Here is a 57,671-nt window from a genome sequence, read left to right as displayed (position 1 = left end):
CTAAAAATTAGATAATTAATTTAAATCTAATAATCAAAAAAGTAACAATTATATAATTAACATTAAACTTATAAAAACCAATTAATATGAAAGTAAAAGGATTAAGATGGTGGGTTATTGCCTTGATAGCTCTAGCAACTGTAATTAATTATATTGATAGACAAGCTCTTGTTGTATTATGGCCTAGTATATCAGAAGATTTATACCCTGATAAAACAATGACAGAAAGAAAAGAGATATATGCTCTAATTTCTGTTGTATTTATGTTTTCATATGCTTTTGGTCAATCAATTTTTGGGAAAATATTTGATAAACTTGGAACACGAATTGGATTTGTTTTATCGATAGGTTTTTGGTCTATATCCACAGCACTTCATGCTTTAGCAAGTGGAGTCTTAAGTTTCGCTATTTTCAGATCATTATTAGGTGTATCTGAAGCAGGGAACTGGCCAGGAGCCGCAAAAGGAAACGCAGAATGGTTTCCAGCAACCGAGAGAGCTTTTGCACAAGGTTTATTTAATTCTGGTGCCGCAATTGGAGGTATAATAGCAATACCAACTATTGCTTTTTTAACAATATATTTTAGTTGGCAAATGATATTTGTTATAATAGGTTTAATTGGGTTGTTATGGTTAATTCCTTGGTTAATGATAGTAAAAGCTCCACCAAAAAGTCATCCTTGGTTAACTGATATTGAAAAAAAATACATACTTTCAGGACAGGAAGAAGAAGAAGATAATGAAAATTCAACGGAATACAATCCTCCAGTGAAAGAGTTACTTTCACGTAAACAAAGTTGGGGTGTTATTATTGCCTCAGCTGCAATAGACCCAATATGGTGGTTATTTGTTTTTTGGATTCCAATATATCTTTCAGAAGTATATGGAATGGATGTTAAGGCTATCGGTATATATGGATGGGTACCTTATTTAGGTGCTATGTTAGGTGCTTTTTTCGGCGGATTATTAGCTCAAAACAGATTAAAAAAGGGATGGAATGTAAACAAGACTCGAAAAATGGTAATAACTCTTGGGTGTCTTATTATGCTTCCTGCATTATTAGCTTTATCTGATCCTGGTTCTCCTCTTGCAGCAGTTTTAATAATGGCTGCAGTTCTTTTTGGATTTCAAACTGCAATTGGAAATGTACAAACGATACCAAGTGATTTATATGGTAAGAAAACCGTTGGTACACTTTCTGGTTTTGCAGGTACAGCAGCTAAACTAACCGGAGCTGGTTTAGTCGCTCTAGTTCCAATGTTAACAACCGGAGGTAATTATGCACCTGCATTTATAATTGGAGCAAGTCTTGCATTTATAGTATTAGCAAGTGTATGGATATTGATTCCAAAAATTGAAGCTTTAAAAGCAAAAAACTAAATATTAACGAATTAATTATATTAAAATCAAATAAAAATGAGTAAAAAAGTAGCTGTAATTACAGGTGCTACTGGAGGAATTGGTTTCCAAGTAGCTAAAAGATTAGGTAAAGATGGATATGCCGTAGTTTTAAACGGAATAGAAGATGCAGATGGGGCTAAAAGAGTAGAAGAATTAACTGCTGAAGGAATTGAAGCTGAGTACTTTGGATTTGACGTTACTAGTGATGATGCCGTTACTAAAAACATTAAAGCAATTGGAGAAAAATATGGTCAAATTGACGTATTAGTAAACAACGCTGGTGGATTAGGTGGTAGATCTCGTTTTGAAGAAATGACAACTGAGTTTTACAGGTTCGTAATGGCTTTAAACCTTGATTCAGTATTTTTTGCATCAAGAGCTGCAATTCCTTTGCTTAAGAAAAGTGAAAATGCATCAATTATAAACTATACTTCTAACGCTGCTTGGAATGCAGGTGGACCAGGAGCTGGTATTTATGGTACTTCTAAAGCAGGTGTTCATGCAATTACAAGAGCATTAGCTAAAGATTTAGCAGAATATGGAATTAGAGTAAATGCTGTATCTCCAGGTACAATTGACACTCCTTTTCATGCTCAAATTAAATCTACGAAACCAGAAGTGTTCGCTTCTTGGGCTAACAGTATTATGTTAGGTAGATTAGGTAAACCAGAAGATGTAGCTGGTGTTGTATCTTTCTTAGCTAGTAAAGATGCTGCATTTATTACTGCAGAAACTATCCAAATTGGTGGTGGTCAAGCATTAGGTATTTAAAAATAAACAAATATAAATTTTTTGAAACCTCTTTGTAATTTACATTACAAAGAGGTTTTTTTATGCCTAAAAATAAAAATGTACGTTTTTATATCAATTCAAAAATAAAATGATAGAATTAAAAATTCTTGTTACCTAAGTTAGAAAAAAATAAGGAAGGATTGTTGACTGAATATTAATTGATTAAGGTGAAACTTTAAACAATTTTACAGAAATTATTGTATAAAAAAAGTCTTATCAATTAAGATAAGACTTTTTTTGCTCCCTCTCTAGGACTCGAACCTAGGACCCTCTGATTAACAGTCAGATGCTCTAACCAACTGAGCTAAGAAGGAGTTTGCTTCACATATACTGTGATTAGCGAGTGCAAATATATACCTTTTTATGGGTTTAACAAATATTTTTAAAGAATGAATGCAACATTAATTAAAAGTGTATAAATAAAAATAATTACAGGAAGAATACATAGCAATAATTACTAATAAACAGAAATAGGAACTAAAAAAACATTCCACTATTTCTAATTTAAAGAAAGAATAATGATTTAGCTATATATCAATTAATCCGAAAAGATAAAAAAGGATAAATAAACATGTTTTATATCATATAATACATTATTCAATTTTTAACAAAATTCTTTAAGATTACAAAAAAATAAAACATAAAAAAAGTCTTATCAATTAAGATAAGACTTTTTTTGCTCCCTCTCTAGGACTCGAACCTAGGACCCTCTGATTAACAGTCAGATGCTCTAACCAACTGAGCTAAGAAGGAGTTTGCTTCACATATTGTGATTAGCGGATGCAAATATATATCTTTTTTTGATTCTAACAAACAATTTTGAAAAAAATAAAAAAAAATAAATACTTAATTATTAGTAAAAAAAAATAAGTATTTATGACAAATATCGTATTTTTGTTCACTTTGATAGCTTATAAAAAAGCAGAAACTATAATATGGATAAATTTTCGTTTTTAAACGCAGCGCACACAGGCTTTATTGCTGACTTATATGATAAATATTTGGTAAACCCAGATGCAGTTGAACCAAGTTGGAGAAGCTTCTTTCAAGGGTATGATTTAGCAAATGAAAATTACTCTTTAAAAGACGATGATTCAGAGGTAGAAATCCCTCAAGAAGTTCGTAAAGAATTTTTAGTTGTAGATTTAATTAATGGGTACAGAACACGTGGTCATTTATTTACTAAGACAAATCCTGTAAGAGAAAGAAGACAGTATGAGCCTAATTTAGATATCGAAAATTTTGGTTTGTCTCAAAGCGATTTAAATAGCGAATTTTCTGCCGGTGAAGTTTTAGGAATAGGTAAATCGAAGCTTTCTACAATTATTTCAAACTTACAAAGTATTTACTGTGATTCTATTGGTGTAGAATACATGTACATGCGTAACCCAGAGAAATTAAAGTGGTGGCAAGATCGTATTAATAAAAATGACAATCACCCAAAATATACTGGTGAAGCTAAGAAATATATTTTAGGAAAACTAAATCAAGCAGTAACGTTTGAAAGCTTTCTACAAACAAAATATGTTGGTCAAAAACGTTTTTCTTTAGAAGGTGGTGAAGCTTTAATTCCGGGAATTAGTGTTATACTAAGAGATGCTGCTGAAAAGTTTGGTGTAAAAGAATGTGTTTTAGGAATGGCTCATAGGGGACGTTTAAATACATTAGTAAATATATTTAAAAAACCTGTAAGAGACTTATTTAGTGAGTTTGAAGGAAAAGATTTTGAAGACCAAAATATAGATGGAGATGTAAAGTATCATTTAGGTTTAACATTAAGTAAGACCTTTAGAGATGGTAATGAAATCAAAATGAATTTGGTTCCGAATCCATCACACTTAGAAACTGTTGCGTCTGTAGCAGAAGGAATTACAAGAGCAAAAATAGACAGAAAATACAATGGTGATTCTAGTAAAATATTACCAATAATTATTCATGGAGATGCAGCAATAGCTGGTCAAGGAATTGCTTACGAAATTGTTCAAATGGCCAAATTAAATGGTTATAAGACTGGTGGAACAATTCATATTGTTGTAAATAACCAAATTGGTTTTACAACAAACTATTTAGATGCACGTTCAAGTACATATTGTACAGATGTTGGTAAAGTAACTTTATCTCCTGTTTTACATGTAAATGCAGATGACACTGAAGCTGTTTGTCATGCAATGGAAATCGCGTTAGAATTTAGAATGCGATTTCAATCTGATGTCTTTATTGATTTATTAGGATATAGAAAATATGGCCATAATGAAGGTGATGAACCTCGTTTTACCCAACCAAAATTATACAAAGCAATTTCTAAGCATCAAAATCCGAAAGATATTTATGCAGAACAATTAATTAAAGAAGGTTCTATTGATTCTTCTTACTTAGCTGGAATTACGAATGAGTTTAAACAAATGCTTGAAAAAGAATTTGATGAAGCAAAGAAAGTAAAAACATCTAAAGTTAGAGAGTTTATGCAATCTACTTGGAAAAAATATGATCGTCAGAAATTAGATGCAATGCTACTTGATGATGATACAAAATATGATGTTGAGAAATTAAAAAATATTGCAAAAGTTGTTTCTACAGTTCCAGAAAACGTAAAATTTGTTCGTAAAGCTGAACGAATTTTAAATGGAAGAAAAAAAATGGCTTTTGAAACCAATCAATTAGATTGGGGAATGGCAGAAAATCTTGCTTATGGCTCTTTAATGGAAGAAGGCTATAATATTCGTATTTCTGGCCAAGATGTAGAAAGAGGAACTTTTTCTCACAGACATGCTATTTTACGTGACGAACTTACAGAAGAAAGAATAAATTTATTAAATACAAACCCTAATAATAAAGGACAAATGACGATTTACAATTCGTTATTGTCTGAATATGGTGTTCTTGGTTTCGATTATGGTTATGCTATGGCAAACCCTGATACTTTAACTATTTGGGAAGCACAGTTTGGAGATTTTTCTAACGGTGCTCAAATAATGTTTGACCAATACATTTCTGCTGCAGAAGACAAATGGAAAATGCAAAACGGAATTGTAGTCTTATTACCTCATGGTTATGAAGGACAAGGATCTGAACATTCATCTGCAAGAATAGAACGTTATTTACAATTATGTGCAATAGACAACATGACTGTTGCAAACTGTACAACACCTGCAAACTTCTATCATTTGTTGCGTAGACAAATGAAACGTAACTATAGAAAACCATTAATTGTATTTACTCCTAAGAGCTTATTACGTCATCCGAAAGCGGTAAATACAATTGAAGATTTAGCTGGTGGAGAATTCCAGGAAGTTATAGACGATACACTAAACCCTAAAAATGTAAAGAAATTAGTTTTCTGTATGGGTAAATTCTATTATGATTTACTAGAAGAAAGAGAAAACTTAGAAAGAGATGATATTGCTTTGGTTAGAATTGAGCAATTATTCCCTTTACATTTAGAGAAAATTCAGAAAGTTATAGATAGATATCCTAATGTTACAGAATACATTTGGGCACAAGAAGAACCTAGAAATATGGGAGCTTGGAGTTTTATGTTAGAACGTTTTGAATTGGTAAAGTTAAATGTGCGTTCTCGTAGATATTATGCCGTTCCTGCTGCAGGTTCTAGCACACGATTTAAAAAACGTCATAAAGAAGTTATCGATAGCGTTTTTAACAATGATTAAGTTGCGTTAAGGATTTCCACCGTTCAGCTACTTTGAAGTAGCTTTAACCTTTTTGCTTTTTTTTGCAAAAAGATATAGCGGAAAGCCTGTTAAAACGCCCAAAAGAATAAAAGAGAAATTAAATTAAAAGCTGAAATAAGTTCAGCAAAAAGCAAAACAAGAACTGATGATTTTAGAAATGAAAGTTCCTTCTCCGGGAGAATCGATTACAGAAGTAGAAATTGCAACGTGGTTAGTTGAAGATGGAGATTATGTTGAAAAAGATCAACCTATTGCAGAAGTAGATTCTGATAAAGCAACGTTAGAATTGCCTGCTGAAGAAGCTGGAATTATTACGTTAAAAGCAGAAGAAGGCGATGCAGTTGCAGTTGGTGCAGTTGTTTGTTTAATTGATACTAGCGCTGCAAAACCAGAAGGTGCTGCTGCAACTACAGAAGCTCCAAAAGAAGAAAAGAAAGTTGAAGTAAAAGCGGCTCCAAAAGCAGCAACTTACGCAACCGGAACAGCTTCTCCTGCAGCTAAAAAAGTATTAGCAGAAAAAGGAATGGATGGTTCTTCTATTAAAGGTACAGGAAAAGACGGTAGAATTACTAAAGACGATGCAGTAAAAGCTGTACCTTCTATGGGAACTCAACCTGCAAATGGTTCTAGAGGAACATCTCGCAAGAAAATGTCTATGTTACGTAGAAAAGTTGCAGAACGTTTAGTAGCTGTAAAAAGCGAAACGGCAATGTTAACTACTTTTAACGAAGTAAACATGCAACCAATTTTTGATTTACGTAAAGACTTTAAAGAAGATTTTAAAGCGAAACACGGAGTTGGTTTAGGATTTATGTCTTTCTTTACTTTAGCAGTTGTTAGAGCTTTAAAATTATATCCTGATGTAAATTCTATGATTGATGGAGATTTCCAAATCAAGAACGACTTTCAAGATATTTCTATTGCAGTTTCTGGACCAAAAGGTTTAATGGTTCCTGTAATTAGAAATGCAGAAGATTTATCTTTTAGAGGTGTAGAATCGGAAGTAAAACGTTTAGCAATTAGAGCTAGAGATGGTCAAATTACTATTGATGAAATGACTGGTGGAACATTTACAATCACAAATGGTGGTGTATTTGGTTCTATGTTGTCTACGCCTATTTTAAACCCTCCTCAAAGTGGAATTTTAGGAATGCACAACATTGTAAACAGACCAATGGCAGTAAATGGTGAAGTTGTAATTCAGCCAATTATGTATGTTGCTTTGTCTTACGATCACAGAATTGTAGATGGTAGAGAATCTGTTGGTTTCTTAGTTGCTGTTAAAGAAGCTTTAGAAAACCCAATGGAATTATTGATGGATAATAACCCAACAAAAGCATTAGAAATGTAGGTAACAATGTTTCCAGATAAATATATAAATCCTGAGCTTTTTGCTTGGGATTTTTTTTGTTTGTAGCTATTTCCTGCTTTCCACTATATCTTTTTATTACTGAATTTATTTCAGCATCTGTTCCTATTTATAAGTACTCTCTTTGTTTACAAGAGATACTGAAACGAGTTCAGCATAAAAAGGATGCCGTTTCAATCAGGGCTAGACTTGTTAGTTGGCTTTATTGCTTTTTAAATTTTTTGAACTTTTTGATTGGGATTATTTTTATGAAATAATTTTTGATTAAGTATATTGCATAAAAAAAAACAAATTAATAATTCTGCTATGAAAAAATATAAATTCTTACTTCTATTATCTATCGTTTTATTAATTTCTTCTTGCGCTTTAAAACCTATAATTTCTGAATATACTTTTATAAAAACTGATTTAGAAAATGTTGACCTTGATAAATTAGGAAATGGAACAATTCTAATTTATAATGGAGCAGACATATTACATAAAATGGATAATACTGCCAGATTAAATATTTGGATTAATAAAAAAGCATTAGGACAAATAAGAGGCAGAGAATATGTGATTGTTAATCTTAAAAAAGGAGAATACGAATTTAAAGCATTACATATTGATGTTGTTAATATGAGAAGTACACATACAGTTGAAATTGATGAAAACACAAAAGTTATTAAAATTAAACCGAACCTAACTTCTAATAAGTTAACCATAACAAATGAATTGCCAAGGAAATTTGAGAAATACAAATACGCAGAAAAAAAATAATTTTACGTTATTAAAACCATAGTAACTTTATCAAATAATGTTTAATTAATTTACCTTGCTCAAAAAAGTAAAAATGTCAAAAAATCCTGAATTAGAACTTGCCCTACAATTTATTGACAAGACAGATAGAAATATTTTTGTCACAGGAAAAGCAGGTACAGGAAAAACTACTTTTTTACATCAAATTAAAAGAGAATCTTTAAAGAGAATGGTTATTGTAGCACCAACAGGTGTTGCTGCAATTAACGCAAAAGGAGTTACTATTCATTCTTTTTTTCAAATGCCCTTTGGTCCTATTTTACCCAACCAAATTGCAAATACGACAAATGCACAACGTAAGTTTAATAAGACGAAGATTGATATTATAAAATCGTTAGATTTAATAATTATTGATGAAATCTCAATGGTTCGTGCAGATTTATTAGACGGAATAGATCAAGTTATGCGTCGTTATAAAAACCGAAATAAAGTTTTTGGTGGCGCTCAAATTTTAATGATTGGAGATTTACAACAATTAGCACCGGTTGTTAGACCAAACGAATGGAGTTTATTACAACAACATTACAATACCGTTTATTTTTTCAGTTCTAAAGCATATCAAGAAGCAAATGTAGTTTCTATAGAATTGAAACATATTTATCGTCAGAAAAACGAAGATTTTATTACCATTCTAAATGAAATCCGAAATGATAATTTATCAGAAAAATCTGCTAAAATATTAAATAGTCGTTATGCGCCTAGCTTCTCTCCTACTAAAGATGATGGTTACATTACATTAACAACGCATAATAATAGAGCCAATTTAATTAACAATTCAGAACTTAATAAAATTACAAATAAAAGTCGTTTTTTTAATGCTGAAATTTCTGGTAAGTTTAATGAAAACTCATATCCAAATGCAGCTAAATTAGAGTTAAAAATTGGTGCACAAGTAATGTTTATTAAAAATGATTCTTCTTCTGATAAAAGATATTACAACGGGAAAATAGGAATTATAACAGACATTTCACAACAAAGTGTTACTGTTCAATGTGCAGGTGAAATTGACGAAATTGTTACAGAACAAGAAACTTGGTCTAATATTAATTACTCAATTAACGACGAAACTAAAGAAATCAAAGAAGATTTGATAGGTGCTTTTTCTCAGATTCCTTTGCGATTGGCTTGGGCAATTACTATTCATAAAAGCCAAGGTTTAACGTTTGAAAGAGCAATTATAGATGCAGAAGCGTCTTTTGCACACGGACAAACGTATGTTGCTTTAAGTAGATGTACTTCTTTAGAAGGTTTGGTTTTAAAAACGCCAATTACAAGTAGTGCAATTATAAATGACAAAACAGTAAGTGTTTTTAACGAAAGTGTCGAAGAAAATCATCCTGATGAAAGTATCTTAAACGAATCTGAGAAACATTTTCAGTTGAATCTAATTTCTGAACTGTTAGATTATCAGCCATTTTTGTATCCAATATCGAGAATGATTGATATTTTTTACAAGAATCAAACAAGTATAAAAGGCGATGTTATAGATCATCTACAAACTATAAAAGATGACGGAGTTGTTGCTTTAATGAAAGTTTCTAACGGATTTAAAAATCAGTTAGCACAAATTTCTGAAGACAATATTTTACCAGAAAGTAGTTCTTCTATTCAAGAACGATTTACAAAAGCAGTCGATTATTTTGTAACACAAACAAAAGGAAATATCTTAAAACCTTTAAATGCAATTTCATTTTCTACGGATAACAAAACAGTAAAAAAAGATTTTTCAAAACAGTTTGACTCTATACAGGAAAAATTAATGGAGAAACTTTTTGCACTCCAAAAAATGACAAATGGTTTTAAAGTAGAAGAATATTTACAGGTAAGAGCAAAAGCCGTTTTACAAAAAACTGCACCTACCAAAAAGAAAACAGTAGCCTCTAAACGCGACCCTATTTTAGCTATAAAATTACGTGAATTACGTGATGAAATTAGAATAGAACAAAGTATACCTGCTTTTCAGATTTTTACACAAGAAACTCTCTATGCGATGTGCGACTCGTTGCCAAGAACAGAAAAAGACCTGCTAAATACTGTTGGAATGGGAAAAACCAGAGTTGCTAAATATGGTGAACAAATCTTAGAGGTAATTAATACATATTGCAAAGCAAACGGAATTAATCAATTTAACGAGCAAAAGAAAGAAGACAAGAAACCAACCAAACAAATTTCTTTAGAGTTGTTTAAATCTGGGCTTTCTGTAAAAGAAGTTGCCAAAGAAAGAAGTTTAACTCCGGGTACAATAGAAAGTCATTTGGCGAGTTTTATTCCTTCTGGAGATGTAGATATTTTAGAATTAATAGACATTAAACGTTACAAAAAGTTGATTAATGCTATCGAGGATACAAAATTTAAAAGCTTAACAGAGTTAAAAGAAAAAGTAGATAAATCCTTCTCTTTTATGGAATTAAGAATGGTTTTACTCTCTATGGAAAATTAATTTAAAATATTTTATAATAAAGTGCAAGTTTTTGTAAAAACAAGCGTCTAAAGAAATATGATAAGATACTTTCTTATCATTCTTTTTCATAGCAATTTTCCCACTTCTAATTTAGGAGTGGGTTTTTTATGAAACAAATTTTAATTAAAAGAGAATATTTTGAAGCTATTTCCTGCTTGGAATTTATCCTGAGCGAAGTCGAATGGCTATATCTTTTTATTTTGTCATTGCGAAGTTTACTTTTTTGTAAACTGTGGCAATCTCTTAATTATAAACAGATTGCTTCGTACCTCGCAATGACGCTTATTAAAAAGCAATAATAAGAATCGTTTAACTCTCTTTAATGAGTTTTTCTGCTTTATAATTATTAGGAATAAAAATTGGGTGTTTAGATTTTTCAATTATAATCCTAAGTAATTCATCAATATCTTCTTTTTGGTAATCTTTTGTTTGAATTGAAATTTGATATCCTTCATCAAAACTGAATTTGATTTTTTTATTAATTCGATCAAATTGTATTTGATTTAAACCTACAATATCTCTTTTTTGCGTCCATCTATCAACTATTGCTATTAGTTCACTATTCTTTATAAATACGGTAAAAGGTTTTCTCTTCTTATAAAGAAAAGACATCATTAAATTAACAACAAAAAAAGCCCCGAATAAAATAAAAAATAGAATCTTGATTTTCATTGTATTACTTCCTAAAAAAACAAATAGTAACCAACAAACTCCATAAATCAATTTAAAATTATTAAGCGATTTTTTATAAGATCTAATTTTAAAATCTGATTCAACTATTTTATCAAAAATTGAATATTCCCAATAAAACAGCGTTAAATAAAAAAAAGGGATGATTAAAATATTAAAAAAAAATGCAATTGTAGTTTCAAAAAATATTAAGATTGAAAAAACAATTAACAACAATATAATAGTAGTAAAGTATTTCATAGTTTTTACTTCAAATCCTTCAACAACAATTGTATCGTTTTTCTACCATTCCATTCATTTTCGTCTAAACCATAAACAATATCAAAATCATTTTTAACAAATTCCATTTTATCACCCAAACCAAAACCGATTGAGTTAAAGGTTCTTTTATTATCACCCTGAAAAACATTTAATTTTAAATGCGTTTTATCTGCACCAACTTGTTTTCCATAGCCATTATCTCTAACACAAGTAGATTTAAAAGTAGGTCTCATATTCATTGGTCCAAAAGGCGCCATTAATTGAATAATTCTAAAAAACTTAGGTGTAATTTCTGATAAATCTATTTCTGCATCTATAGAAATTTCTGGAATTAGTAATTCTTTATCAATGGTTCTTTCTACAACTTCTTCGAACTTCTTTTTAAAGTTCTCATAGTTTTCTGGCAACAAAGTTAAACCTGCCGCATATTTATGTCCACCAAATTGCTCTATAAATTCTTCACATTCGTGCAAAGCATTATAGACATCAAAACCTTTTACGGAACGAGCAGAAGCAGCTAATTTATCGCCACTTTTAGTAAAAACTAAGGTTGGTCTGTAATATTTTTCTATTAAACGAGAAGCAACAATACCAATAACACCTTTGTGCCAATCTTCTTGATAAACAACAGAAGAATAATCGTGTTCTTCTTCATTATCAATAATTTGAATTAAAGCTTGGTCTGTAATTTTCTTATCTAAATCTTTTCTATCTGCATTAAAAATTTCTATAGCAGCAGCAAATTCTATAGCCGAATCAAAATCCATTTCGGTTAACAATTCCACAGCATAATTTCCGTGTTTCATTCTTCCTGCAGCATTTATTCTTGGTGCAATTGTAAAAACAACATCGGTAATGGTTAATTCAGATTTTTTAGTTTGATGAATAATTGCTTTTATTCCGTTTCTTGGACTTTCGTTAATTACCTGCAAACCATAATAAGCAAGTGTTCTGTTTTCGCCATTCATTGGTACAATATCCGCAGCAATTGCAGTCGCCACCAAATCTAAATACGGAACAAAATCTTCAATAGTTTGATTTCTTGAAACACCTAAAGCTTGAATCAGTTTAAAACCAACACCACAACCACAAAGTTCATCAAAAGGATACTTACAATCTTCTTGTTTTGCATTTAAAACAGCAACTGCTTTTGGAATTTCTGGTCCTGGTTTGTGGTGATCGCAAATAATAAAATCGACATTCTTTTCTGTTGCATAAGCAACCTTTTCAATTGCTTTAATTCCACAATCTAGCGCAATAATTAATGAGAAATCATTGTCATGCGCAAAATCGATTCCCATATAAGAAACACCATAACCTTCAGCATATCTATCAGGAATATAAGTTGCAATATTTGGGTGAATCGTTTTTAAATACGAAGAAACAAGAGAAACAGCAGTGGTACCATCTACATCATAATCACCAAAAACTAAAATATTTTCGTTGTTAGCAATTGCAGTTTCAATTCTAGCAACAGCAAGATTCATATCTTTCATTAAAAACGGATCATGAATCTCGTCTAAACTCGGACGAAAATAATTCTTTGCGTCATCAAATGTTTCAACTCCTCTTTGACAAAGAACCTGAGCTATTGTTTTATCAACCTGAAGTTCTTTCGCTAATTTTTCTACTTTTTCTTTTTCTGGATGTGGTTTTATCGTCCATCTCATAGCAATTTATTTTTTGAACATAAGATACAAAATGTGAATGAATAAATTGAATTCTATAATTCGTGTAAGAAAATTTCAATTTCAACCTCAGCAAATTGACGAAACATTTCCATCACACCACAGTATTTTGTGACAGATAAATTAACTGCTTTTTGTATTTTTTTTGGTTGTAATTCGCTATCAGAAAAATGATAGTCAACTTTTACTTTGTTGTAAAACTTAGGATGCTCATCTGTTAATTCTGCAGTAACGTCAATTCTAAATTCTGCAACCTCAGCATGCATTTTCTTCAATAAAGAAACTACATCTAAACCAGAACAACCTGCTAAAGACGATAACATTAATGCTTTTGGTCTGTAACCTTTTCCTTCTCCTCCACTTTCTTCTCCTGCATCCATTGTTAGAGAAATCCCACTAGGATTGTCAGATTCGAACTGCATATTTTCTTTCCAGGTAGTTGTTACAAGATTTGTAGCCATATTTGATCTTTTTGTTATAGTGTTATTAAAATTGAAATAGTAAATTGTGCTTTTATACAAAAGTAAGAAAACACATAGAAGTTAATGATTAAAATGAATAAATCTCTTAAACTAAAAAAAACATTTATTTCCCTTTTCTTTTTCATGGCAACCTCCTTTTTCTTCGGACAAGTAGATGAGCCTCCTGTTGTTATTGCTGAAGGAAATCAAGCGTTTTGTATAGGAAACCCTATAAATATAGTTACCAATTTTTCTATTACTGATGGAGATGACACTACAGTTGATTCCTTTTTTATTCAAATTTCATCAGGTTATCAAGTAAATTTTGATCGTTTGGAATTGACAGGAAGTTACCCTACTATTAATTCTCAATGGAATAACATTCAAGGAAAACTTTCTTTGACTTCCTCTATTAGTGGTACAGAAATTCTTCTTACTGATATAGAGAATGCTGTAAAATCGATTGTTTTCTCTACAACATCTAACAATATTACAACCAAAAAAACTTTTTCTTTAACTATTGATAATGCTAATTATTTACCAGTAACTGATCATTTTTATCAATTTATTTCTTCTCCTAGTATCACTTGGGCAGACGCAAAAATAGCAGCAGAAGGTAAAACGTATTATGGAAGACAAGGATATTTAGCCACATTAACTAGTGAAGAAGAAGCTAATTTTGCAGGTGAACAAGCTTCTGGCGCTGGCTGGATTGGTGGAAGTGACGAAGAAACTGAGGGAGTTTGGAAATGGGTAACTGGCCCTGAAACTGGTACAGTTTTTTGGAACGGACAAGTTAACGGTTCTACTCCAAATTATGCAAATTGGAATAATAACGAACCTAATGATTTTAAAGGAAATAATCCTGATGGAGAACATTATGCACATATTACAGACCCTTCAATAGGAAATCGTGGAGCCTGGAATGATTTACCTAATGAAGGGGGAACAGATTTATATATAGCAAAAGGTTATGTTGTAGAATATGGAACAACGACTGACCTACCATTAAAAATTGCCGCAAGTACAAGTATTTATATTCCTCAAATAACAGCAACAACATCTGCAACAATTTGCGAATCTGGAATTGCAACAATTAGTGCAACTGCAAGTGAAGGAACTATTTTGTGGTTTGACGCTATGGTTGGAGGCACTCAATTATTTCCTTCTGGTAATAGTTTTACAACTCCAATATTAAATTCATCAAAAACATATTATGCTTCCACTTCTGTAAATGGGTGCATTAGTTTAGACAGAACAGCTATAGAAGTTGTTGTGAATCAGAAACCAACGATTACTAGTATTACTGAAGACTTAATTTGCTCTGGAAGTGCAACTTTAAGCGCAACCTCATCAGCAGGAAAAATAAACTGGTATGATTCTTTAACAAGTACAACTCCACTTTTTACAGGAAATACGTATCAAACACTACCAATAACTACTACAACTACATATTATATTGAAGCGAACATTGATAATTGTATTTCTTCTTCTAGAGTAGAAGTTATTGCAGAAGTTAATAGTACAGTTCCTGAATTTGATTTAGTTAAAGATGCTTATTTTTTGTGTACAGATACTGGTTCTGTTACACTAGAAACAACAAACTCCTTAGATAACTATAGTTACGTTTGGAAAAAAGAAAATGTAATTATATCTGGTAGTTTAGCAACAAATAATGCGACTAGTTCTGGAAATTACACTGTAAAAGCAATATCTTTAGCAGGTTGTGAATCTGTAGAAAAACAAATTATTGTTAGCAATTCCAATATAGCAACTATTACAAACGACGATGTACTATTAGTTGAAGATTCTGATAACAATTCGATCCAGGTAATTAATGATAATTTAGGAATTGGTGAGTATGAATTTTCGTTGGATGATGAATTTGGTATCTATAAAGATGCTGGTTTTTTTGAAAAAATATCAGCAGGAATGCATACTTTATTTGTTAACGACAAAAATAATTGTGGTATAACTACTTATAAATTTTCGATATTAGCATTTCCAAAATATTTTACACCAAATGGAGATGGAGAAAATGATGTTTGGAAAATTAATGGATTTAATAGTGACTCATTTACAATTGCAGAAATTTCTATTTACAACAGATTTGGGGTTTTATTGTATCAAATGGAATCCTCTTCTCAAGGTTGGGATGGAAGATATCAAGGTAAAATACTACCATCAAACACGTATTGGTTTAGAGTAATTTTAAGTGATGTAAATGGTCGAAAAATAGAAAAAACAGGAAGTATTGGTTTAATAAGAAAATAAAAATATGGCATTAGTAACACCTTTATCAGCAGAACACGATTTAGAAACAAAAGAATTAGCTGAATTCTTTAATGAAACTTTAGGGTTTTGCCCCAACTCAGTATTAACAATGCAACGCAGACCCGCAATTTCTAAGGCATTTATCAACCTGAATAAAGCTGTAATGGCAAATGAAGGTAAAGTAACATCTGCTTTAAAAAGAATGATTGCTTGGGTTTCTAGTAACGCAACAGGTTGTAGATATTGTCAAGCACATGCAATTAGAGCTGCAGAACGTTATGGAGCAGAACAAGAGCAATTAGATAATATTTGGGAATATAAAACACACGCTGCTTTTTCTGACGCTGAAAGAGCTGCTTTAGATTTTTCTTTAGCTGCTTCTATGGTTCCAAATGCTGTTGATGCAAAAATTAAAACAGCATTATATAAATATTGGGATGAAGGTGAAATTGTAGAAATGTTAGGAGTAATCTCTCTCTTTGGATATTTAAATCGTTGGAATGATTCTATGGGAACAACCTTAGAAGAAGATGCAATTGATAGCGGAAATCAGTTTTTAGGCAAGCATGGTTTTGAAGTAGGGAAACACGATGGCTCAAAGTATTAAAAAAAGTAAATAATTTGATTTTTTAACTAAAAAAAAAGGTTATTTTTAAAAAAATAAAAGTCCTCTCAGTAAACCGAGAAGACTAAAAATTATTAAGGTCCCCCAACCTCTTCAAATTTAGTTATCAAAAGTAGTAAAACAAATGCTTTTGACACTTGCGATTTTCACAAAAACAATAATTCGTTTTTGTGAATTTTGAAGATAAAAAGGGCTCCATGAAAAAAGAAGAAGAAAAATTATTTAACTATATAAAATTAAAACTCCCAAAGAATGTTTCTTTTATAGATGAAATTTCTGATGTTTTAGATATAAGTTATGATGCTGCATATAGACGTATTAACGGAAAAGCTTTATTAAATTTAGCGGAGACGTTAAAACTTAGTAATCATTACAATATAGACATAAACAGTTTATTTGCTGAAGCGAAAAATAATACTGAAAAAATTGTTGTAGAAAAATCACATCACATAATTTCAGATAATTTTTTGCATACCTTTTTTGATGAATCAGAAAAAGCAATTCAAAATATTTTAGAATCTAATGGAGGACGAATAATAAATTGCGCTAAAGATTACCCTCTTTACCATGCTGATAAAGGCTCATTCTCATTGTTTAGAATCTATGTTTTAATAAATACACTTAGTAAAAGTTCAAAATTAAAAAAGATTCCATTTTCAGAATTTAATCCATCAGAAGAAACATTAAATAAATACAATACTTTTATACATCAATATAATAAAGTAGCTCTTGTTGAGATATGGAATGATACTACAATCGATAATGTTTTAAATCAAATTCAATACTTTCTTGAGGTTGGACTTACTACAAAAGAAGAAGCTTTATCTATTGCAGATGGTCTAATGGTTTCCTTGAAAGTAATAAAAAAAGAAGCTAAAAAGGAAAAAAGAAATGAGAGCGGAAATGGATTTCAATTATATCATAATAATATAATTTCATTATTAAATACAGTACTTATACAAACTGATTTAGAGAATATTGTATTTGTGCCATTTACAAATTTAACTTATTTTAAAGTAACAGATAAAAGCACCACAGATCAAATAGAACGACATTTAAAAACACAACTAGAGTTTTCCAACAACCTTTCTGGTAACGCTGCAGTTGTTAGAAACAAATTTTTTAACACGATGTATCAAAAAATTGAAAATCGAAAAATGATACTCTCAATCTAATTTTATCGAATAATTTTAGCTACTCTTTTTTGTAATTCAGGAATTACATTTTTCTCAAACCAAGGGTTTTTAGTCAACCAAAAACGATTTCTTGGTGATGGATGAGGAAGTGTAAAATATTTTGGAAGATAAGCTGGATAATTATCTACAGTCTCTGTAAGTGTTCTTTTGGCTTTGTCTTTTAAATAGTAATTTTGTGCATACATACCTATTAAAATAATCATTTCTAGATTTGGCATTAACTCAAATAATTGTTGATGCCATTGAGGAGCACATTCTTTTCTGGGCGGTTTGTCTCCACTTTTACCTTTACCAGGATAACAAAAACCCATTGGTATAATTGCAAATTTTTCTACATCGTAAAAAACCTCATCAGAAACATTGAGCCATTTTCTTAATTGTTTTCCACTTGCATCATCCCAAGGAATTCCAGATTTATGAACCTTTGTTCCTGGAGCTTGACCAATAATTACAATTTTAGAATTTTTATGACCAGTGACAACAGGATTTGTGCCCAAATCTAAATGAGAAACGCAAATTGTACATTGTTTTATTTCTGAAAATAACTTTTGCATTCTCTAAAATTAGTCTTTGTTTGTCATCGTTAACTAAAAATAAGAAAGAATATCAAAATAGATTTCTCAATCGCTAAAAAAGCTCATATCGAAATGACATTCTAACTTTTCAATTCTAAAGCTTCACCTTCAAAAGACAAACCTTCGAAACCAGAATTCATAAAGTTTCTAATATTTTGATGAGAATCTCCATTTTCATCTTCTAAAACATTCTTATAATGTTCACCAAAACAAAATAACGTTTCTTCTTTTCTTAATTTTTGATGTTGTGCAAATGCAAATAATTTACAAGAACCTGAGTTTTCGCCTGCATTATTTGTGATTTCTCCGTTTGTAAAAGTAGTTGGAGTAAAATTGTAGTTATCCTCAATTACTTGCATCGTATCTGCAAAATTAATTGATGTTGGATTTGATTTTAACTTGGTTTTGAATTCTTGGATGATCATTTTTTTATAATAAATTTATATAAGTTTTCAATTATGTCTTTTAGCTCATTATTGCCCTCAATTAAATCTGAATAAGTATATTCTGAATCAACAACGAAACTCGCTAATTTTATTTTATAATCGTTTTTTAAAGTTCCAGATTCAGCATTGAAAGCACGAAAATCTTTTTTAGGAATTTTATGATTTAAAAATAAATCAAAGTAGAATTTACCAAGTCCTATTTCATTATAATCATTTCTTTCAAAAACTATATTCTTAGCTTTTTCTATACTTTCTTCTGTTTTTAAAATTTCTGAAATAAAATCTTGAATAATTTTTTTAGGAAGTAAATTTTCAATCTCTTTTAACTCTGTATTTTGATATGTAAAATTGTCATTTTTATCAGATAACGCTTTTAAAGCTATTCTTCTTAAATCTTTTTTTGAACCTTTTTCAGCATTATCATTATCAGCTATAAGAAAAATTTTATTTGATAAAGCGAAGGAATTTATTTTATTTCTGACTTCCTCTTCATCAAACTCTTCTTTTTCATCAAAAAGATAATGCTCAATTAAATTACCCCCATATTCAAAAAAGGCAAAATCAATATCTTCTTTTAAATACTTTACATCTTTATTACCTTCTGAATATAGTTTTAAAAATTTTGATAAATATTTTCTATCAGTTGGCCCTTCAACCCAAACTGAACTATTAGATAAGAACACTGATGAAGTTGTAACTCCTAATAAATCTAAAATCTCTTTATTTGGCTTAACACTGGTTTTTATTAAATGTTTATTTTCTTCTATTTTTTGGAATTGAAAGATAGAAACATCATCATCTAATAAAGTTAAATCTAATAAATGGTTAGAATGAGTAGTAAAAAAATATTTTAATTTTTTAGCTTTTAGAAACTCATCATTTAAAAGAGTTTGAATAAAAATTTTTTGGAATGCTGGATGTAAATTTATCTCGGGTTCTTCTATATAAAAACAATCATTTATATCAGCAGTAAAAATTGGGTATAAGAGTATTATTAAAGCTTGAATACCATCTCCTAAATCATTTATTTTTTCAAATTCACTATTATTAGTAGCAATTTTTATGACTTTAGTTTTTCTATCAGCTAATATTTGTACTCTTTTTTTATTAAAGAAGTAATTACTTAAAAAATCTTGAAATTTCTCTAAATCCCTTATTTTATCAGAACTTTGGATTTCATCAATTTTACTCCACATTCTTAATCCTGAATGAATTTCAAAACTTGTTTTATTTTTAAAATATAAGGTTTTGACAGTATTTATAAAACTGTCAGTACCTAAATGATTCCCACTCAAAAGACTTCTTAGAATAGGAATATATATTTTATTGTTGATTTTATTTTTTTTTGTAAAAACCAACTCGTTTTGTAAAGTTTCAATTTGTTCAATATAGGTTTTTAAGATTTTCATCTTATCTTCATTCTCATAAATATGTCGACCTAATTTGTGTAACTCTTTCAAATAATAATCAATCTTTTCATTATCATCACTATTGAAATTGGATATTAAATCATCTGTTATATGAATAACTTCTGATAAAACATTTTTTGGAACTAGGCTTTCATTTAATCTTTCTTCAGTTTCTGAAATTTCGCTTATTAAATCAGGAAAAAAAACACCTTGGATTAAATTTTCGAAAGGATAATTTAATTTTAATAAACCTCTTAAAAACCTACTTTTTCCAGAATTATTTTCTCCAACAAAAAAATTTATATTACTTATTTCTAGTTCAGTACTAATAGTATTATCTTCAAGAACCTCTATAAATTTATTATCGACATTATCAATATAAAAATTAGGCTCTTTAAATTCTTCAGGAAAATCAATATGATTAGTTGTTCTTATATTTATTTTCATAGCTTATATATTAACTTACTTCTTCCCTTCAACAATCACCACAATTTCACCTTTTGGTGGTTTTGCAGTATAATGTGCTAAAACTTCAGTTGCAGTTCCTCTAATCGTTTCTTCAAACATTTTTGTTAATTCTCTAGACACAGAAACTTGTCTGTCTGCTCCAAAATATTCTACAAAATGCCCAAGTGTTTTTATCAATTTATGTGGAGATTCATAAATAATCATCGTTCTTTTTTCTTCTGCTAATAAAAGAAAACGAGTTTGTCTTCCTTTTTTAACAGGTAAAAAACCTTCAAAAACAAACTTATCGTTTGGCAAACCAGAGTTTACCAAAGCAGGTACAAAAGCTGTTGCTCCAGGTAAACAATCTACTTCAATATTATTTTCTACACACGCTCTCGTTAGTAAAAAACCAGGATCTGAAATTGCAGGAGTTCCAGCATCAGAAATTAATGCACATGTTTCTCCGTTTTGTATTCTTTGCACAATACCTTTTACAGATTTATGTTCGTTATGCATGTGGTGACTGTGCATTTGCGTTTCAATCTCAAAATGTTTTAAGAGTTTTCCACTTGTACGCGTGTCTTCTGCTAAAATAAAATCGACTTCTTTTAGAATTCTAATCGCTCTAAAAGTCATGTCTTCTAGATTACCTATTGGTGTTGGTACTAAAAATAATTTACTCATAATTAAATAGCTTCGTAAGTTTCTACAGTTATATCTGCAATAATATCTCCTGTATGTTTAATTGAAAGTGGTTCGAATAATAAAACATGAACTTCTTCTTTTGCAATTGGTTTATGTTCTACTCCTTTTGGTACAACATAAAATTCACCTTCGTTTAAAGTAACTGTTTTATCGCGTAATTCAATATCTAAAGAACCTTTTATGACCATAAAAAGCTCGTCTTCATTGTCATGTTTATGAAAAACAAACTCACCTTTTAGCTTTGCTAACAAGATTTGTTGTCCATTTAATTCGCCAATTTTTTTAGGCGACCAATGATCTGAAAACAGTTTAAATTTCTCTTGAATATTAATTACACTCATAAAGCAAATTTACAAAGAATTGAACGGATTTTGCGTTACCGATTGAAGCATTTGTTTGAGCTCTTTTTTATTCTTTTTCGGAATAAAAAAAGCGAGTGCGAAAAGCGGGGCATTTCTGAGAAGAAATGAACGCCCAAAAACCCCATATTAAATAGAAAATGTTTAATTTTGCACCTCATTAAAAGAAAAGAAATGTATAGAAGTCATTCTTGTGGAGAGTTAAGAGCATCTCATGTAAATACAGAAGTTACCTTAGCAGGTTGGGTACAAAAATCGCGTGATAAAGGTTTTATGGTTTGGGTCGATTTACGAGACAGATATGGAATTACGCAGTTAATTTTTGATGAAGATCGTACGCCAAAAGAAATGATGGAAAAAGCAAAATCTTTAGGAAGAGAGTTTGTAATACAAGTAACAGGAACTGTAATTGACAGAGAATCTAAGAATTCTAAAATGGCAACAGGAGCTATTGAGGTGTTGGTTTCTAAGTTAGAAATCTTAAACGCATCTATTACACCGCCTTTTACAATTGAAGATAAAACTGATGGTGGAGAAGACATCAGAATGAAATACAGATATTTAGATATTAGAAGAAATCCAGTAAAGGACAGTTTAATTTTCCGTCATAAAGTTTCGATGGAAGTTAGAAAATACTTGTCTGATCAGGAATTTATCGAAGTTGAAACTCCTTATTTAATTAAATCTACACCAGAAGGCGCAAGAGATTTTGTGGTGCCTAGTAGAATGAATGAAGGTCAGTTTTATGCTTTACCTCAATCTCCTCAAACATTTAAACAACTTTTGATGGTTGGTGGAATGGATAAATATTTTCAGATTGTAAAATGTTTTAGAGATGAAGATTTACGTGCAGACAGACAACCAGAATTTACACAGATTGACTGTGAAATGGCATTTGTTGAGCAAGAAGATATTTTAAATATTTTTGAAGGATTAACGCGTCACTTACTAAAAGAAGTAAATAATGTTGAAGTGGAGAAATTCCCTAGAATGTTATATGACGATGCAATGAAATTGTACGGAAATGACAAGCCAGATATTCGTTTCGGAATGGAATTCGGTGAGTTAAATGCAGTTACTCAACATAAAGATTTTGGTGTTTTTAATAGCGCAGAATTAGTTGTTGGTATCGCAGTTCCTGGAGGAAATTCTTACACAAGAAAAGAAATAGACAATATTATTAAATGGGTAAAACGCCCTCAAGTTGGTGCTTTAGGAATGATTTATGCTCGTGTAAACGAAGATGGATCTTTTAAATCTTCTGTAGATAAATTCTACGACCAAGAAGATTTAGCTAAATGGGCTGAAGTTACTGGTGCAAAACCTGGTGATTTAGTGTGTGTTTTATCTGGAGAAACAAATAAAGTAAGAGTACAATTATCTGCTTTACGTATGGAATTAGCAGAACGTTTAGGCTTGAGAGATCCTAAAGTTTTTGCTCCTCTTTGGGTAATTGATTTCCCTTTATTAGAGTTAGATGAAGAAACTGGGCATTATCATGCAATGCATCACCCATTTACTTCTCCTAAACCTGGTCAAATGGAATTGTTAGACACAGATCCTGGAGCAGTAAAAGCAAATGCGTATGATTTGGTTTTAAACGGTAATGAAATTGGTGGTGGTTCTATTCGTATTCACGATAAACAAATGCAAGCTACAATGTTGAAACATTTAGGTTTTTCTGATGAAGATGCAAAAGCACAATTTGGTTTCTTAATGGATGCTTTTGAATATGGTGCGCCTCCTCATGGTGGTTTGGCTTTTGGTTTGGATAGATTGGTTGCTATTTTAGGCGGACAAGAAACTATTAGAGACTTTATTGCATTCCCTAAAAATAATTCTGGACGAGATGTAATGATTGACGCTCCAGCATTTATCGATGACGATCAATTAAAAGAATTAAGTTTGAAATTAGATATTCAAGAATAAAATTTAAAATCCCGCTTTTGCGGGATTTTTTAATACAAAAAAATGATCGTAAAATTAGCAGAGACTTCTATTAAAACAAAGTTTGGAGAGTTCAAAGAAACGTTATTTTATAACGGACAAAAGGAATCTCATGCTTTGGTAATGGGTAATATTGAAGGTGAAGAAAATATATTATGTAGAATACATTCGTCTTGTATTTTTGCGCATCATTTTAATAGTATAGAATGTGATTGTAGAGAACAAATGGAAATTTCTCAACAGCTGATTCAGAAAGCAGGAAAAGGAATTGTTATTTGGTTAGAACAAGAAGGTAAAGGAAATGGTCATTTTGCTTTAATTAAAAGTATAGAGCATAAGAAAAAAGGTGTACCACAAGCAGAAGCTTATGAAAAAGTAGGTTTTAGTAAAGATGCAAGAGATTTTACAGTTGCCGCAGAAATTTTAAAGGCATTAAAAGTGAAATCTGTAAAAATGTTGACTAATAATCCGAGTAAAGTGGAGACATTAACAAAACACGGAATTACTGTTACTGGAATTCAAAAAACTGAGTTATAGAAAATTTATTACTTTTAAGTTATGAAAAAACTAACAACACTATTACTCCTTTTTATTTCAATCACTTCCTTTTCGCAAGAAATTACAGGAGATCAATTATTAGAAAAAGCAATTCAATTTCACGATCCAAATGGAAATTGGGACACTTTTAATGGTGAACTTTTTGTAACTATGGAAATCCCTAAAAGAGCTAGTAGAAAGAGTACAATCAGTATTAATTTACCTAAAGAGTACTTTTCTGTAGAAGCAATTAAAGATACAATAGTTACAAAATATACAGTTGACAAAGGTGTTTGTAATAGTTCTCTTAATGGAAATGAAAATCCATCAGAAGAAATTAAAAAGAAGTTTAGTTTGAATTGCGAGCGTGCAAAAATGTATAAAAATTATTATACTTATTTGTATGGTTTACCAATGAAATTGAAAGATGAGGGAACAGTTATTCATCAAAAAGTAGAAAGAAAAAAATTTAAAGGAAAAGAATATTTAGTTTTAAAAGCAACTTACAATAAAGAAGTTGGTAAAGATATTTGGTACTTTTATTTTAATCCAGAAACCTATGCTATGGAAGTCTATCAGTTCTTTAAAGAAGCAAAAGATAGTGGTGAGTATATTTTACTATCTGGTTTAGAAACTATCAATGAAGTAAAAATGCCAAAAATTAGAGCTTGGTATTACAATAAAGACAATGGTTATTTAGGAACCGATATTTTGACAAAAAATTAAACAAGTGCCAACAACAAAAAGCATATTTAGAAGAATATTGATTTGGAGATATAAACATATTTCTGAAAGACAGTTTATATATATATTAAGTATTTTAGTAGGATTTCTGGCAGGTTTTGGAGCCGTAATTCTAAAAAACTTAACGCACTTTTTCCAACACCTTTTAGAAGGTAATTTAATACGCTATTATCATACTGCTTTTTACTTTTTATTTCCAATTATAGGTTTAACAATTGTCTATTTTATTATAAAATACATTATTAGAAATAAAGTGAGTCATGGTATTCCTTCAACACTTTTTGCTATTTCAAAAAGAAAAGGAATCATGAAACGTTACCAAATGATTGGTTCTATTTTAACAGCTCCTATTACTGTTGGTTTTGGTGGTTCTGTTGGACTTGAGGGACCTACAGTTGCAACAGGCGCAGCAATTAGCTCTAATATTGCTAGATGGCTTCATTTAAATCAAACATCAAGAAATTTATTAATTGGTTGTGCTGCTGCAGGCGCACTTTCATCAATCTTTAAAGCACCAATTGCAGCTATTATTTTTGCAATTGAAGTTTTTAGTTTAGACCTAACAATGGCTTCGATGTTACCTTTACTTCTAGCATCTTTATCAGCAATTATTACCTCTCGTTTCTTTTTTGGTTCTGATGTTTTGTTGTCATTTAAAATTGAAGATGCCTTTGTGATCGCTGATGTCCCATTTTTTATAGTCCTAGGAATTATCGGTGGTGGAGTTTCAATTTATTTTACAGAAACGTATGAAAGAATTCAGAAATTTTTTGACAAAATAGCTTCTCCAGTAAAACGCCTTTTAGTTGGTGGAATTGGTTTAGGTATTCTTATTTATTTTATTCCGCCTTTGTATGGTGAGGGTTTTGAAGTAATTAATAACCTTCTTGCAGGAAATCATATAAAAGCATTAGAAAACAATTTTATGCATTTAGATTTAACAAATGTATGGGTTGTAATTTTATTATTATTTGGCTTAGTTATCTTTAAAATTATAGCAAGTGCTTTTACTTTTGGAGCAGGAGGAGTTGGTGGTATTTTTGCACCAACACTATTTATGGGAAGTGTAATGGGGAATTGCGTTGCCAAAATAATTAATACAACAGGAATTTCTAATGTTTCTGAAAGTAATTTTACTCTGGTAGGAATGGCAGGTTTAATGGCAGGAGTTTTACACGCTCCATTAACCGCAATATTTTTAATTGCAGAACTTACGGGTGGTTACGATCTTTTCATTCCACTTATGTTAACAGCTACAATTTCATATTCTATTGCAAAATACGCACATCCTTATTCTGTTTATGCAATGCAATTAGGTAGAAAGGGAGAATTAATAACACATAATAAAGACCACGCCGTATTAACGCTAATGGATATTAATACCGTTATAGAAAACAACTTTGTCTCTGTTTATTCTGAAATGAATTTAGAAGAAATGATTAAACATGCAGTTGTAAAATCTAACAGAAATATTTTTCCTGTAATTAGAGAAAAAGATGATAAACTTATTGGTATTATTTTACTAGACGATTTAAGACCAATAATGTTCGATCGAAGTTTGTATAAAACTGTTTTTGCAAGAGATATAATGCAAAATCCACCAGAAGTAATTATAATAGGTAAAGATAAAATGACCGATATTATGAAGAAATTTAAAGAAAGTGGCGCTTGGAATTTACCTGTTGTTAAAGAAGGAAAATATATTGGTTTTATCTCAAAATCTAAATTATTGACTGCTTATAGAAATAAATTGATTGAGGTTACTGCATAAAAGGATAGAAAGAAATGAGGACGAATAGTTTTACTAAAAAAATGAGTACAAAATCTAACACAGAGTTAGAGCAAATTTTTGAAAATAAAAGTGACTATACAGATGAAGCTGTACAAGCTGTAATTTGGGAATTAGAAAACCGAAACTTAATTGAAAAAACAGATATTTCTTATTTAGAAACACAAGTAAACAGTGAAATAGCAGAAACATCAGTTCCTAAAGAAGATTTAGAAAATAACGAAAGTCCTTTTGAAGAATTAGTCCTGCCCATTTTGTATTCAAAAAAAGCAATACAAGGTTTCTCCATTCTATTTAGCACTATTTTTGGTGTCGTTTTACTTATGAGTAATTTAAAGGCAATGAACAAACCCAAAGCACGAGTTGAAGTACTTGTTTTTGGTATCGCCTACTCCATTTTTACGGTTATACTTTTAAATTACCTTCCTAAAATGTTTTTTATAACTTTATTATTCAACATCATTGGATACGCTGTTCTAACAGAATATTATTGGAATAGAAATTTAGGAAAACATTTACAGCACAGAAAAAAGGAAATTTGGAAACCTTTAATTATTTCAATAAGTATAATAGTACTATTAGTCTTTTTACAATTTTCGCCTCAAATATTAGGTGTATAATTTTTTTTGAAGCTATTTCCTGCTTTCACTACTCGCTTTTTTTATCCTAAAAAGGAATAAAAAAGAGCTCAAACAAACCGTTCAATCAGGGCTAAACTTGTTTGCTAACTTTTTGTCATTCGAACAAGAAACGAAGAAGAATCTTCTTAATTAAGAAAAGCTTCAATTATAGAGATTTCTCAATCGCTCAAAAAAGCTCATTTCGAAATGACATCGCAAATTTAAACTGTTATTGATTCCTTAAAAAATCAACAACCAAATCAGGGAAATCTGTAAAAGCACCATCTACATTTGCTTTTATTAAAAGTGTTTGCATCATTTCTTTAAAAGAAGCAAACTCATCTAAAGCATCTGCTCTAAATGTATAAGGATGCACTTTTAAACCCAATTTATGAGCATCAACAACTAAAGAAGTAAAATGCCATTTTCCATCTACTTTTTTGTCTAAAATCTGTTTATACCAAGGTCCTACTCCATCAGCATAACTTGCAAAATGCGCTAATTGTTTTGCTTCTTCTGGGAATTCTATCAACTGAACCAAAAATAATTTAGACTTTAAATCTTTTCTGATTCTTTCTAATTCTGTAGCATCAAAACATTGTAAAATACAATTGTCTTTTTTTGTTTTGTAGCCATAATCAGCCAAGGTTTTTAAAACAATTCCCGTTAAATCTTTTCCTTCTTTTTTATGGAATTCAGGTTCTTTAATTTCAGGATAGATTCCAATATTCTTTTGAGTTGATGCATTTAAACCTTGTATCAGTTCAATTTCATCTTTAAAAGAATGGAGTTTAAAATTCCCCTTTCCTTTCGGAAAACGATTTGGATAGAATTGCTCGCCAGTTTCGGGATTAAAACGTTCTGTAACTTTTAGCGTAAGTAATTCATCAAACAAAAAATCAATTACATAAAAACGATTGTCTTTTCTTTTTCTATCAGGAAACTTTATAGCAACATCAGTTACATCATCCAAATAAATATCATGAATAACAACAGGTACATCATCTTTACTCAACACTAAATCTTGTTCAATAAAATGAGGATTCATAGCATGTGCCATCGCTTTAGCTTCTATAGTATGTTCTGGTAAATAACCAGAAGCACCTCTATGAGCAACAACAATTTTTGTATTCATATTAAGTTCTTTTTTAAATGGATTGCATGAAATGAGTAACAAACCAATCAAAAATAATGAAATTGATTTCATTTTGATGAAAATTAGAATTTAAAGATATAACTTTTGTAATTTTGCAATATGAAGTTAACGTTAAAAATAATGTTTGTCATCTTTTTAGTTTGGATGATTACTGGATTGTATTTAGTAAATACAGATCACGAAAAAGCACAAATTGTAATGGGTTTAGGCGTATTTTATTTTTCGTTTTTATTTATGCCTTTCTTTATTTACTACAGATACAGAGATGGAAAATACAAGAAGTATATTTTAAACGATGAAAAATTGAGAAATGCTTTTAAGGGTCAAGGAAAAGATTAATTTTTATTTTTTAGTAACTCTTGATACTTTTTTCTTAAACGAGAATTGTAATCCTTCACTATCTTTTTTCCGTTTTTCAATTTAAATAAAATTGAGTCGCTTCCTTTTCTTTTTATTATTGAATCTCCAATACTTATTTTTTGATATAATTCTTTATCAACAAATTCTTGATGGTTAATATCCAAAATGAGATATCTTGTAGCTCTAAAATTATCTCCATCTTGATATTTAGAAACAACTATACCATTAAACTCCTTATTTCTACTACTAAAATATTCTTCTTTAATGTAACTAAATGAGTTATTCCTGTAAACAAATATTACAGAAATAAATATTAAAATAGGTACAAAAACTACAAAAAGAGTTCTTTTAATTTTTGAATTTTGTTTTTCTAACTCTTTTTCAGAGAACATCTTATTTTTCCTTTTTCAAAAATAAATACACAGGAAAATGGTCTGAAAACCCTCCTTGATACCAAGGACCAATATAAGTTCTAAACGGACTTCCTTTTAATTTTCCCTTAAATATTTTTAACCATTCTTTATTAAAAACTTCGGCATGTTTAAAAGTATGCTTTTCTGGTTTTTCGGTTGTGAAATTTTTTGTAATAATAATCTGATCAAATAAATTCCATTTACTATTATAAGTTAAAGTACCAATTGCATCTCTATCTAATAAGCTTTCCATAGGATTATAGAAATCTTCAGTCATTAAATGATCTTTAATACTTGTACTTGTTGGGTCGTCATTAAAATCGCCCATAATTAGAATTTTTGCATCGTAATGTTTCTCTTGAATTACCTCAACAATCGTTCTTGCTAATTTTGCCGCTTCTACTCGTTTGTATTCAGACTCTTCTGTTCCTTCTCTTCTAGATGGCCAATGATTTACCAAAACATGAACCAACTCTCCGTTTAAATTTCCATAAACAACTAAAACATCACGCGTGTAGTCTCTCTTACCTTCTTCATCTTCTAAATACAGTGGGAAGTGTTCTGAACCTAATAATTCGAATAATTGCTTGTTGTATAGAAGCGCAACATCAATTCCTCTATCATCAGGAGAATCATAATGCACAAAATCGTAATGATGTTTTCTTAAATATTTAGAATTTGCTAAATCGTTTACAACCTTCGCATTTTCTACCTCAACCAAACCAACAATTGCAGGTGCATGACGAGATTGCTCATTTCCTAATTGAGAAATTACAGAACCTAATTTTTTAACTTTATCTCTATAGCGTTTATTTCCCCATTTCTTTTTTCCTTCGGAAGTAAAATCATCATCAAACGTTTTAGGATCATCTACCGTATCAAATAAATTTTCTACGTTATAGAAACCTACAGTAAAAATATCTTTACGCTTTTTTGATGATGAAAAAAATGATAGCATGTATAAATGTTTTTGTTAAACGTAAACTTAAGTTAATTTAATAACATACAAAACACCTTTTGTTAATACAATATTCACACTTCTAGTTGTCAGAATTTCTAGTTTTGTTGTGATTAAAATGAATACTAAATTAAAGAACTTATTAAAACAAGAACTATAAGAAAAGAAGGAAAATCAATTTGAATTAATTATTAAAATCCTTAATTTTTATTGAGGATTTTTTTATGCTTTTACAAATCTAATCTTTGTATTTTTGCAATCTATGATAGACGAACGCGAAGTTATATCCGAAAAAGCCGTTTTAATCGGTATTATATCCCAGAAACAAGACGAAATTCAATCTACTGAGTATTTAGATGAATTAGAATTTTTAACGTTAACTGCAGGTGGAGTTGCCGTAAAACGTTTTGTACAAAAGATGGAAAAACCAAATCCAAAAACTTTTTTAGGTGTTGGTAAGTTAGAAGAAGTTAGAGATTATATTGAATCTAATCATATTGGTACTGCCATTTTTGATGATGAATTATCTCCTGCACAAATACGTAATATTGAAAAAGTTTTAGATTGTAAAATCTTAGACAGAACCAATCTTATTCTAGATATTTTTGCACAAAGAGCACAAACAAGTTCTGCAAAAACGCAAGTAGAATTGGCACAGTGTCAATATTTATTACCTCGTTTAACAAGACTTTGGACGCACCTTGACAAACAAAAAGGTGGTATTGGAATGCGTGGACCTGGAGAAACAGAAATTGAAACAGATAGACGTATTATTCGTGATAAAATTACCGTTCTAAAAAAGAGATTACTAACCATTGATAAACAAATGGCTGTGCAACGTAAAAACCGTGGGAAAATGGTTAGAGTTGCTTTAGTTGGTTATACCAATGTTGGTAAATCTACATTGATGAACGTAATTAGTAAGAGTGATGTTTTTGCAGAAAATAAATTATTTGCAACCTTAGACACTACCGTTAGAAAAGTGGTTATTAAGAACCTTCCTTTTTTATTAACAGACACTGTTGGTTTTATTAGAAAGTTACCTACACAATTGGTAGAATCATTTAAATCTACTTTAGATGAAGTTCGTGAAGCAGATTTATTATTACATGTTGTAGATATTTCTCATCCTAATTTTGAAGATCATATTGCTTCTGTAAACTCTGTTTTAGCTGATATAAAGTGTGCAGACAAACCTACTTTAATGGTTTTTAATAAGATTGATGCGTATTCTCATGAAACAATTGATGAAGATGATATTGTTACTGAAAGAGGAAAAGAGCATTTTACTTTACAAGACTGGGAAAAAACTTGGATGAATGATTATGAAGTAGAATCTATCTTTATTTCTGCTTTAAACAAAGATAATTTAGAAGACTTTAAAGAAAAAACATACGAAGCAATAAAGAAAATTCATATTCAACGTTTTCCTTATAACGACTTCTTATATAATGAATATAAAGAGGAAGAGTAAACGCAACAATTGAAACCTACTATAGTCATAAACTTAAAAATCCATTAATAATTAAATTATTAATGGATTTTAAGTTTTTATAATACTGTTACAATATTGAATAAGGAAAAGTTACTACTCCTTCTCATCCTCAATAATCCCCATTCTTTTAGCACGATTCTCCCAAGATTTTCTGGCATGAGCTTGCAAATCTGCAACCGAATCGCTTTCATCCATAATTTCTAAACCTAGTAAAGTTTCTATTACATCTTCTTGAGAAACGAGTCCGCTTACAGAACCATATTCATCAACTACTAAAGCAATATGTTCTTTTTCTTTAATTAATTCATCAAACAAATTAGGGATAGATAAATCTCTAGTTGTTACTATAATATTTCTTTTGATAGAAGATAAAGGTTCATTTCCTTTTCCATTAATCATTGCTTCTAATAAATTATCTTTTAGAAAATACCCAGTAATTTCATCAATATTTTCTGAGAAAACAGGAATTCTAGAAAAACGCAAATTTTTATGTTCGTTATAAAAAGATTCAATTGTTTGGCTTTCATCAGCAATTTCTAAAACAGATCTAGGTGTCATCACATCATTTACCTTAATCTCTTTAAAGCCTAATAAATTTCTAATAACTTTACTTTCACTTTCTTGAAAAACGCCATCTTTTTCAGCCATTTCTGTCATCACCAAAAACCCTTCTCTACTTAGAATACTTCCATGACCTTTACCCCCAATTAATTTTGTTGTTAATTGTAATATCCATAAAAAACCTGTCCATTTTAATGGAAAAATCATCACCTTTAAAGCTTTAGAAGTAAAATTAGCTAACTGTTTCCAATACGTTGCTCCAATGGTTTTAGGGATAATTTCTGATGCTACTAATATTAAAATAGTCATTATTGTAGAAACAACACCTACCATAACATCTTCTGTTATTCTAATTCCAAAAATAGTTTTTACAGAAGTTCCATACATTTCTGCATATGCTACTTTTGCTTGTACACCTACCAAAATTGCACCAACAGTATGCGCAATTGTATTAATTGTTAAGATTGCTATTAAAGGTTTGTCTACATCCTTCTTTAAGACTTCTAATTCAGTAGCAAAATGATGCCCTTCCTTCTTTTTTAAATTGATAAAAGTTGGTGTAATACTTAACAATACTGCCTCTAGTATAGAACACAAGAATGAAAAGAAAATAGAAATAGTTGCGAAAATTATTAATAATGTCATCAATAAAAGTTTAGAATGTAAAAGTAAGTAAAATAAAAAACCTCAAGAATTACTTCTTGAGGTTTCGTAAATATATTATTGTTCTAATTAAAAAGCATAGCTCATACCTAATAAATAGTAAGATTGCAATTTATTGTCTCCGTTTGCTAAAGTTACACCTTGAGAATATGCAGCTTCTTGTTTGTTTTTACGCAAACCAACTTCTAATCCTAAACCAATTCCTTTCCAGATTTTGTAACCAAAAGAGTTTGTCCAAGTCCAGTTAGATAAATCAGAAGTTTTATAACTTTGAAAAACAGATAAGTTAGATTTTACACTTAATTTACCATATTTTTTTGTGTAATCTGCAACAATTTTTGCTCCTAAAGAAGATGCAAAAACAGTATCTCCATTACTAAAAACAAAATTGTAGTTTCCTGGGTGCATTACAACAACCAAATTGTTTGTTGGCGTCCATGTCATACCAACACCAAAATCTAAATAACCTGGATCATTAAAGTTATCTATTATAGTTGTTCTGTATTCTGTTAAAGCAGAAACTGCCCATTTTTTATTTAATCTTTTACCATATAAAGAACTAATTGTAAAAACATCTGTAGCTGTATCAAAACCTTCATCTCCAGAAACACCTTTTTCATCTAATTTTACCCAACCTAAATTAATTGCTGCTGAATTTCTCCAGAAAAAGTCATCTTCAATTAAGTTTGCAAAACCATTTACAGTAATACCAATGTTACCTGCAGAAGCTGTTGGTGCAGTTCTAGAATACCAGTTATTAAAACCAGATAGACTACCACCAATTGTACCAAAAGCACCTTTTCTCCATCCTGGAAGTGCATCTATTTTTGCTTGTAAAGCTTTTACTTCTCCGTTTAATTTAGCAATTTCAGCTTTTTTAGGAGCTTGTTCTTTTTTTAATTCTTCGGCAGTTTGAGCATTCACTGAAAAGCTAAAACATACCAATAAAAATAAGATTGATAATTTTTTCATTTTTTTTAATTTTTTTATTTTGAGCGTGCGAAAGTACACTTTTCTTCTATTTAGACAACAAAAAATTTAATAAGTCACTTTTTGATGAAAACTATAGTTTACACCAAGACCAAATAATTGTCTAAATTGTATTCTACTAGAAGCATTATCATCAATAATTGTATGAAAAGTCATGTGCATTTTAACATGCTTATTCACTTTAAAACGAATATTTGTTTGATAATCTAAATCGATGTTACCAACGTTCGCTAAATAATCTGAATATGCAGTTAATACGTTTTCCATTTCTATGTTCGTCATTAAACCAAACTTGTAATAGCCAGAAAGGTTAAAACCTAAACTGAAAGCCGTATTTTCGCCTTCTTCAACACCAAATTTCCCAGTAAAAACATCATTTACAAAAGTATATCTTGCTGTTGCAGGAGCAATATTAATACTTAACTTATCAGACTTCTTCCATAACATACCTGGACCAAAAGTTAAATAAGCTGGTGAGAAAAAGTCCGAAACTAGAACTTTAGGATCTTTTTTGTAGTCGAAACCTTTAGAATATTGAGTTTTAAAATTCCCTATAAAAGAGAAGAACCAATATTTAGTAGTTTTTACACCCAATAATGTATTAAGTTCAAAACGGTCATTCGTTTTTCGATATCCTTTTTCACTTAAATGACTTAAACCATAACCTGTAATTACTCTACTATCCCAGTTAATATTATCTCTCTTATAGTTAAAATCATAATTAACATTAAAGTTTCCTGCAATTGTGTTTTCTCCACCAGAAGCCCAATTAGAAAATGAAGATTGATTAAATACAAACGCAAAACGCCCATGTATTTTCCATACAGGAATACGAACGCTGTCTTTCTTCTTTTTGTTTTTCTTTTCTTGACCGATTAGAATTGTTGTAAAAAGAATGAAAAAAATGAAAAAAATTCTTTTCATAATGAGGGATTATTTTTTTGATTTATATAAAGGTACTGTTGAACAAGCTTCTCCAAACATAATGGATTTAGCTATTGGCTGTAATTTTTCTATTAAAAAAGCATAGGCTGAATTAGGTATCGGCTTATTTGCACATCCTTTTATGATTACTGGCGCATCTGCAAATTCTTTAAAATCTAAGAAGCTTATTAATTCTTGATAAAGAACTGTTTCTAACAATTCTTTATCACCAATAACAACCTTATTTGCAAACGGAATTAATTCTGAAGCAACTAACATAAAAGCCCAAGAAGGAATAATAGCATCTACAGAGCAGGTAATTGCAACAAATGTTTTTTTATATTGAGACCAATCATGGTTTTTTACAGATTCTCTAAAATCTGTTTCTTTCAAAATTAACTCTTGAAACAACCAATCTTTTACATCAAACAAAACTCTTTTCCCTTCAGGATAGATTTCTTCTAAATCAAAAGTTTTTAATTTACTATTTGTAACTCTGTTTATAATTTCTTCTGCCATATATTATTCCTAATTTCAATGTTGTACTCGATACAATTTCGAAGAAAAATCCAAATTACTCGAATCGACATTAAATGTCAACTTATTTTAAAGCATTCCTAATTCTAGTTTTGCTTCTTCACTCATCATGTCTTGTGTCCAAGTAGGATCGAAAGTAATTTCTACTTCACAACTATTAATTTCTTTCAATGATTTTACTTTCTCTTCAATATCTATAGGTAAACTTTCTGCAACTGGGCAATTTGGAGATGTTAAGGTCATTAATATTTTTGCATTGTTATCCTCAGAAACAAAAACATCATAAATTAAACCTAATTCGTAAATATCTACAGGTATTTCTGGATCATAAATTGTTTTTAAAACATTTACAATTTTGTCTCCTATTTCTTCTAATTCTTTATCTGTCATCTTTAAAATCTTAATTCTATAATTTAGTTTGTTGTGCTATTGCATACATTTTTATGTACTTAATCATGGAAACTAATCCATTTGCTCTTGTTGGTGATAAATGTTCTTTTAAACCAATTTCATCAATAAAATCTGTATTGGCTGTTAAAATATCTCCTGGTTTTTGATTTGAATAAACGCGCAATAATAGTGCCACAATTCCTTTGGTTAAAATCGCATCACTATCCGCAGAAAATTTAATAATATCGTTATCTAGTTCAGAAAACAACCAAACTTTAGACTGGCAACCTTTTATTAAATTCTCATCCAACTTGTTTTTCTCTTCAATAATTGGCAAAGATTTACCTAACTCTATAATGTATTCATAACGTTCCATCCAATCATCAAACATAGAAAACTCGTCAATAATTTCTTCTTGTATTTCTTTGATAGTCATTTTTTAAACTTATTTTTGCGCTTTATAAAAAGCTTTTTGCATGTATCGTGCAAAATTACTGATTAAATTTAAGAAATGAGCAAATTATTAGCAGTTGGTACAGTAGCATTTGATGCTATTGAAACACCTTTTGGAAAAACAGATAAAATACTTGGTGGTTCTGGAACTTATGTAGGTTTAGCCGCAAGTCAATTTGGAGTAGAAACAGGTGTTGTTTCTGTTGTTGGAGGAGATTTTCCTGCTTCATATTTAGAAATGATGAATTCTAAAGGAATTAATACTGATGGAATTGAAGTTGACAAAGAAGGTAAAACTTTTTTCTGGAGTGGTAAATATCATAATGATATGAACTCGAGAGATACTTTAATTACAGAATTAAATGTCTTAGAAACATTTGCACCAGTAGTTCCTGAAAACTTTAAAGATGCAGGTATTGTAATGTTAGGAAATTTACATCCTTTAACACAAGCATCTGTTTTAGATCAAATGGCAGAAAGACCAAAATTAGTAGTTTTAGATACTATGAACTTTTGGATGGATATTGCTTTAGATGATTTACATACTGTTTTAAAAAGAGTAGATGTAATTACTATTAATGATGAAGAAGCGCGTCAATTATCTGGAGAATATTCTTTAGTAAATGCAGCGAAGAAGATTCATGAAATGGGACCAAAATATGTGGTTATTAAAAAAGGTGAACATGGAGCTTTACTTTTTAATGATGGAAACATGTTTTATGCACCAGCTTTACCTTTAGCAGAAGTTTTTGATCCAACAGGAGCAGGAGATACATTTGCAGGTGGTTTTTGCGGATTTTTAGCAAAAACAGAAGATATCTCATTTAACAATATGAAGAATGCCATTATATATGGTTCTAACTTAGCCTCTTTCTGTGTAGAAAAGTTTGGTACAGAACGTATGCAAGAGCTTACAGCAGATGAAGTTAAAACGCGTTTGCAAGCTTTTAAAGAATTAACACAATTTGACATAAAAATATCTTAATTTAATCCGCAGTTTTTACTGCGGATTTTTTATTACAACAACTACAACACAACAACTACAAAAAACTACAACAAAAATGAGTGATGCTATAAAACACGAATGTGGAATTGCACTTGTTCGATTAAAGAAACCTTTACAGTTTTATAAAGACAAATACGGCTCTGCTTTTTACGGAATTAATAAAATGTATTTATTAATGGAAAAACAGCACAATCGTGGTCAAGATGGTGCAGGTTTTGCCAGCTTAAAATTGAATGTAGAACCTGGTACTAGATATATTAGTAGAGTTCGATCTAACAAAGCAACTCCAATACAAGATGTTTTTGCTCAAATTAATGATCGTTTAAACAGTGTTTTAGAACAAAACCCTGATAAAAAAGATGATGTTGCTTGGCAAGAAGAAAATATGCCATACATAGGAAACTTGTTTTTAGGACACGTTCGTTATGGAACTTTTGGTAAAAACAGTATAGAAAGTGTACATCCTTTTTTACGCCAAAGTAACTGGAAACACAAAAACCTAATTGTTGCAGGTAACTTTAACATGACGAATTCTAAACAATTATTAGAAGAATTGGTTGAGTTAGGTCAGCATCCAAAAGAGTTTACAGACACTGTAACTGTTATGGAAAAAATTGGTCATTTTTTAGAAGATGAAGTTTCTAAATTATACCAAGAAGCTAAAAAAGAAGGATTTAATAAAAAAGATGCTTCACCATATATAGAAGAAAACTTAAGCCTTAAAAAAGTATTAAAAAGATCTGCTAAAAACTGGGACGGAGGTTATGCAATGGCTGGTTTAGTTGGTCATGGAGATGCTTTTGTTTTAAGAGATCCTAACGGAATTAGACCTACTTACTTTTATGAAGATGATGAAGTTGTTGTCGTTGCGTCTGAAAGACCAGTAATACAAACCGTTTTTAATGTAAAAATTGATCAGGTTCAAGAATTAGAAAGAGGTCATGCTTTAATTATTAAAAAAAGTGGAGTAACTTCAATTAAGAAAATTTTAGAACCAAGAGAAAATTTAGCTTGTTCTTTTGAGCGCATCTATTTTTCTAGAGGAAGTGATGCTTCTATTTATAAGGAACGTAAAAATTTAGGAAAATATGTATTTCCTAAAATTTTAAAATCTATTGATAGTGACATTTCAAATTCTGTTTTTTCTTTTATCCCAAATACCGCAGAAACGTCTTTTTACGGAATGATAGAAGCTGCTGAAGATTTATTAAATCAACAAAAAACAACTAAAATATTAAAAGGAGGTAAAAATTTATCCGCAGAACAAGTAACCGAAATTTTATCTGAAAGAGCTCGTTTTGAAAAAATAGCAATTAAAGATGCAAAATTAAGAACTTTTATTGCTGATGACAGCAGTAGAGATGATTTAGTAGAGCACGTTTACGACATTACTTATGGTGTTGTAAAACCTACTGACAATCTTGTTATTATTGATGATAGTATTGTTCGTGGAACTACTTTAAAGAAAAGTATTATTAGAATTTTAGACAGATTAAGTCCTAAAAAGATAGTCGTAGTTTCTTCTGCACCACAAATTCGTTACCCAGATTGTTATGGAATTGACATGGCACGAATTGACGCCTTTATTGCTTTTAAAGCTGCTATAGAATTATTAAAAGACACAAATCAAGAAAACATTATAGAAGAAGTTTATAAAAAGTGTAAAGATCAGCAGTCTAAAATTGATGAGGATATTGTAAACTATGTAAAAGGAATATACAAACCTTTTACTGCTGAAGAGATTTCTGCAAAAATTGCAGAAATGTTAAAAACAGACGATATAAATGCAGATGTTGAAGTTATTTATCAATCTATAGAAGGTTTGCATAAAGCATGTCCAGATAATTTAGGAGATTGGTATTTCACAGGAAACTATCCTACTCCTGGAGGTAGAAGAGTTGTTAACCAAGCTTTTATTAATTTCTATGAAGGGAATGACAAGAGAGCTTATTAGTGAATAAATAGGTGTTTTATAAAATAAAATAGGGTGTTAAAAATTTAATTTTTAACACCCTATTTTATTTTATATTTCCTAATAATCATTATATTTGTATAGGAAGATTTTTTGATAATTAAACACCTCTTCCTTTTATAATTCTAAATAACAAATACTATTTAATAGTGTCTAAATTATAAGTTTAGAAAAAAATAATCAATTTACAATATCTTAAGCATCCACTCCCCATAAGTATCTTAAGTGTAGTATTAACAATTTATAATATGTTAAAACGAACACACAATAAGTACGCAATTGAGTTTTTATTATTTATATTTTTCCTTATAAGTATTAAGTCTTTTGGGCAAAACATTTGTAGAGATTACTCCGAAACCCCAAGTACCACAATTTCTTCATCTGGATCTGGATCTGTATATAACACAACTATAAACGTACCCGATTCTTACACATTAACAGATGTAAACATAACAGTAGATATTACACATACTTATAATGACGATTTAGATATTTTTTTAGTTTCCCCTTTAGGAACAAGAGTAGAATTGTCTACAGATAATGGAGGTAAATTAAATAATTATGAGAATGTTATTTTTAATGATGACTCTACAAAAACATTACCAAAAGGTAATTCTGCACTTTCTGGAGATTATCAACCAGAAGGAAGTTTAACCACTTTTAATGGTGAAAATTCAAATGGTAATTGGGTCTTAGAAATTACAGATGATGCTAATCAAGATGGAGGTACTATTAATGAGGTTATTTTAAACCTTTGTTATTCTACCCCTATTACTCCTGGATCAGAAGGTTATTTAGGCCCTGGAGGTGTTGGTAATACAGATGGTTCGTCAGATTTAGAAGTTTGGTATTTACCAAATAATATGAGAAATGCAGATATTCTACCTACAGATGGACAAACTGTAAGCACTTGGTTAGATGCATCTGGTAATAATAAGACTGCAACTAACACCGGAACAGCAGTTTATACAGAAGGTATTATTAACGGTTACGCTACTTTAACGGCCACAGCTCTAAATAGACAGTTTGTAACAGCAAATAACGTAACCGCAAAAACAATCTTGGTAGTAAATAATCCAAAAACAAGAAATAGTTTTGAGACCGTTATTGGTTTGAACGGAGACAAAAGTATAAGAAGAGCTAGTAGTGGAGACAACAATTGGCAATCTCCAGGAAACGGGGCAAATAATGATACTTGGTCTACAAATACAGGGTCATCTTTTGTTAATGGTTCTGCAACCAATACAGGTACTCATAATAATCAAATACATTTTATAAGTCAAACAAGACCAACTACCTATGAAAGTAAATTGTATTTAGGTGGTACATATAATGGAAGGACATTTACAGGAGATATTTCAGAAGTAATTATATTTGATAGAGATTTAAATTTAGCCGAAAAAATAATCATAGATAATTATGTGTCAGCAAAGTATGATATTGCCTTAGTTACGAATGATTTTTACAATGAAGATGACAATGGAGATTTTGACCATAAAGTAGCAGGTATTGGTCAAGCATCAGATGGCTCAAATCACACAGATTCTCAAGGAACAGGTATTATAAGAATAAACACCCCTAAAGCTTTAAGTGATGGTGATTTTTTATTTTGGGGTGAAGACGTAAAAGATGCTACTTATGATTTTTCATCTTCAGTATCTACAAATTATCTAGAAAGATTAGATACTAAATGGAAAGTTAGTAAACGAAATAATTTAGGATCAGTTTCTGTTTCTATAAATGCGTCAGATTTAGATTTATCAAAAAAATCATCTTGTGCTTCACTACAATTAGTAGTAGATAATACTAGTGATTTTTCTTCAATTACAAAAACCACATATAATTTAAGTCTTTCAAAAGGAGTTTATACTGCAACAGAGGTTAGTTTCTTAGATGACGATTATTTTACTTTAGAATATTTTGATACTATAGTTGTAGATGATTCTCAGTTTTATAACGGGTCAGGTGCATTAAACGTACCAGACATAACTGATGATTGTTATAAACTATTAGTTAAAAGTACAGCAAATGGTACACTTTCTTTAACTGAAAATGCCGATGTAAGAGAAGTTGAAGTAGAATATGGAGGAAAACTAGTGGTAAATACAGGATATCGACTAAAAGTAGCTAATGGTATTAACAACAATGGAGATATTAGATTAGTTGGCACATCTCAACTAATACAAACACATACAACAGGTACAAACTTTAATACCGGTTCTGGTAATCTTTATGTAGACCAAAACAGTGATTTAACAAGTATTTATAGATACAACTATTGGTCATCACCTGTAAAAGAAATAGGTACTGCTACATTTACTGTAAAAGGAGTTATGAAAGACGGTACAACACCTACCTCTGCTACTTCTACTCCATTGGATTTAACATTTACTTCTGGTTATGATGGCTCAACAAGCCCTTTAACATTATCAAGTTATTGGATTTATGGATATTTAAATGGACTTGATGGTACTAGTTGGTCTCAAAAACATGAAACAGGAACATTTAATCCCGGAGAAGGGTATTTATTAAAAAGCCCAGGATCAGCTCAAAACTATACTTTTAAGGGAGTCCCTAATGATGGTGATATTTCTTTCTCAATAGATGCTGATAATACTAGCTTATTAGGTAACCCCTATCCATCTGCAATAAATGTTAATCAACTATTTGCAGATAGCTCTAACTTAGCAACATTATATTTTTGGGAACATCATAATGAAACAAATAAAGGAAATAATAACCAAGGTCATTATAAAAGTGGTTACATTGGTGGTTATAGTTATAGAAATTCAACTATGGGAATTGCTGCAAATTCAAACATAAATGGAATTACAGGATTAGGTAATAGAAGATATACTGCTCCTGGAGAATACATTGCTATTGGTCAAGGTTTCTTTGCAGAAACAGCTACAGGTTTAGCAGCAACTGTGAATTTTAAAAACCAACAAAGAGCTTTTATAACTGAAGCTGAAGATTCTCATTTCTTTAGAACAGAAAATATAAAAGAAAAAAATAAATCATCAGAATACGCTATTTTAAAATTTGGTTTTGAAGCCAAGAACTCTGATGATATATATATTCATTCTCAAGTAGGAATTTCTTTTTCAAAAGGAAAAACATTTGCAACAGAAACTGGTTTTGATAGTAAAAAGGTTGAAATTAAAGATTCTGATATTTATTTTCAATTTGATGAAAATGGAGAAAAATTAGTGATTGCTGGTGTTCAAGAAATTAAAGAAGATTTATTAGTTCCTATAACATTAAAAATAGGTACAACAGAAGATATATTTATAGTGCTTGATGAAAAAGAAAACATCTCTAATAATGTATTTATCTTTGATATAGATGAAAATATTTATTATAACACTTCTAATCCTATTGTTTTAAATTTACCTAAAGGAACATATTCTAATCGTTTTTTCATCACTTTTAATGATCAAGTTTTATCTATAGAAGATGAATTGTTAAATCGAAGTTTTAATGTTTATCAAAATTCAAAAACAAAAGAACTTGTAGTTAAAAATATAAATAAAAAAATAATAAGTAACATCTCAGTATATACTTTTACAGGTCAAAAAATCATCAATTTAACGGATAATGAAGTTTTAAAGAATGCTGAAATAACATTTAAAACGAACAAAATTTCAACATCAGTTTATATTGTTAATATTGCAACATCAGAAGGTGTAATCTCTAAAAAAATATTAATAAAGTAAGTTACATTATCAGTCAGAAAAAAAGCTTCTTTAGGTATTTTTTTCACAACTAATTAAACACCCTAAATTATATCAATATTATAATTTAGGGTGTTTTTATGTTAAAACAACTATTTCCCTTTAACGTTTCTTTAAGACTTCATCATATTTGGTTTCCTTAATTTCGAAGACTATTCAAACTAAATATTTATTATGACAAAAAAGATACTTACTAGACTACTTTTGGTAGCTTTCGTTTTTGCTTTTTCTACAGAATCTAATGCACAATTTTGGAAGAAAAAGAAAAAAGAAACTTCAAAAGAAACTCCCAAACCAAAACCGAAAAAAGGAGACATTAAACCTTATAGCAAAGTAGTTACAAAAGAACACAAAACAGACGAAGGTTTATTTAAAGTTCACACAAAAGATGATGCTTATCTTTTTGAAATCCCTGATTCTCTTTTAAAAAGAGAAATGCTAATGGTTACAAGAATTGCAAAAACTTCTAGCGGAATTGGATTTGGTGGTGGTAAAACCAACACTCAAGTTTTACGTTGGGAAAAGAGAAATAAACAAATTCTTTTAAGAATTGTTTCACACAACGTAGTTGCAGATACTATTTTACCTGTTCATGAAGCTGTTATGAACTCTAATTTAGAGCCAATATTATTTTCTTTTCCAATTAAAGCTATCAGTAAAGATTCTACAGCTACTGTAATTGATGCTACTGAATTATTTTCTACAGATATTAAGCCATTAGGTTTCCCTGGGTTTTATAGAAAAAGATACCAAGCTACAAGAATGGATAAATCGCGTTCTTATATAGATAGAGTTAGCAGTTATCCACAAAATATAGAAATTAGGCACGTAAAAACATATTTAGCAAGTAAAGCACCATCTAATAATGCGCTAGGTTCAATTACTTTAGAAATGAGTAACTCTATGGTTTTATTACCTAAAGTACCTATGAAGCGTCGTTATTTTGACGAACGTGTTGGTTGGTTTGCAAGAGGACAAACAGATTATGGTTTAGATGCTCAAAAAAGTAAAACTGTAAAGTACTTAGATAGATATCGTTTAGAAGTTAAAGACGAAGACATCGAAAAATTTAAGAGAGGCGAATTAGTTGAGCCAAAAAAACAAATTGTTTATTATGTAGATAGAGCAACTCCAGAAGAGTGGGTTCCTTATATTATTCAAGGTGTTAATGACTGGCAAGTTGCTTTTGAAGCTGCAGGGTTTAAAAACGCAATTATTGCAAAAAGAGCTCCTACTAAAGAAGAAGATTCAGATTATAGTCCAGAAGATATTCGTTATTCTGTAATTCGTTATTTAGCTTCCCCAATACCAAATGCAAATGGACCTCACGTTAGTGATCCACGTTCTGGTGAGATTTTAGAATCAGACATTAATTGGTATCATAATGTAATGTCTTTATTACATAATTGGTTTTTTATTCAGACAGCAGCTATTAATCCTGATGCAAGAACTAATAATTTTAAGACAGAAACAATGGGTGAATTAATCAAATTTGTATCTTCTCACGAACTTGGTCACACTTTAGGTTTACCTCACAATATGGGTAGTTCAAATGCGTATCCAGTAGATTCTTTACGTTCTGCTTCTTTCACTAAAAAATACGGAACAGCACCATCTATAATGGATTATGCTCGTTTTAATTATGTTGCACAACCAGAAGATAAAGGTGTTGCTTTAATGCCAAATATTGGTATTTATGATAAATATGCAATTTCTTGGGGTTATAGACCAATCTTAGATACTGATGCTAAAGATGAAAAGCCTGTTTTAGATTCTTGGATTTTAAAACATGCTGGAGATCCAATGTACAGATTTGGGCACCAACAAGCTGGTGGTGTAGTAGACCCTAGTTCTCAAACAGAAGACTTAGGTGATAATGCTATGAAAGCTTCTACTTATGGAATTAAAAATTTAAAAAGAATTCTTCCTAATTTAGAGGAGTGGACGTCTGAAAAAGGTGAAAATTATGATGACTTATCTACTATGTACGGACAAGTTTTAAGTCAATTTAATAGATATATGGGACATGTAACTGCTAATGTTGGTGGTGTTTATGAACAATATAAGACAACTGACCAAGAAGGCGCAGTTTATACACATGTAGACAAAGCAACTCAAAAAGAAGCTTTAACTTTTGTGGTTGACGAATTATTTAAAACTCCAACTTGGATGTTAGATAAAAACATTTTCAGCAAAACTGAATTTTCTGGTTCTGTAGAAAGAGTTCGTGGTTTACAAGCAAGAACGTTAAACAACATGTTAGATCCAGGTAGAATGGCTCGTATGATTGAAAACGAAACGTCTAACGGTTCTAAAGCATACTCTTTAGTTAGTATGATGAGTGACTTAAGAAAAGGAGTTTGGAGTGAAATTTATTCAGGAAAATCTATTGATACTTATAGAAGAAACTTACAAAGAGTTTATTTAGATAGATTAGACTATTTATTGAATAAAGCCAAAGATCAAAGAGGTGCTAATAGAGGTTACTTTAAGCAAAGTGGAATTAACATCAATCAATCTGATGTAAAATCTGTTGCAAGAGGTGAATTAAAACGTATTCAAAGAGATGCAAAAGCAGCTTCTAAAAGAGGAAACACTTTAACTCGTTACCACTTACAAGATGTTGTAGATAGAATTGATACTATTTTAGATCCTAAATAATATTTCTTGTAAATACTTATATAAAACCACGTCATTATGGCGTGGTTTTTGCATATAATAATCTATAAAATTTGTGTTTTTGAAAAAAATATATTTCTTTTTTTTTGCTTTTAACTTTATTCTTGGAAGCTTATTTTCTCAAGAAAAATTTTCTTGTACAGTCTTAGATATTACAACCAAAAAACCCGTTGTATATGCAACTGTTATGCTTAAAAAAATAAATAGAGGAACTCATGCAGATTTAAATGGTAATTTTGAAATTCCTCTTCGGTATAAGAAAACAGGAATTATAAGAATATCTTCTATTGGTTACAAAACCAAAGAAATAAAGTTATCAACTTTAAAAAGAAAAAGCACTAATATCATTTATGTATCACCTTCTAATAATTATTTAAGTGAAATAGTTGTAAAAACTACCAAAAAGAAAGAAAGACAACCTTTAGCAAAACAGATTGTTAGAAAAGCTATTGAAAATATTTTAGAAAACTACCCTACAGAAGCACATTCTTACATTGGCTATTATAGAGATTACCAACAACCTGTTGGTGATTCTTATCAAAAAACGATAAAATCTGAAGAACAAATAAAGTATTTAAACGTTAACGAAGCAATTTTAGAATCTTTTGATGACGGCTTTGATAGCGATAAACTAAAAAGTAAAAAGAATCAAACCTTACTTTATAAATACAGAACAAATAAATCTTTTGTTCAAGATTCTACGCTAACGGTACCTTATGACAATAAAAGTAAAAAATATTCAGAAAGTGTATATATTACTCCTTTAGGCGGGAATGAATTGAATATATTACAGCTTACAAATGCTGTTAGAAATTACAACAAAATGTCTTTTTCTTTTACAAATATTTTTCAGAAAGACTTTTTAAAAAATCACACATTTATAGTTAAAAGAATTATTTTTTCTGATAAAATACCGCTTTACGAAATTACTTTTTCTTCAATTAACACAAAAACTAGTAACGATTATGCTGCGTATGGAAGTATTTATATTTCTAAACAAGAATTTGCAATTCATAAATTAAACTACAATCTATATTATAAGCGTAAGAAAAACCCACAATATTCAATTACAATAGAATACAGACCAAAAAAAGATAAAATGTATTTGAATTACATAACTTTCAATAACTTTTTTAAAGCAACAAATGGTAATTATTTTAAAATTGATAAAACTATTTTTGATCCGAAAAAAAACTCGTTTATAGTTTCATTTAATCGTCAATTATACTTTGATAGCTTAGAGCCTTTTCGCAGGAATTTTAAAATGTATTATAAAAACGAAAGGTTAAAAGTAATAGACGTTAATACTTTTGACACCAATGATAGAACAGTTACCATTCATATAGATAAAGAATCACTTACTAAAATAAACTTCGAAAAAGAGAAATACAACCCCAATTATGGTAAATACTTTAGTTTCGAAATTGAAAATATTAAAGACATAAATGGTTTTATTATTAACCAAAGAGCAAGCATCAAAATGAATCAATATAGAGAGTTTTTTGTGCAAGAAGTCTTTGAAAATAAAAAAATACCACTTCAGCAAAACTTTATAGATAAGAGTTTACCTTTATCGAAATCTATAATTACTCCTTTAAAGTTAGAAAACAACTATTGGATGAATACTCCTTTAAAAGTGAAAAAAGGAAATTAAACTTTTAGAAGAGGTTTATCTTAAATTATAATTTGCTCTAAAAAGTATTCTATATTTGCAACTCAATATTTTACATGAGTCATACTTTACTTTCTTCTCCTTTACAGGGTTTTACAGATTATAAATTCAGAAACGCTTTTAACCATTTTTTTGGTGGAATTGATACTTTTTATTCTCCTTACATTCGTTTGAATGGAAAAATGGTGATTAAAAATTCTTACAAAAGGGATATCGATTTAGAGAATAATACAGAACTTGAAGTTATTCCGCAGATTATTACAAATGATGCTGATGAGTTCTTATTTGTTTCTAAGTATGTAAGAGAATTAGGCTACAAAGAATTAAACTGGAATTTAGGTTGTCCTTACCCGATGGTTACAAAACGAGGAATGGGTTCTGGATTGATACATGATGCAGAAAAAATAGATAGTATTCTTCATAAAGTACATAATGAATCTGATATTCTTGTTTCTATGAAAATGAGAATGGGGTATGAAAATCCTGAAGAAATTTTAGATACTTTGCCTATTTTAGATAAATACCCATTAAAAAATATAGCCATTCACGCAAGAATTGGAAAACAACTTTATAAAGGCGGAACAAATTTAGAAGCATTTCAGAAATGTTTAGACAATAGCAAACATAAAATGTATTATAATGGTGATATTACTTCTGTAGCGTCATTTAAGAAGTTACAAGAACGTTTTACAACCATAGATCATTGGATGATTGGTAGAGGCTTAATTGCGGATCCGTTTTTACCAAGTATGATTAAAAACGACACTACTGAATATCCTAAAAATAGGTTTGATATTTTTAATGAATTTCACGATCGTATTTATCAAGAATATGATGCCGCTCTTTCTGGACCAACTCCAATTAAAATGAAGATGCTTGGTTTCTGGGAATACTTTGCTCAAAGTTTTTCTAATCCTCAGAAAACCTATAAAAAGATTAAAAAGGCAAGTAATCCAAAAAATTATGCGATTGCTGTGAGAGAAATTCTTAAAGAAGCGAAAAACAGTTAATAGATTTTAATCTAAACTTCTGAATAAAAGACAAAAGTTAGCAAACAGGTTTAGCCCTGATTGAAGCAATTGTTTGAGCTCTTTTTTACTTTTCGTAAAAAAAGCGAGTGCGAAAAGCAGGAAATAGCTTCAAAAAAAATGCTTTCAGTAAACTAGTTTCCTTTATTAAAATCGCTTACAATTTTAGAGATAACAGCATCTGTTCTTTCTTTATTGATATCGTATTTTAGACTTATACCTTGTTTTTCTGGAAACTGCTCAATAGTAACAGTTGTAGATGGAAATGCAAAATCAACACCTAATTCTGACGCTAATTTAACAATTGCAATATGCAATCTGTGTTTAGAAGATTGCTCTATGCCCCAAGCTAAACTTTTAAAATACACGTTTACCATAATTAATAAAGCGGAATCTCCAAAACCTGTAAATTCAATATTAAAAGAGTCTGAACGTGTTTCTGGATGTTCAATCACAATTTCTCTAAGTCCTTTTACAAATGCTTCAATTAATTCTGGCGGTGTATCATAACGCAAACCTAAATTTGTATTATAACGTCTAAATAATCGCAAACCTTTGTTATTAATAACCAATTCTGACAATTTACTATTTGGTATTTGATAAATAGAAGTATCTGCTGCACGAACTTGTGTAGACCTAAAACCTACTCTTTCTACGGTTCCGACAACTTCCCCTGCTTCAATCCAATCTTCGATATGAAAAGGTTTATCTAGAAAAATCATGATCGTTCCTATCAAGTTTTTCACAGTATCTTGAGAAGCCAATGCAAATGCCAAACCTCCTATTGTTGCACCTGCTAACATTGTTGATGCATCTACTCCAAAAAGGACTAACAATCTAAAAACACCAACTACAATAACTAATCCTGTAAGAAAGCTGTCTAAAATTGGTACTAATTGATCATCTAATCTACCATGTGTTCTCTCTGTAAATTCGGCATAAATTCGCATTACAACTTGTACTAATTTTAAGAAAACATAAATCCAAAAAACGGTTTCGGCAATATTTAATCCCAAAAACACCCATGTATTTGTAGTTAAACCAAATTGTAAGGATGGAAATATTTTATCAATAAAAGCAACTAATAGTAATAAACTTATAGGATGTGCTAACTTTTTAAGCACTTTATTTACTTCTATATTTGAATTTTTAGTTACTTGTTGTTGAATTTTTCTTAATATAAAAAAGGCAATTCTTTTTACTATAAAAAAAACAAGATATCCTAAAACTAACATTAATAATAGCCCTATAAACTGCCATAATTCTAACCCTAATAATTTTTTATGTCCAGAAACAGGAATTAATTTCTGTAATTTTTGAATATACCAAGGAAAAACTTCTTTGTATAAACCTTCTATTTTCGCAACAGTTTCTGTTGAGTAATACCAATTATCATCGATTTTTTCTACATAAATTTGAGGCATTCTTTGAGGAAACAAAACATATCTAGAATAAGAAGAATAACCAATAGTATCTTTATAATTAGGGTTTGTAGGTATTTTATTTACATCTACATATAAACCTTTACCATCTAAAACTTGCTTTATTTTAATGGCTTTTTCAATTGCTTTCTCTTCAGAAAGACCTAAAATAGTTTTTGCTGCTTTTTTAGGCTCGTAAGAATCAGATTGCAAAAAATATAAATGTGTATAAATTGTAGCATGAGGATTTCTCACATTTACACGAATACTGTCTTGACCAGCTGTAAGCATTGGCAACAATAGTACTAACCACAAAAAATTCTTCATCTTTACTTTGTTAAAAACATGTTAAACAAGAAACAAATTTAAACCTTTTCATTTTTTAAGTGTCAAAGAAGTGTAATTAAAATAATAAAACAATTAAAATGAAAAATATATTAACGATAGTAGTTCTAGTATTCGCCTTTACTTTTACTGCACAAGCTCAAAAAAGAGGTGGAAAACCTTCTGCTGAAAAGATGCTTACAAAAATGACTAAGGAGTTAAATTTAACTGAAGCTCAGCAAAGTAAGATTAAACCTCTATTATACGCTCAAATTGCAGATAGAATGGCAATGAATGATAATAGAAAAGCTAGCAGAGAATCTGGAAAGAAACCATCTAAAGAAGAGCGCACGCAACTAAGAGAAGATCGAATGGAAAAAGAAGCTGCTTTTAATACAGAAATAGCTAGTATTTTAAATGAAGAACAATTAGTGAAATTTGAAAAAATTGCTAAAGAAAGAAAAGAGAAAGGAAAAGATAGAATGAAAATGAAAAAACAATAAGAGATTATAATAACTAGTTTTGGGTTGATTAGTTGATTTGAAAACTCGGTTTCTTTATTGAAGCCGAGTTTTTGTTTTTAAAACACTTCTTATATGTTAAAAACTTGTTAAACAGAAATTTACATTAAACCTTTTTACTTTTCAATAGTCAAAGAAGTATACAAAATAACATTAAAATTTATAAAGATGAAAAAAATAGTAAGTATTTTAGTTTTAGTAATTGCAGTAACATTTACTACACAAGCACAAAAGAAAAGAGGAGAAAGAGGTTCTAATTTAACTGCAGAACAACACACAACTTTGGCAGTTAAAAAAATGACTTTGGCTTTAGATTTATCAGCTAAGCAACAGAGAGAAATTAAGCCACTATTAATGGCAAAAATGGCAGAAAGAAAGGCTTCTATGGAAAAAAGAAAAGAAGCAAGAAAAAATAAAGAAAGACCTACCGCTGGTGAAATGTTTGCAATGAAAAATAAGCAATTAGACACACAGATTGCAATGAAAAACAGGATGAAAGAGATTTTAAATAAAGATCAATTTGAGAAGTTTGAAAAAATGCAAAAAGGTAGAAAGAGAATGGCTCATAATAAAAGGAAAGGAAAGAAAGGGTCAAAAAAAAATAAGGGAGACAAAAGAGGAGAAAGACCTCAACAAGGAAAATAACTAGTTTTGGTTGATTAGTTTTAGTTGATTGAAAAAACCCGATTTCTTAATTGAAATCGGGTTTTTGAATTTATTACGTTTTGTATTTGCGTTAGGGATTGAAGTAGCAACCTTTTATTATAGATTTACGTCATCCTATGTTTGTAAAAATAAGGATCTGTTTTTAAAAAGCTTAAATTAGATTTAATATTTAACAAGAAAAGTAAGGGTAAAGGAAAAGATTATAGTCCGTCATTTGTCATTAAAGACCGTTCGCAATGCTAATCACTTTACCCCTTACTACATAAACTTGAACAGATCATTAGACCATCAAGTCTGTATTTAGGATTGATAAGTAAATGTAGTAATTTTTCTATAAAAACATTTGATATGAGTAAAATTATAGGAATTGATATTAGTAAGCAAACCTTTGATGTTTCTTATTTAGAAAAAGATAAATGGATTCACAAAATTTTTAAGAATCAAAATACAGGTTTTGAGCAATTTATTAAATTGATTAGTGCATCAGACTGGATTGTAATGGAGGCTAGTGGTCCTTATTATGTTCAGTTAGCAACTTTTTTACATGCATCTAGTTTTAATGTATGTGTATTAAATCCTTTGATAATTAGAAGATATAGTCAAACAAGATTATATAGAGCAAAAACAGATAAAAAAGACGCAAAGACAATTGCCGAATATGGTGCTCAATATGAGTTAAAAAGATGGTGTCCAGAGAGTAAACCTAGTATAGAAATTAAACAACTTTACACAGCTTTAGAATTACTAAAAAAACAAAAACATCAAACAAAAAGACAATTAGAATCCTTTGAAGCAACAGGTTTGTTGAGTTCGGATCTTAGAAAAGAATTAAAACAAGTACTAATATTATTAATAAGACGTATTGATAAGTTTGAAAAAAAGATAGAGCAAATAGGAAGATTAGCTTATAAAGACACGGTTGAAAGAATAAAAACGATACCAGGAATCGGGCTAAAAACGGCTATTATGATGAGTGTTATTACAGATAATTTCACAAAATTTGATAACTATAAACAACTGACTGCTTTTGTAGGATTTAGTCCAAGGCTATATCAATCAGGAACAAGTGTAAAAGGTAAAGGACATATTTGTAAAATGGGCAAACCTCAAATTAGAAAACTTTTGTATTTATGTAGTTGGTCTGCAAAAAGAGTAAATAAAAATTGTATCGAAATGTATGAACGACTTAAAGAAAAAGGAAAACCCGAGAGAGTAATTAAAATTGCAATAGCTAATAAATTAATAAAGCAAATTTTTTCTATTGCGACTAACAAACAAATTTACAATGAAAATCATCAAAACTTATATTTTCTGAAATAAAAGAAATTTTAACAATAAATAATAGTTTTTTAACACAGATCATTACGAGTGTAAACGAAGTAATCTCTTTCTTATAATGAGATTGCCACAGTTTACAAAAAAGTAAACTTCGCAATGACAGTATTAAAAAAAAATAAAGTAAAGCCCGACCTTGTGTAACGCCCAAAACTTATTCTTTAAACCAACTTGAGTATTTTACATAATTGTTGGCAATTCTATCAATCTCACCAGAAATTAATTCTTCAGAAATATCTTTTACTTTTTTAGCAGGAACTCCTGCATAAATACTTCCACTTTTTATGTGTGTATTTTTAGTTACCACTGCTCCGGCAGCAATAATTGAATTCGATTCTACTATACAATCATCCATAATAATTGACCCCATACCAACCAAAACGTTGTCATGAATTACACAACCATGTACCATTGCATTGTGCCCAATAGAAACGTTATTACCTATTGTTGTAGGCGATTTTTGATAGGTTGCATGTATAACTGCGCCATCTTGAATGTTTACTTTATTCCCGATTTTGATGTAATGTACATCGCCACGAATTACTGCATTAAACCAAATACTACATTCTTTACCTAGAGAAACATCGCCAACAATAGTTGCGTTTTCTGCTACATAACAATCTTCTGGTATTTGTGGGTGTTTTCCTTGTACGGATTTTATTAGTGCCATTTTTTAAATTCTAAATTGAGGCATAAATTTACTTAAAATATGACAATAAATTTCCTTTTTGAGAGGCAGAAACTAAAATTTCTTTTCCGTTAGAAACAATGACGCTTCCTCCTTTTCCTTTTTTGTATTTTGTAATGGCATTTACATTTACTAAATACGATTTATGAATTCTTGCAAACGTATATTCTTTTAACGCTTCTTCGAAATACTTTAGCGTTTTACTCACTAATTTCTTAGAGTTTGCCAAATGGATTTCGGTATAATTATCGTCTGCTTTACAGAAAACAATGTCGTTTATGTCTAAAACTTCAAAACCATCTTGCTGAGGAATTGTAATTTTACCAGTTGCAGAGTTTGTTTTTGGAGCTAATATTTGATGTTGTAACTGGTTTTCTTTTTCCTTAATTTCTGTAACAATATTTACAGCTTTTATTAATTCGTCTATAGAAATTGGTTTCAACAAATAATAACTTGCATGATTATTTAACGCTTCTATTGCATAATGATCGTAGGCAGTTACAAAAACAGTCTCGAACGTTCTGTTTTCTACTTTTTCTAACAAATCAAAAGCATTTCCAAAAGGCATTTCTACATCTAAAAACACCAAATCTAATTCGTGTTCTTCAATTAACTTATAACCATCATCAATATTACTTGCTTCGCCTAACAACTGAACATTGGGGCAATATTTACCAATATAATTTCGCAGAATATCTCTACTTATTTGCTCGTCTTCTACAATGATTGCATTTAATTTCATAGTTTTTTCTTTTACTTTTTTTGAAGCTATTTCCTGCTTTCACTACTCGCTTTTTTTATCCTAAAAAGGAATAAAAAAGAGCTCAAACAAACCGTTCAATCAGGGCTAAACTTGTTTGCTAACTTTTTTAATATTAATAAATTAAAAAATACTTAGCAGCCAATTATAGATTCCTGCCTGCGCAGGAATGACAAACTCTTGCAAACAATCAACTTTTACTAAAAACTGCAACTGAAAACTGATTACTTCTTTTTGAGCAACAATTCTACTTTTGTACCTTCTCCGTTTTCTAAAACATTAGATACATTTACAGAAATTCGATCTTTATACATATCATTTAAAATAGCAATTCTATTTTTAATGTTAATCATTCCTTTTGACTTCTGTTTTAGCTGATTTTTTGTCTTTAATTCCTGGGATTTACTTCTACCAATTCCATTGTCTTTTATAATAACAGCAACCGTTTCTTCATCTTTTTTTGTAATTGAAATATCTAAATTTCCTTTCTCTTTTCTGTATCTTAATCCGTGCCAAATAGCATTTTCTATATAAGGTTGCAATAACATTGGTGGAATCGAGAATTGGTCTAAACTGATATTTTTATCCACAGAAATCTGATAATCAAACTTTTCTTTAAAACGATTATGCTCTAACTTTACATACAATTCTAGTAACTCAATTTCTTTTGTTAGTGGAATAAAATCTTCATCAGAATTTTCTAAAACCGAGCGCATTAATGCAGAAAACTCCGTTAAATATCTATTTGCATTTCTTTCGTCATTTACAGCAATAAAACTGTTTACAGAATTTAAAGCATTAAAAATAAAATGTGGATTCATTTGAGAACGCATCGATTTTAATGCCAATAAATTATTCGCTAATTTTTGTTGTTTTATGTTTCTAAACATAAAATACCCTAATAAACTCATCAATAAAATTCCACCAAAAAGAGCGTAAATAATCGTTCTCTGTTTTTGATTACTTTCTTCAGATAGTTTTTTATCTATATACGCTAAACTGATTTTACTCTCTGCTAACTCCTTGTCTTTTTCTAAACTTGCAATTCTGTTTTGATTGTCAGAAATCTTTTTAGAAAATCGTTGTACTTGCTGAATTTCTTGCTCCTTTTGTATATAAGATTGATCTACCAACTTTACATAATCTTGATAACTTTCTAACGCTTTATCATAATCTCCAACAGCAGCATACACTTCAGATAATTTTCTAGTCGCATCTTTTTCTACAATAATATCTTTTTTATCGTCTGCATCTTTTTTACTCTTTTCTAAAAACGGAATAGCACTTTTATATTCTTCTTTTAAAATATAAGCATTTCCTATTTTGTAGTTTATTTTTTGTGAAGTAATAGAATCTGGCTGTAAACTAGGTTTCTTTTTAGACGTTTTATTCTTGGCTTCCTTTAAAAGACTTTCTTTTCTTAATTTAATTTCGGCATCAAATTGTCTGTTCGCATTATAAAAGTCTGCTACTTTTTCTTCTTCTTTTAAAGCACGACTTATATTTTCTTTAGAAGCTAAATCCAATGAGTTTTTGTAACGAATATTTGCTTGAGTTACATTTCCTTCAGCAGCAAAAACAGCGGCTATTTTTGAATTTAAATCTGTAATTTTCGGAGTAACTAATTCAGATTTTGCAATTTTTAAAGATTGATTATAATACGTTTTTGCTGTGGTATTTTTTTTCAAATCAAAATCGATATCACCTAAACCTTCTAAAACAATTATCCGTTCGTAATTACTCAAGTCTTCTTTTAATAACTCTAAATAAGTTGCTTCACTTCCTTTATAATCTTTTAATAAAAACTGAGCATTTGCTAAATCAATTTTTGTTGCAATATTTTCTTTTATCTGATATGATAATTTATAATTATTTACTGCTAAATCATATTGTTTCCAATACAAATAGACATCTGCCAATGTTTTATAAGATGCTGAATTTCGTTCTCTAGATTGTTTGTCCTTTAAAGCCTGTTCTACAAAAGACAGACTTTTATCAATATCTTTTTTCTTATAAAATTTTGCTGAATCTAAATACTGATGATAAAAATTTGCTTCCTTAGAAACAGTTTCACTACGTGAATATTTACTAATTTTAGATGCTTGTTTTGTTGAAAAATCTTCCACCAAAATTTTAATTTCCTCGTTAGATTTTATGGTATAATAAACAGTTTCAAAATCTGGATGCGTAATTCTTAACTGATCTCCTACTTTCGCTTTTATTAAATAATTACTTCTAATTTCTGAATAGTCAAAAAACTTTCCGCTAACAAAAACCTCAGCATTTTTTATAGGATTATCAGTATCCTTATCTAAAACAACTACTTCTACATCAAAGGTATTTGATTCAAAATTTGTATTTATTTCTTGTGCAGAAATACTTAGGAATAAGAAGAGAAAGAGATATGTTATGTGTTTTTTAAAAATCATTATTCTATTTAATACTGTAAACATACACACAAAAAAGCATCAAAAAAAACGTGTATTCTAATAATTCCTTCATTTTATCAACTAAAAATATTTGTTCACTCAATTTGTAATCTCATTCACTCATTCAAAAGTAGGTTTCACTCATTCTAGGTTTTATATGAATTAAGTTGGTGTTAATATTGAAGTATCAAAAACATCCAAACTTTTAATCATCTGTAATAACTACCTAAAATTAAACATCATGAAAATACTTGCATTAAAAGTCTTATCAGTGCTACTATTATTTGTAACAACAATTCAATTTGCAGCAGAAAATCCATCCACAGAAAAAACAAATAAACAAACTATTAAAGTCGCCTTATTATTAGACACAAGTAATAGTATGGATGGTTTAATCAATCAAGCAAAAGCACAACTTTGGGAAATTGTAAACGAACTTTCTTATGCTAAATATGGAATTGAAAAACCAAATTTAGAAATTGCTTTATATGAATATGGAAATTCTAATTTATCATCAAGAGAAGGTTACATAAAACAAGTTTTACAGTTTAGTAATGACTTAGATGAAATATCAGAAAAACTGTTTTCTTTAACTACAAATGGTGGAAATGAGTTTTGCGGACAAGTAATAAAAATATCTTTAGATGAACTTTCTTGGGGAAAGAATAAAAACGATTTACGAATTATTTTTATTGCTGGTAACGAACCTTTTACACAAGGGAAAATCAATTATAAAGATGCAATTACAGATGCTAAAGAAAAGAATGTAATTATCAACACTATTTTTTGTGGAAACTATTCTAATGGAATTTCAGGAATGTGGCAAGATGGTGCTAAGTTAGGCGGTGGAGATTATATGACGATTAATCAGGATAAAAAGATTGTACATATTGTAACTCCTTATGATGATGAAATTATTATTCTAAATAAAAAATTGAACAAAACGTATATTTATTATGGCAATAAAGGATATTCTAAATATTCGAATCAGAAAAAGCAAGATTCAAACGCATTAACAATGAGTAAGGAAGTTGAAGTAAAAAGAACGATTAGTAAAAGCTCTCGTTTGTATGATAATTCTTCTTGGGATTTGGTAGATGCTGATAAAAAACAAAAAGTAGATTATAAAAAAATTGAAAAGAAAAAATTACCAAAAGAACTACAAAACAAATCTGAGGCAGAAATAAAAATCTATGTAAAAAAGAAAGCAAATGAGCGTGCCGAAATTCAGAAAAAAATTAAAGAATATGA

Annotated in this window: 47 protein-coding genes and 2 tRNA genes (1 of these 49 cut by a window edge); 26 read left to right on the top strand and 23 right to left on the bottom strand. The window is 29.8% G+C overall.

Annotation, left to right across the window (positions count from 1 at the left end; all coding sequences use genetic code 11):
* The first annotated feature begins 86 nt into the window (after positions 1-86).
* Together BTO07_RS14615 and BTO07_RS14610 are read left to right on the top strand one after the other, a co-directional pair.
* Positions 87-1,379 (top strand): MFS transporter, encoded by a 1,293-nt coding sequence (locus tag BTO07_RS14615; protein WP_087521932.1) that lies wholly within the window; start codon positions 87-89, stop codon positions 1,377-1,379.
* Positions 1,380-1,415: 36 nt separating this feature from the next.
* Entirely contained in the window at positions 1,416-2,171 is a 756-nt protein-coding gene (locus BTO07_RS14610; protein ID WP_087521931.1) for an SDR family NAD(P)-dependent oxidoreductase, read from the top strand.
* A gap of 261 nt (positions 2,172-2,432) precedes the next feature.
* On the opposite strand, the gene BTO07_RS14605 is transcribed toward BTO07_RS14610, so the two are convergent.
* Both BTO07_RS14605 and BTO07_RS14600 read right to left on the bottom strand, forming a co-directional pair.
* Positions 2,433-2,506 (bottom strand) — tRNA-Asn (locus BTO07_RS14605).
* Positions 2,507-2,871: 365 nt separating this feature from the next.
* A tRNA-Asn gene (locus tag BTO07_RS14600) sits at positions 2,872-2,945 on the bottom strand.
* Between the two features lie 182 nt (positions 2,946-3,127).
* Between BTO07_RS14600 and BTO07_RS14595 the strand changes: the two genes are divergently transcribed.
* The 4 genes from BTO07_RS14595 to BTO07_RS14580 all read left to right on the top strand — a co-directional run bounded on the left by BTO07_RS14595 (position 3,128) and on the right by BTO07_RS14580 (position 10,488).
* Complete coding sequence (locus BTO07_RS14595; RefSeq protein WP_087521930.1) at positions 3,128-5,860, top strand: 2-oxoglutarate dehydrogenase E1 component; 2,733 nt, start codon at positions 3,128-3,130, stop codon at positions 5,858-5,860.
* Between the two features lie 166 nt (positions 5,861-6,026).
* The gene (gene odhB / locus BTO07_RS14590) at positions 6,027-7,232 is read left to right on the top strand and encodes a 2-oxoglutarate dehydrogenase complex dihydrolipoyllysine-residue succinyltransferase (RefSeq protein ID WP_198342473.1); all 1,206 of its coding nucleotides are present in this window, start codon (positions 6,027-6,029) and stop codon (positions 7,230-7,232) included.
* Between the two features lie 324 nt (positions 7,233-7,556).
* The gene (locus BTO07_RS14585) at positions 7,557-8,009 is read left to right on the top strand and encodes a hypothetical protein (protein ID WP_087522666.1); all 453 of its coding nucleotides are present in this window, start codon (positions 7,557-7,559) and stop codon (positions 8,007-8,009) included.
* A gap of 73 nt (positions 8,010-8,082) precedes the next feature.
* Positions 8,083-10,488, top strand: a complete 2,406-nt coding sequence (locus BTO07_RS14580) for a helix-turn-helix domain-containing protein (protein WP_087521928.1) — start codon at positions 8,083-8,085, stop codon at positions 10,486-10,488.
* 330 nt (positions 10,489-10,818) lie between these two features.
* Here the strand turns inward: BTO07_RS14580 and BTO07_RS14575 are convergent, their stop codons facing one another.
* Genes BTO07_RS14575 through BTO07_RS14565 form a run of 3 tightly spaced genes read right to left on the bottom strand, consistent with a single transcriptional unit; the run spans position 10,819 to position 13,609 of the window.
* A complete protein-coding gene (locus BTO07_RS14575; RefSeq protein ID WP_087521927.1) occupies positions 10,819-11,439 on the bottom strand; it encodes a hypothetical protein in 621 nt (206 codons plus the stop codon).
* 5 nt (positions 11,440-11,444) lie between these two features.
* Positions 11,445-13,130, bottom strand: a complete 1,686-nt coding sequence (gene recJ / locus BTO07_RS14570) for a single-stranded-DNA-specific exonuclease RecJ (RefSeq protein ID WP_087521926.1) — start codon at positions 13,128-13,130, stop codon at positions 11,445-11,447.
* 53 nt (positions 13,131-13,183) lie between these two features.
* Positions 13,184-13,609, bottom strand: coding sequence for an OsmC family protein (locus BTO07_RS14565; protein WP_087521925.1), 426 nt, complete (start codon positions 13,607-13,609; stop codon positions 13,184-13,186).
* A gap of 93 nt (positions 13,610-13,702) precedes the next feature.
* On the opposite strand from BTO07_RS14565, the gene BTO07_RS14560 reads away from it, so the two are divergent.
* From BTO07_RS14560 to BTO07_RS14550, 3 genes are all read left to right on the top strand, one after another.
* Positions 13,703-15,883 carry an Ig-like domain-containing protein gene (locus BTO07_RS14560; protein WP_087522665.1) on the top strand — a complete coding sequence of 727 codons (2,181 nt, stop codon included), beginning with the start codon at positions 13,703-13,705 and terminating at the stop codon, positions 15,881-15,883.
* Positions 15,884-15,887: 4 nt separating this feature from the next.
* A complete protein-coding gene (locus BTO07_RS14555; protein WP_087521924.1) occupies positions 15,888-16,490 on the top strand; it encodes a carboxymuconolactone decarboxylase family protein in 603 nt (200 codons plus the stop codon).
* 215 nt (positions 16,491-16,705) lie between these two features.
* The gene (locus BTO07_RS14550) at positions 16,706-17,683 is read left to right on the top strand and encodes a hypothetical protein (protein ID WP_087521923.1); all 978 of its coding nucleotides are present in this window, start codon (positions 16,706-16,708) and stop codon (positions 17,681-17,683) included.
* 2 nt (positions 17,684-17,685) lie between these two features.
* On the opposite strand, the gene BTO07_RS14545 is transcribed toward BTO07_RS14550, so the two are convergent.
* The 5 genes from BTO07_RS14545 to BTO07_RS14525 form a co-directional block, all read right to left on the bottom strand.
* Positions 17,686-18,258, bottom strand: a complete 573-nt coding sequence (locus tag BTO07_RS14545; protein ID WP_087521922.1) for a uracil-DNA glycosylase family protein — start codon at positions 18,256-18,258, stop codon at positions 17,686-17,688.
* Positions 18,259-18,359: 101 nt separating this feature from the next.
* Entirely contained in the window at positions 18,360-18,704 is a 345-nt protein-coding gene (locus BTO07_RS14540) for a HopJ type III effector protein (protein WP_087521921.1), read from the bottom strand.
* Positions 18,701-20,581, bottom strand: coding sequence for an AAA family ATPase (locus tag BTO07_RS14535; protein WP_087521920.1), 1,881 nt, complete (start codon positions 20,579-20,581; stop codon positions 18,701-18,703). The genes BTO07_RS14540 and BTO07_RS14535 overlap by 4 nt, the downstream gene beginning before the upstream one ends.
* Positions 20,582-20,596: 15 nt before the next feature.
* The gene (gene rsmI / locus BTO07_RS14530; RefSeq protein WP_087521919.1) at positions 20,597-21,268 is read right to left on the bottom strand and encodes a 16S rRNA (cytidine(1402)-2'-O)-methyltransferase; all 672 of its coding nucleotides are present in this window, start codon (positions 21,266-21,268) and stop codon (positions 20,597-20,599) included.
* Positions 21,269-21,270: 2 nt separating this feature from the next.
* Positions 21,271-21,630 (bottom strand): cupin domain-containing protein, encoded by a 360-nt coding sequence (locus BTO07_RS14525; RefSeq protein WP_087521918.1) that lies wholly within the window; start codon positions 21,628-21,630, stop codon positions 21,271-21,273.
* Between the two features lie 192 nt (positions 21,631-21,822).
* On the opposite strand from BTO07_RS14525, the gene aspS reads away from it, so the two are divergent.
* From aspS to BTO07_RS14500, 5 genes are read left to right on the top strand one after another with little or no spacing between them, the layout of a single operon-like run.
* Positions 21,823-23,577 (top strand): aspartate--tRNA ligase, encoded by a 1,755-nt coding sequence (gene aspS / locus BTO07_RS14520; protein WP_087521917.1) that lies wholly within the window; start codon positions 21,823-21,825, stop codon positions 23,575-23,577.
* A gap of 42 nt (positions 23,578-23,619) precedes the next feature.
* Positions 23,620-24,132 (top strand): GTP cyclohydrolase, encoded by a 513-nt coding sequence (locus BTO07_RS14515; RefSeq protein WP_087521916.1) that lies wholly within the window; start codon positions 23,620-23,622, stop codon positions 24,130-24,132.
* A 21-nt stretch (positions 24,133-24,153) separates the two neighbouring features.
* Positions 24,154-24,858 carry a DUF6503 family protein gene (locus tag BTO07_RS14510; RefSeq protein WP_087521915.1) on the top strand — a complete coding sequence of 235 codons (705 nt, stop codon included), beginning with the start codon at positions 24,154-24,156 and terminating at the stop codon, positions 24,856-24,858.
* Positions 24,859-24,862: 4 nt separating this feature from the next.
* A complete protein-coding gene (locus BTO07_RS14505) occupies positions 24,863-26,647 on the top strand; it encodes a chloride channel protein (RefSeq protein WP_198342472.1) in 1,785 nt (594 codons plus the stop codon).
* 41 nt (positions 26,648-26,688) lie between these two features.
* The gene (locus BTO07_RS14500; protein WP_232457044.1) at positions 26,689-27,285 is read left to right on the top strand and encodes a hypothetical protein; all 597 of its coding nucleotides are present in this window, start codon (positions 26,689-26,691) and stop codon (positions 27,283-27,285) included.
* 229 nt (positions 27,286-27,514) lie between these two features.
* On the opposite strand, the gene glpQ is transcribed toward BTO07_RS14500, so the two are convergent.
* On the bottom strand, positions 27,515-28,492 hold the full coding sequence (gene glpQ, locus BTO07_RS14495) for a glycerophosphodiester phosphodiesterase (protein WP_087521912.1): 978 nt from the start codon (positions 28,490-28,492) through the stop codon (positions 27,515-27,517).
* A 48-nt stretch (positions 28,493-28,540) separates the two neighbouring features.
* On the opposite strand from glpQ, the gene BTO07_RS14490 reads away from it, so the two are divergent.
* On the top strand, positions 28,541-28,780 hold the full coding sequence (locus tag BTO07_RS14490; protein WP_087521911.1) for a hypothetical protein: 240 nt from the start codon (positions 28,541-28,543) through the stop codon (positions 28,778-28,780).
* Here the strand turns inward: BTO07_RS14490 and BTO07_RS14485 are convergent.
* Both BTO07_RS14485 and BTO07_RS14480 read right to left on the bottom strand, forming a co-directional pair.
* Positions 28,777-29,193, bottom strand: a complete 417-nt coding sequence (locus BTO07_RS14485) for a hypothetical protein (protein WP_087521910.1) — start codon at positions 29,191-29,193, stop codon at positions 28,777-28,779. The two genes, BTO07_RS14490 and BTO07_RS14485, sit on opposite strands and share 4 nt — an antisense overlap.
* Before the next feature lies 1 nt (position 29,194).
* Positions 29,195-30,172: an endonuclease/exonuclease/phosphatase family protein gene (locus tag BTO07_RS14480; RefSeq protein ID WP_087521909.1), complete on the bottom strand. Its 978-nt coding sequence runs from the start codon at positions 30,170-30,172 to the stop codon at positions 29,195-29,197.
* Between the two features lie 262 nt (positions 30,173-30,434).
* Between BTO07_RS14480 and hflX the strand changes: the two genes are divergently transcribed.
* Positions 30,435-31,646, top strand: a complete 1,212-nt coding sequence (gene hflX, locus BTO07_RS14475) for a GTPase HflX (protein ID WP_087521908.1) — start codon at positions 30,435-30,437, stop codon at positions 31,644-31,646.
* A 114-nt stretch (positions 31,647-31,760) separates the two neighbouring features.
* Here hflX and BTO07_RS14470 read toward each other — a convergent pair whose 3' ends face one another.
* From BTO07_RS14470 to BTO07_RS14445, 6 genes are all read right to left on the bottom strand, one after another.
* On the bottom strand, positions 31,761-32,873 hold the full coding sequence (locus BTO07_RS14470) for a CNNM domain-containing protein (protein WP_087521907.1): 1,113 nt from the start codon (positions 32,871-32,873) through the stop codon (positions 31,761-31,763).
* A gap of 87 nt (positions 32,874-32,960) precedes the next feature.
* The gene (locus tag BTO07_RS14465) at positions 32,961-33,863 is read right to left on the bottom strand and encodes a DUF3078 domain-containing protein (RefSeq protein ID WP_087521906.1); all 903 of its coding nucleotides are present in this window, start codon (positions 33,861-33,863) and stop codon (positions 32,961-32,963) included.
* A gap of 66 nt (positions 33,864-33,929) precedes the next feature.
* The gene (locus BTO07_RS14460) at positions 33,930-34,805 is read right to left on the bottom strand and encodes a DUF3078 domain-containing protein (protein WP_087521905.1); all 876 of its coding nucleotides are present in this window, start codon (positions 34,803-34,805) and stop codon (positions 33,930-33,932) included.
* A gap of 9 nt (positions 34,806-34,814) precedes the next feature.
* Positions 34,815-35,324, bottom strand: a complete 510-nt coding sequence (locus BTO07_RS14455; RefSeq protein WP_087521904.1) for a DUF2480 family protein — start codon at positions 35,322-35,324, stop codon at positions 34,815-34,817.
* Between the two features lie 87 nt (positions 35,325-35,411).
* Positions 35,412-35,732 carry a DUF59 domain-containing protein gene (locus BTO07_RS14450; RefSeq protein WP_087521903.1) on the bottom strand — a complete coding sequence of 107 codons (321 nt, stop codon included), beginning with the start codon at positions 35,730-35,732 and terminating at the stop codon, positions 35,412-35,414.
* 16 nt (positions 35,733-35,748) lie between these two features.
* A complete protein-coding gene (locus tag BTO07_RS14445) occupies positions 35,749-36,168 on the bottom strand; it encodes a SufE family protein (RefSeq protein ID WP_087521902.1) in 420 nt (139 codons plus the stop codon).
* A gap of 75 nt (positions 36,169-36,243) precedes the next feature.
* On the opposite strand from BTO07_RS14445, the gene BTO07_RS14440 reads away from it, so the two are divergent.
* From BTO07_RS14440 to BTO07_RS14415, 6 genes are all read left to right on the top strand, one after another.
* The gene (locus tag BTO07_RS14440; RefSeq protein WP_087521901.1) at positions 36,244-37,170 is read left to right on the top strand and encodes a PfkB family carbohydrate kinase; all 927 of its coding nucleotides are present in this window, start codon (positions 36,244-36,246) and stop codon (positions 37,168-37,170) included.
* A 76-nt stretch (positions 37,171-37,246) separates the two neighbouring features.
* Positions 37,247-39,145 (top strand): amidophosphoribosyltransferase, encoded by a 1,899-nt coding sequence (locus tag BTO07_RS14435; protein WP_087521900.1) that lies wholly within the window; start codon positions 37,247-37,249, stop codon positions 39,143-39,145.
* 266 nt (positions 39,146-39,411) lie between these two features.
* Positions 39,412-42,879 (top strand): proprotein convertase P-domain-containing protein, encoded by a 3,468-nt coding sequence (locus BTO07_RS14430; protein ID WP_087521899.1) that lies wholly within the window; start codon positions 39,412-39,414, stop codon positions 42,877-42,879.
* A gap of 192 nt (positions 42,880-43,071) precedes the next feature.
* A complete protein-coding gene (locus BTO07_RS14425; RefSeq protein WP_087521898.1) occupies positions 43,072-45,558 on the top strand; it encodes a zinc-dependent metalloprotease in 2,487 nt (828 codons plus the stop codon).
* Between the two features lie 79 nt (positions 45,559-45,637).
* The gene (locus BTO07_RS14420; protein WP_157663356.1) at positions 45,638-47,230 is read left to right on the top strand and encodes a carboxypeptidase-like regulatory domain-containing protein; all 1,593 of its coding nucleotides are present in this window, start codon (positions 45,638-45,640) and stop codon (positions 47,228-47,230) included.
* A 74-nt stretch (positions 47,231-47,304) separates the two neighbouring features.
* The gene (locus BTO07_RS14415) at positions 47,305-48,258 is read left to right on the top strand and encodes a tRNA dihydrouridine synthase (protein WP_087521896.1); all 954 of its coding nucleotides are present in this window, start codon (positions 47,305-47,307) and stop codon (positions 48,256-48,258) included.
* A 152-nt stretch (positions 48,259-48,410) separates the two neighbouring features.
* On the opposite strand, the gene BTO07_RS14410 is transcribed toward BTO07_RS14415, so the two are convergent.
* Positions 48,411-50,024, bottom strand: a complete 1,614-nt coding sequence (locus BTO07_RS14410; protein WP_232457043.1) for a mechanosensitive ion channel family protein — start codon at positions 50,022-50,024, stop codon at positions 48,411-48,413.
* A gap of 98 nt (positions 50,025-50,122) precedes the next feature.
* On the opposite strand from BTO07_RS14410, the gene BTO07_RS14405 reads away from it, so the two are divergent.
* The 3 genes from BTO07_RS14405 to BTO07_RS14395 all read left to right on the top strand — a co-directional run bounded on the left by BTO07_RS14405 (position 50,123) and on the right by BTO07_RS14395 (position 52,528).
* Complete coding sequence (locus tag BTO07_RS14405) at positions 50,123-50,524, top strand: Spy/CpxP family protein refolding chaperone (RefSeq protein ID WP_087521895.1); 402 nt, start codon at positions 50,123-50,125, stop codon at positions 50,522-50,524.
* A gap of 186 nt (positions 50,525-50,710) precedes the next feature.
* Complete coding sequence (locus BTO07_RS14400) at positions 50,711-51,187, top strand: hypothetical protein (RefSeq protein ID WP_087521894.1); 477 nt, start codon at positions 50,711-50,713, stop codon at positions 51,185-51,187.
* Between the two features lie 369 nt (positions 51,188-51,556).
* Positions 51,557-52,528, top strand: coding sequence for an IS110 family transposase (locus BTO07_RS14395; RefSeq protein WP_087519519.1), 972 nt, complete (start codon positions 51,557-51,559; stop codon positions 52,526-52,528).
* A gap of 169 nt (positions 52,529-52,697) precedes the next feature.
* Here the strand turns inward: BTO07_RS14395 and BTO07_RS14390 are convergent, their stop codons facing one another.
* The 3 genes from BTO07_RS14390 to BTO07_RS14380 form a co-directional block, all read right to left on the bottom strand.
* Positions 52,698-53,213: a gamma carbonic anhydrase family protein gene (locus tag BTO07_RS14390; protein ID WP_087521893.1), complete on the bottom strand. Its 516-nt coding sequence runs from the start codon at positions 53,211-53,213 to the stop codon at positions 52,698-52,700.
* 28 nt (positions 53,214-53,241) lie between these two features.
* The gene (locus BTO07_RS14385; RefSeq protein WP_087521892.1) at positions 53,242-53,973 is read right to left on the bottom strand and encodes a LytR/AlgR family response regulator transcription factor; all 732 of its coding nucleotides are present in this window, start codon (positions 53,971-53,973) and stop codon (positions 53,242-53,244) included.
* 242 nt (positions 53,974-54,215) lie between these two features.
* Positions 54,216-56,420 carry a tetratricopeptide repeat-containing sensor histidine kinase gene (locus tag BTO07_RS14380; RefSeq protein ID WP_087522663.1) on the bottom strand — a complete coding sequence of 735 codons (2,205 nt, stop codon included), beginning with the start codon at positions 56,418-56,420 and terminating at the stop codon, positions 54,216-54,218.
* A gap of 241 nt (positions 56,421-56,661) precedes the next feature.
* On the opposite strand from BTO07_RS14380, the gene BTO07_RS14375 reads away from it, so the two are divergent.
* Positions 56,662-57,671, top strand: partial view of a vWA domain-containing protein gene (locus BTO07_RS14375; protein ID WP_087521891.1) — the 5' portion only. 121 nt of this gene lie beyond the right edge of the window; the window shows 1,010 of its 1,131 coding nt (coding positions 1-1,010); it begins with the start codon at positions 56,662-56,664; its stop codon lies beyond the right edge, outside the window.

Source organism: Polaribacter sp. SA4-12 (assembly GCF_002163675.1).
Classification (GTDB): domain Bacteria; phylum Bacteroidota; class Bacteroidia; order Flavobacteriales; family Flavobacteriaceae; genus Polaribacter.
The sequence above is the reverse complement of the archived record's forward strand: the minus strand, read 5'-3'. Positions and strand labels throughout refer to the sequence as shown.

What these genes read in the sequence shown, in the direction of transcription:
- BTO07_RS14615 (WP_087521932.1), top strand. Translation starts at nt 87, where the DNA reads ATGAAAGTAAAAGGATTAAGATGGTGGGTTATTGCCTTGATAGCTCTA.
- BTO07_RS14610 (WP_087521931.1), top strand. Translation starts at nt 1,416, where the DNA reads ATGAGTAAAAAAGTAGCTGTAATTACAGGTGCTACTGGAGGAATTGGT.
- BTO07_RS14595 (WP_087521930.1), top strand. Translation starts at nt 3,128, where the DNA reads ATGGATAAATTTTCGTTTTTAAACGCAGCGCACACAGGCTTTATTGCT.
- odhB (WP_198342473.1), top strand. Translation starts at nt 6,027, where the DNA reads ATGATTTTAGAAATGAAAGTTCCTTCTCCGGGAGAATCGATTACAGAA.
- BTO07_RS14585 (WP_087522666.1), top strand. Translation starts at nt 7,557, where the DNA reads ATGAAAAAATATAAATTCTTACTTCTATTATCTATCGTTTTATTAATT.
- BTO07_RS14580 (WP_087521928.1), top strand. Translation starts at nt 8,083, where the DNA reads ATGTCAAAAAATCCTGAATTAGAACTTGCCCTACAATTTATTGACAAG.
- BTO07_RS14575 (WP_087521927.1), bottom strand. Translation starts at nt 11,439, where the DNA reads ATGAAATACTTTACTACTATTATATTGTTGTTAATTGTTTTTTCAATC.
- recJ (WP_087521926.1), bottom strand. Translation starts at nt 13,130, where the DNA reads ATGAGATGGACGATAAAACCACATCCAGAAAAAGAAAAAGTAGAAAAA.
- BTO07_RS14565 (WP_087521925.1), bottom strand. Translation starts at nt 13,609, where the DNA reads ATGGCTACAAATCTTGTAACAACTACCTGGAAAGAAAATATGCAGTTC.
- BTO07_RS14560 (WP_087522665.1), top strand. Translation starts at nt 13,703, where the DNA reads ATGAATAAATCTCTTAAACTAAAAAAAACATTTATTTCCCTTTTCTTT.
- BTO07_RS14555 (WP_087521924.1), top strand. Translation starts at nt 15,888, where the DNA reads ATGGCATTAGTAACACCTTTATCAGCAGAACACGATTTAGAAACAAAA.
- BTO07_RS14550 (WP_087521923.1), top strand. Translation starts at nt 16,706, where the DNA reads ATGAAAAAAGAAGAAGAAAAATTATTTAACTATATAAAATTAAAACTC.
- BTO07_RS14545 (WP_087521922.1), bottom strand. Translation starts at nt 18,258, where the DNA reads ATGCAAAAGTTATTTTCAGAAATAAAACAATGTACAATTTGCGTTTCT.
- BTO07_RS14540 (WP_087521921.1), bottom strand. Translation starts at nt 18,704, where the DNA reads ATGATCATCCAAGAATTCAAAACCAAGTTAAAATCAAATCCAACATCA.
- BTO07_RS14535 (WP_087521920.1), bottom strand. Translation starts at nt 20,581, where the DNA reads ATGAAAATAAATATAAGAACAACTAATCATATTGATTTTCCTGAAGAA.
- rsmI (WP_087521919.1), bottom strand. Translation starts at nt 21,268, where the DNA reads ATGAGTAAATTATTTTTAGTACCAACACCAATAGGTAATCTAGAAGAC.
- BTO07_RS14525 (WP_087521918.1), bottom strand. Translation starts at nt 21,630, where the DNA reads ATGAGTGTAATTAATATTCAAGAGAAATTTAAACTGTTTTCAGATCAT.
- aspS (WP_087521917.1), top strand. Translation starts at nt 21,823, where the DNA reads ATGTATAGAAGTCATTCTTGTGGAGAGTTAAGAGCATCTCATGTAAAT.
- BTO07_RS14515 (WP_087521916.1), top strand. Translation starts at nt 23,620, where the DNA reads ATGATCGTAAAATTAGCAGAGACTTCTATTAAAACAAAGTTTGGAGAG.
- BTO07_RS14510 (WP_087521915.1), top strand. Translation starts at nt 24,154, where the DNA reads ATGAAAAAACTAACAACACTATTACTCCTTTTTATTTCAATCACTTCC.
- BTO07_RS14500 (WP_232457044.1), top strand. Translation starts at nt 26,689, where the DNA reads ATGAGTACAAAATCTAACACAGAGTTAGAGCAAATTTTTGAAAATAAA.
- glpQ (WP_087521912.1), bottom strand. Translation starts at nt 28,492, where the DNA reads ATGAAATCAATTTCATTATTTTTGATTGGTTTGTTACTCATTTCATGC.
- BTO07_RS14490 (WP_087521911.1), top strand. Translation starts at nt 28,541, where the DNA reads ATGAAGTTAACGTTAAAAATAATGTTTGTCATCTTTTTAGTTTGGATG.
- BTO07_RS14485 (WP_087521910.1), bottom strand. Translation starts at nt 29,193, where the DNA reads ATGTTCTCTGAAAAAGAGTTAGAAAAACAAAATTCAAAAATTAAAAGA.
- BTO07_RS14480 (WP_087521909.1), bottom strand. Translation starts at nt 30,172, where the DNA reads ATGCTATCATTTTTTTCATCATCAAAAAAGCGTAAAGATATTTTTACT.
- hflX (WP_087521908.1), top strand. Translation starts at nt 30,435, where the DNA reads ATGATAGACGAACGCGAAGTTATATCCGAAAAAGCCGTTTTAATCGGT.
- BTO07_RS14470 (WP_087521907.1), bottom strand. Translation starts at nt 32,873, where the DNA reads ATGACATTATTAATAATTTTCGCAACTATTTCTATTTTCTTTTCATTC.
- BTO07_RS14465 (WP_087521906.1), bottom strand. Translation starts at nt 33,863, where the DNA reads ATGAAAAAATTATCAATCTTATTTTTATTGGTATGTTTTAGCTTTTCA.
- BTO07_RS14460 (WP_087521905.1), bottom strand. Translation starts at nt 34,805, where the DNA reads ATGAAAAGAATTTTTTTCATTTTTTTCATTCTTTTTACAACAATTCTA.
- BTO07_RS14455 (WP_087521904.1), bottom strand. Translation starts at nt 35,324, where the DNA reads ATGGCAGAAGAAATTATAAACAGAGTTACAAATAGTAAATTAAAAACT.
- BTO07_RS14450 (WP_087521903.1), bottom strand. Translation starts at nt 35,732, where the DNA reads ATGACAGATAAAGAATTAGAAGAAATAGGAGACAAAATTGTAAATGTT.
- BTO07_RS14445 (WP_087521902.1), bottom strand. Translation starts at nt 36,168, where the DNA reads ATGACTATCAAAGAAATACAAGAAGAAATTATTGACGAGTTTTCTATG.
- BTO07_RS14440 (WP_087521901.1), top strand. Translation starts at nt 36,244, where the DNA reads ATGAGCAAATTATTAGCAGTTGGTACAGTAGCATTTGATGCTATTGAA.
- BTO07_RS14435 (WP_087521900.1), top strand. Translation starts at nt 37,247, where the DNA reads ATGAGTGATGCTATAAAACACGAATGTGGAATTGCACTTGTTCGATTA.
- BTO07_RS14430 (WP_087521899.1), top strand. Translation starts at nt 39,412, where the DNA reads ATGTTAAAACGAACACACAATAAGTACGCAATTGAGTTTTTATTATTT.
- BTO07_RS14425 (WP_087521898.1), top strand. Translation starts at nt 43,072, where the DNA reads ATGACAAAAAAGATACTTACTAGACTACTTTTGGTAGCTTTCGTTTTT.
- BTO07_RS14415 (WP_087521896.1), top strand. Translation starts at nt 47,305, where the DNA reads ATGAGTCATACTTTACTTTCTTCTCCTTTACAGGGTTTTACAGATTAT.
- BTO07_RS14410 (WP_232457043.1), bottom strand. Translation starts at nt 50,024, where the DNA reads ATGAAGAATTTTTTGTGGTTAGTACTATTGTTGCCAATGCTTACAGCT.
- BTO07_RS14405 (WP_087521895.1), top strand. Translation starts at nt 50,123, where the DNA reads ATGAAAAATATATTAACGATAGTAGTTCTAGTATTCGCCTTTACTTTT.
- BTO07_RS14400 (WP_087521894.1), top strand. Translation starts at nt 50,711, where the DNA reads ATGAAAAAAATAGTAAGTATTTTAGTTTTAGTAATTGCAGTAACATTT.
- BTO07_RS14395 (WP_087519519.1), top strand. Translation starts at nt 51,557, where the DNA reads ATGAGTAAAATTATAGGAATTGATATTAGTAAGCAAACCTTTGATGTT.
- BTO07_RS14390 (WP_087521893.1), bottom strand. Translation starts at nt 53,213, where the DNA reads ATGGCACTAATAAAATCCGTACAAGGAAAACACCCACAAATACCAGAA.
- BTO07_RS14385 (WP_087521892.1), bottom strand. Translation starts at nt 53,973, where the DNA reads ATGAAATTAAATGCAATCATTGTAGAAGACGAGCAAATAAGTAGAGAT.
- BTO07_RS14380 (WP_087522663.1), bottom strand. Translation starts at nt 56,420, where the DNA reads ATGATTTTTAAAAAACACATAACATATCTCTTTCTCTTCTTATTCCTA.